Source organism: Nocardia sp. CA-136227 (assembly GCF_050955695.1).
Lineage (GTDB): Bacteria > Actinomycetota > Actinomycetes > Mycobacteriales > Mycobacteriaceae > Nocardia.
Window position 1 is genome coordinate 572,586 of record NZ_CP192081.1, and the last position, 56,712, is coordinate 629,297.

Sequence of the window (56,712 nt, forward strand, 5' to 3'; positions counted from 1 at the left end):
TGAGGCTCATGCGTTCGCTCCCAACGGGTAATAGGTGCTCATGCTGCGCATATTCGGTATGAGCGAGGGCCCTGCGTGGTTACGCTGCGCTACCGCCTCCGGGCCTGACTCGCTCATGCCACGTTGCCGGCGCGCAGGGCGGCGGCGATGCGGGCGCGGTGCTCGGCCGGGGTGCCCCAGGCCGAACGCAGGGCGGTGACCTTGGTCAGCCACAGCGACAGATCGCATTCGGCGGTGTAGCCGATCGCGCCGTGCACCTGCAGCGCGATGCGCGCGGTCTGGTACGCCGCCTCGCCGCAGGCCAGCTTGGCCGCGGAGACGTCGCGACCGCGGGTCTCGGCGTCCGCGCCCGACTCCAGGGTCAGGGCGGCGCGGTAGAGCAGCGGCAGCGCCATCTCCAGGCCGATGTGGGCATTGGCCAGGTGGTGCTTGATGGCCTGGTTGCGGCCGATCGGGGTACCGAACTGCTGGCGCTGCTTCACGTACTCGACGCTGGTGTCCAGCATGGCCCGGCCCGCGCCGAGCAGCTGCGCGGCGGCGGCCAGGGCGGCGGTGTCGAAGGCCAGATCGATGGCGGCGCTGACGCCTTCGCCCTCGGCCAGGGTCTCGCCCGCGGTCACGGTGTACAGGCGGCGCGCGGCATCCACCGACGTGACCAGGTCACCGGCGGTGCCCACCGCGATGCGGTCGCCCTCGGCGATCAGCACCAGGTCGGCCACATCGGCGTCCAGCGCGGTGGCGGCGCCGGCGGAGCGGCCCGCGTTGGCACCCGCCGCTGCGGTCAGCGCCAGGGTGCCCAGCTTCGCGCCCTCGGCCAGCTCCGGCAGCTTCTCGGCGGCGAGCGCCGAGTCCGGAAGCGCCTGCAGCAGTGCGGGAATCGCGGCGGCGGTCTCCACCAGCGGACCCGGCACGGCGGCCCGGCCGATCTCGGTGAAGGCCACGATCATCTCGACCGGACCGGCGCCGAAGCCGCCGTTGTCCTCGGAGACGGTCAGGCCCAGCGCGCCCGCCTCGGCCAGCTGGCCGATCAGCGCGCGCCCGGCGGCGGCCTCGCCCTCGCCCCACGCCCGGACCACGCCCGGCGTCTTGGCGGCCTCGCCCATCTTGCGCAGGCTGGCGGCGAAATCGTTCTGTTCTGCGGTCAATGCGAATCGCATGTCGTCGTCCTCCCTGTGGCTATCGCGGCAGGCCGAGCAGGCGTTCGGCGATGATGTTGCGCTGGATCTCGTTGGTGCCGGCGTAGATCGGGCCCGCCAGCGAGAACAGGTAGCCGTCGGTCCACGCCGACTCCTGCTCCGCGGCCGCGCCGTGCAGATCGAGCGCGGTCTCGTGCATGGCGATGTCCAGATCCGACCAGAACACCTTGTTCACCGAGGACTCCGCGCCCAGCTGGCCGCCGTCGGCCAGACGGGTCACGGTGGCCCAGGTGTTGAGGCGGTACGCCTCCGCGCCCACCCACGCGTCGACCACGCGGTCGGCGGCGGCGGTGTCGGATTCGGCGGCCGAGCCCGTCCACAGCTCGATCAGCTTGCGGGCGGTGGCGTTGAACCGGCCGGGCGCGCGCAGCGACAGACCGCGCTCGTTGCTCGAGGTCGCCATGGCGACCTTCCAGCCGTTGTTCGCCTCGCCGATCACGTCCTGATCCGGCACGAACACGTTGTCCAGGAAGATCTCCGCGAAGCCCGGCTCGCCGTCCAACTGCGGAATCGGGCGCACCGTGATGCCCTCGGCGGTGAGCGGGAACATCAGGTAGGTGAGGCCGCGGTGGCGCTCGGCCTCCGGGTCACTGCGGAACAGGCCGAAACCCCAGTCCGCGAACGAGGCCCGCGAGCTCCAGGTCTTCTGACCGTTGAGCAGCCAGCCGCCCTCGGTGCGCTTGGCGGTGGAGCGGATACCGGCCAGGTCGGAACCGGCCTCCGGCTCGGACCAGGCCTGCGCCCAGATGTCGTCGGCGCGCGCCATTCTCGGCAGGATGCGGGCCAGCTGCTCGGGCGAACCGTGCTCGAACAGGGTGGGCGCCAGCAGGAAGATGCCGTTCTGCGAGACACGACCGGGCGCGCCCGCGGCGTAGTACTCCTCCTCGAAGATGACCCATTCGGTCAGCGAGGCGTCGCGGCCGCCGTACTCGGCGGGCCAGGCCACACACGACAGGCGGGCGTCGGCCAGCTTGGCCTCCCACTCGCGGTGCAGTTCGAAACCGGCCTTGGTGTCCATGGACGGCAGGGGAGCGGCGGGCTTGTTGGCCGCCAGGAAGTCGCGCACCTCGGCGCGGAATTCCTCGGTCTTGCTGTCGAATTCGAGATCCACTTACTTTGCCCTGTCGTTGGTGGTAGCGGCAGCCTTCATGGACTTGGCGTCCATACCGCCCAGTGAGCCGGTGCCGACCTCGGCGTTGTGCGCGTGCGCGAAGTGATGCAGCCCGAACACGGAATCCATGCCCGCGCGCATCCCCATCAGGTCCTCGCACTGGTTGACGGCCTTCTTGGTGAGTGCCAGCCCGAACTGCGGCATCTCCGCGATCTTCTCGGCGAGCGCGAAGGTCTGCGCCTCCAGCTCCTCGCGCGGGACAACGCGATTCAGCATGCCCCACTCGTAAGCCTGTGCCGCGGTGAAGCGCTCACCGGTGAACAGCACCTCCTTGGCGCGGCGCGGACCCAGCACCCACGGGTGCGCGAAGTACTCGACGCCCGGAATGCCCATGCGCACCACCGGATCGGAGAAGAACGCGTCCTCGGAGGCCACGATCATGTCGCAGGCCCACGCCAGCATGAGCGCGCCCGCGATGCACGCGCCCTGCACCATGGCGATGGTCGGCTTGGGGATCTCCCGCCAGCGCCGGCACATGCCCAGGTACACCTCGGACTCGCGCGCGAACCGCTGATCGCCGCCCGGCCGGTCCACGTGGTCCCACCACATGACGGCCTGGTTCTCGTAGGAGATGTGGTGGTCGCGGCCCTGCGTGCCGATGTCGTGCCCGGCGCTGAAATGCTTTCCGGCCCCGGCCAGGACGATCACCTTGACCTCGGCGTCCTCGACGGCCTTGGTGAAGGCGGCGTCGAGGGCGTAGGTCATGACCGAGTTCTGCGCGTTGCGGAAGTCCGGCCGGTTCAGCGTGACGACCGCGATCGGGCCGCGCTTCTCGTAGAGGACGACTTCGCCCTCATCGGGGATGGGCCCCAATTCCTGGCTCACGCCTTCTCCTCATCACGTAGGTTGCGCTTCAGGACCTTTCCCGCCGCGTTGTAGGGCAGCGCGTCGCGGAACTCCACGAAGCGCGGCACCTTGAAGTTGGCCAGCATGGTCTTGGCCTGCGCGATCACGTCCTCGGCGGTGAGCTCCGAGCCCGCCCGGCGCACCACGTACACCTTGCCGACCTCGCCCATGCGCTCGTCGGGCACGCCGATGACCGCGGTCTCGGCGACGCCCTCGATGCGGGCCATGGCCTGCTCCACCTCGGCGGGATACACATTGAAGCCGCCGGAGATGTACATGTCCTTGAGCCGGTCGGTGACCTTCATGTACCCGCGCTCGTCGATCACCGCGACATCGCCGGTGTGCAGCCAGCCGTCCGGATCGATGGTGGCGGCGGTGGCCTGCGGGTCGTCGAGGTAGCCGCGCATCACCTGGTCGCTGCGCAGCAGCAGTTCGCCGTTGTCGGCCAGCTTCATCTCGAAGCCGTCGATGGTGCGGCCGCAGGTGTTGGCGATGGTCTCGCTGGAGTCCTCGGGGCGGCACATGGTGCCGAAGCCGCCGGACTCGGTCTGGCCGTAGGCGGTCAGCACCACGTCGAAAGTCAGCTCCGAGCGCAGTCTTTCGATGAGCACCACCGGCACGGTGGCCGCACCGGTCACCGCGACGCGCAGGCTGGACAGATCCGCGGCATCCCGCTGGGGGTGATCGAGGATGGTCTGGTGAATGGTCGGCGGGCCGGTGAGCACGGTGATGCGCTCGGCGGCGATCAAGCGCATGGTCTCGGGCACGTCGAACACGGCCTGCGGCACGATGGTCGCGCCGGTGGCCAGGCAGGTGATGATGCCCGCCTTGTAGCCGAAGCTGTGGAAGAACGGCGGCACCACCAGGTAGCGGTCGTCGCTGTTCAGGGTGGCGCAGTCGGCCCAGGCCCGGGCGCTGGTCAGCAGCTGGTGGTGCGCGATGAGCGCGCCCTTGCTGCGTCCGGTGGTGCCCGAGGTGAACAGGATGTCGGAAAGATCGTCCGGCGACACCGATTCCGCGCGCGCCACGACCTCGTCGAGGCTGACGGTCTCGGCCACCTTGCCCAGATCGGACCAGGCGATGGCGTTCTCGACGGGAGCCTCGCCCTCGACCGGAATCACGACGATCGTCTCGATGCCCAGTTCCGGTGCGTGCGCCCGCAATTCGGCCAGCCGATCGCGGCCGAGGAACTCACCGGCGATGAACAGCGCCTTGGCGTGCACCCGCGACAGCGTGTCCGCCGCCTCGTCCGCGACGTACCGCGTGTTCAGCGGCACGATGGTCGCGCCCACGTAGTGGGCGGCCAGTACCGCGGTCACCCAGTGGTGGGTGTTGGGCGCCCAGATGCCGATGCGATCGCCGCGTTCGATACCGCGGGCCATGAGCGCACGGGCGGTCTCACGGACCGAGTCCAGCAGTTGCGACCAGCTCAGTCGCACGGCACCGTCGGCGACGGCGGGCGCGTCACCGTAGGCGTCCGCCGCCGCGTGCAGAGCGAGCGGTGTGGTCTGCGGAGGAGATGTCACTGGGCTTCCTCGCTGTCCGGGAATGGGTCTAACAAAGCAAGTGCTTGGTAGGTTACTCTACCGACGTGAGCATGATCCAGACCCCCGAACCGGCCAGCGGGATCGAACCCGCGGAGGATGCCGCATTCCGCGCCGAGGTGCGTGATTGGCTGGAAGAGAACCTGAACGGCCAGTTCCGCGAGCTGCGCGGGCTCGGTGGTCCCGGGCGCGAGCACGAGGCTTTCGAGGAGCGGCTCGAATGGGACCGCGCCCTCGCCGCCGCCGGGCTGACCTGCCTGGGCTGGCCCAAGGAGTGGGGCGGTCGCGACGCCACCCTGCGCCAGCAGGTCATCTTCCACGAGGAATACGCCAAGGCCGACGCCCCGGCCCGGGTCTCGCACCTGGGTGAGGAACTGCTCGGCCCGACCGTTCTGGCCTTCGGCACCGAGGAGCAGAAGCAGCGCTTCCTGCCCGGCATCCGCAATGTCACCGAACTGTGGTGCCAGGGCTACTCGGAGCCGGGCGCGGGTTCGGACCTGGCGGCCGTCACCACCTCCGCCCAGCTCGAGGGCGACGAGTGGGTCATCAACGGCCAGAAGGTCTGGACCTCGCTGGCGCATCTGTCGGACTGGTGCTTCGTGGTCGCTCGCACCGAGAAGGGCTCGACCCGCCATCACGGCCTGTCCTATCTGCTCGTGCCCATGAAGCAGCCGGGCGTCGAGGTGCGGCCGATCATCCAGCTCACCGGGACCGCGGAATTCAACGAGGTCTTCTTCGAGAACGCCCGCACCGCCGCCGATCTGGTGGTCGGGCAGCCCGGCGACGGCTGGAAGGTCGCCATGGGCACGCTCACCTTCGAGCGCGGCATCTCCACGGTAGGCCAGCAGATCCGCTACGCGCGGGAGCTTGCCGATCTGGAGGCCGTGGCCAAGGAGAACGGCGCCATCGACAACCCGGTCATCGCCGATCGCCTGGACAAGGCGTGGGTCGGCCTGCGGGTGCTGCGCGCCCACGTGCTGCGCACCCTCGAGTCCGGCCACGACGGCGCGTCCGTGGACGCCCGCACCGCGGCCGGTCAGGCATCGGTCACCAAGCTGCTGTGGGCCAACTGGCACCGCGACCTCGGTGAGCTGGCCATGGACGTGCTCGGCGCGCCCGGCCTGATCGCCGACGGCGAGGGCGATGACCTGAACGCCTGGCAGCGCATGTTCCTCTTCACTCGCGCGGACACCATCTACGGCGGTTCGAACGAAGTGCAGCGCAATATCATCTCCGAGCGCGTGCTCGGACTTCCCCGAGAGGCTCGACCGTGACGGATCTGTCCACCGCCCCCGAAATCACCCCCGGCCACAACCTGCTCGCGGGCAAGATCGCGGTCGTGACCGCCGCCGCGGGCACCGGCATCGGTTCGGCCACCGCGCGCCGCCTGCTCTCCGAGGGTGCGGACGTGGTCGTCTCCGACTGGCACGAGCGTCGCCTGAAGGAGACCGAGGAGGCCCTGCAGGCCGAGTTCCCGGACCGCCGGGTCGCCTCCGTGCCGTGCGACGTCAGCTCCACCGAGCAGGTCGACGCCCTGATCGCCGGGGCCGTCGCCGCGTTCGGCCGCATCGACGTCATGGTCAACAACGCCGGTCTGGGCGGCGAGGTCCCGGTCGTCGACATGACCGACGAGCAGTGGGACAAGGTCCTCGACATCACCCTCAACGGCACCTTCCGCGCCACCCGCGCGGTGCTGAAGTACTTCCGCGAGGCGGGCCACGGCGGCGTCGTCGTGAACAACGCCTCGGTGCTCGGCTGGCGCGCCCAGCACGGCCAGGCCCACTACGCCGCCGCCAAGGCCGGCGTGATGGCGCTGACCCGCTGCTCGGCCGTCGAGGCCGCCGAGTACGGCGTGCGGATCAACGCGGTGGCCCCGTCCATCGCCCGCCACGCCTTCCTGGACAAGGTCACCTCGGGCGACCTGCTCGACCGTCTGGCCGCCGGTGAGGCCTTCGGCCGCGCCGCCGAGCCGTGGGAGGTGGCCGCCACCATCGCCATGCTCGCCAGCGACTACACCACCTACCTGACCGGTGAGGTCGTCTCCATTTCGAGTCAGCGCGCGTAATTCGTTTCGGGCTCGGCCGAATTAGTGCGTTCGGCCGATGCGAAATGCTGTGCCGTGCGGTCGCAGCTCTTCTCACTGCCGCGTTCCCTCCGGGGGACGCGGCAGTGCCCGTTTTACCCAAGAAATAAATGGCTGGCGCGCCGACCCTGTCGTTGTGCAATCCTGGTTTAGGCCGGTACCGCTAGTCGAAGGGCACGACCCATGGGTCCGGATCGCCGACAACAAGCACCTCCAGAACGAGCCCACGAGGAAATGGAACTCGAGCTGGTGCGCGAGGTCGTACTGGCGCGCCGCAGGCTCGACAATGTCGTTCTGGCCGCACTGACTTTGGGTGCGGAATTACTCGACCACGACTCGGAGTGCGCCACCGCCATGCGCGCGGCGCAGATCCTCGAACAACACGCCGTGGATGAATCGGACGTGACACGCGACCCGCGGGCCGCGTTGCGGCAGGACATGATTCGCGACCGCGATCGCGCCCGCCGCCTCGGTCTGTCCCGGGCCGCCGGGCATCCGGACACCGAGGCCGAACAACGCCGCCGAAAACGAACGGCCCTGCTGTGCGAGGTGCGGGCCGACCTGCTCGAGGTGGTCCGGACCTGCCGCCGCCTGCGCTACGACCACGTGGCCTTCGCCGACGGGATCGCGCAGGGATTGTGCGCCGCCACCGACAAATTGGTGGTCGGCGCGGATATGGAGACCTATCGCGCGTGGCAGCGCGGCATGGTGCTGAAGCTCATCGAGGAACCCGCGCGGGGAGGCGCCCCGCCCCGGGTGATGGCCACCGTGGACGCCGGTCCGGGCCGGGATCCGCTCACCGTCGAGTGGGACAGTCCCGAACGTCGATTGGCTCTGGTCGCGCGAATGGCCAGAGCGGGCATTTCGCCCGTGATCATCTGCGACCGCCTGCTGGCGGACCTGTCCGTGTCCTCGCCGCTGCGCTTCTCGATGCGTTGACCAGCCGAAGATTCGCGGCGCGTCTCGTTCCGGACCGAGTGGAGCGGGGGAGCGCCTGGACCAAGCAAATGCTTGGTTGTATATTGACGGAGTGACCCAACCAGACCCCTCCAAATCGGCACGTCGCACCGAGCTGCTCGGCCTCGCCGCGAACCTATTCGCGGAGCGTGGCCTGCGTGCCACCACGGTGCGCGACATTGCCGACGCGGCGGGGATTCTATCCGGGAGTCTGTACCACCACTTCGATTCCAAAGAAGCCATGGTGGACGAAATCCTGCGCGGGTTCCTCGACGACCTCTTCGGACGCTACCGCGAGATCGTGTCGGCCGGCGTGCCCGCGCGCGACACCCTCGAGGCCCTGGTCACCGCGTCCTACGAATCCTTCGACCGGTTCCACGCCGCCGTCGCCATCTACCAGGCCGAGGCCAAACGCCTCAGTGGCACTCCGCGATTCGACTACATCGCCGAATACAACAAGGAGTTCCGCGAGCTCTGGCACCAGGTGCTGGCCAAGGGCGTCGCCGACGGCAGCTTCCGTCCGGAGATGGACATCGAGCTGGCCTACCGGTTCCTGCGCGACACCGTCTGGGTGTCGGTGCGCTGGTACCAGCCCGGCGGCCGGATCACCGTGGACAACCTCGCCAAGCAGTACCTGACCATCGTTCTCGACGGGCTCACCAGCCCCGACCAGCGCGCCTAGAGCAGTAGGAGTTTTCATGTCAGCACCGTCCCGCCGCCAGTACTCGCCGATGCGTGAGGCGTACGTGATCGACGCCGTGCGCACCCCGGTCGGCAAGCGGGGCGGCTCGCTGTCCGCCGTGCACCCGGCCGACCTGGGCGCGGCCGCCATCAAGGGCCTGCTCGAGCGCCACAACCTGGACCCGGCCGCCGTGGACGACGTGGTGTTCGGCTGCTGCGACACCATCGGCCCGCAGGCCGGCAATATCGCCCGCTCCTCGTGGCTGGCCGCCGGCTACCCCGAGTCGGTGCCGGGTGTGACCGTGGACCGTCAGTGCGGTTCCTCGCAGCAGGCCATCACCTTCGGCGCGCAGGCCATCATGTCCGGCACCGCCGAGGTGATCGTGGCGGGCGGCGTGCAGAACATGAGCGCCATCCCGATCTCCGCGGCCATGCTGGCCGGCCAGCAGTACGGCTTCGACTCGCCGTTCGTCGGCGCGCAGGGCTGGGACCACCGCTACGGCACCGGTGAAGTGTCGCAGTTCAATTCGGCCACCATGATCGCCGAGAAGTGGGATATCTCCCGTCGGGAGATGGAGGAGTGGGCGCTGCGCAGCCACGACCGCGCCCGCAAGGCCATCGTGGACGGCAAGTTCGACCGCGAGATCATCCCGGTCGGCGAGTTCTCGATCGACGAGTGCCCGCGCGAGACCACCCTGGAGAAGATGGCCGGCCTGCAGCCGCTCGCCGAGGGCAGCCGCATCACCGCCGCGCTGGCCAGCCAGATCTCCGACGGCTCCAGCGCCACCCTGCTCGCCTCGGAGTGGGCGGTGCAGGAGTACGGCCTGACCCCGCGCGCCCGCATCCACCACGTGAGCGCCCGCGGCGCGGACCCGATCTTCATGCTCACCGCGCCGATCCCGGCCACCCAGTGGGCGCTGGAGAAGACCGGCCTCACCATCCACGACATGGACGTCATCGAGATCAACGAGGCCTTCGCCTCGGTCGTCCTGGCCTGGATCAAGGAGACCGGCGCCGACCCGGACAAGGTGAACGTCAACGGTGGCGCCATCGCGCTCGGCCACCCGCTGGGCGCCACCGGCGCCAAGCTGTTCTCGACCCTGCTCAACGAGCTGGAGCGGGTGAACGGCCGCTACGGTCTGCTCACCATCTGTGAGGGTGGCGGCACCGCCAACGTCACCATCATCGAGCGCCTGGGCTAGTCCCGCCCGACCGTTTCGAAAGCCGCACACCGGATTACGGTGTGCGGCTTTCGGCTTTGCGTGCCCGGCCCGTCGGTTATCGTCGAAGGCAGACCCGTTGACAGTCGGGCATTGTCCAGGGGTTGAGCTGGATGAACGAGAACCTGCCGCGACGGGGGTTCCTCTTGGGGGCCTTCGGATTCGCGGGCATGGGCTACCTGGCCGCGGCCGCGGCCGAACCGTCGCCCCTGCCGCCACCGCCGGTGCCGCTGCCGGCCATTCCGGCGCCCCCGGTGACGCCGTTCAACTACCACTCGCCGCCGTTGCGGCCTTTCGTCGACGAGCTGCCCATTCCCGAAACACGGCTGGCGGCAGGAGAATTGGATGCGATATCGGGGACGCACCGATACCATCGCGACCTCCCGGAAACCCGCAGCTGGGGCTTCGGTCGGCCGGTGCTCGGCCCGAACCTGGAGGCCGTGCGGGATCGAATGGCGCGCATCAGGTTTCGCAATCAGCTGGGCGAGCACGTGCTGGCCGCGCACGTGGACACCACCATGCACGGCGTCACCGAGGCGGATCGCACCGATCCACGCTTCACCGTGCATCTGCACGGCGGCGCGAATTCCCCGGGCGCCGACGGGCATCCGCTGATCGGCTGGCGCAATGGCGGCGGGCCGACCTTCACCTACGGCAATCGGCAGGAGGCGGCCACCCTCTGGTATCACGACCACGCCATGGGGATCACCAGATTGAACATCCAGGCCGGGCTGGCCGGAATGTATTACCTACGCGACGAATTCGACACCGGCCGCGACGACAATCCGGTCGGCCTGCCCAGCGGTGAATTCGAGATCCCGCTCATCGTGCAGGACCGCACGTTCAATGCCGACGGCAGCCTGCAACCCATGGTGGCCACCTATATTCCGCAGGGCTACAACCAATCCGGGCAGCTCGGCGACGTGTGCTGCGTGAACGGGGTGGCGTGGCCGCGGCTGGAGGTCCGGCGGACCGTCTACCGGTTCCGGCTGCTCAACGGATCCAATTCACGGCCCTATGTCTTCGAGTTCTCCAATGCCCAGCCGTTCTACGTCATCGGCGGTGACCTGGGGCTGCTCGACGCGCCGGTGATCGCGCCGTGGGTGCGGGTCAGCCCGGGGGAGCGGGTCGACCTGCTCGTCGATTTCCGCGGGATTCGCGACGGGGAGCACGTCGACCTGATCAACACCGCCCTCAACGATTTCGGCAATACCGTGTTCATGGCCCCCGAACTGCGGTCGGTCATGCGCTTCACGGGCGCGGGCGACGGGCCCGCCGCCGACCTCCCGCCCGTCCTGCGCGGCGGTCCGGGACTGCCCGATCCGCTGGAACCGACCCACCGGCCGGACTCGGTGCGCACCGTGACCCTGATGGGCCTCAACGACGATTCCCGGCCGGTGGTCTTCTCGACCATGATGGCGCTGAACAACCTGGCTTTCCTGAGCTCGGACATCGATCTGGCGCGGGCCGGGACCACCGAACGGTGGGACATCGTCAACACCACGCCCTTCGATCACCCCATCCACCTGCACCTGGCCCGGCTGCGGGTGATCGGCCGTCAGCCCATCCTGACCTCCGCCTACATCGCCGCCAACCATCCGCCCGGATTCGGGACCCGCTGGGCGCCGTCGGCCGACGCCTACGCCCTGGGGCCCGAACAAGGCCCGCCCCCTTGGGAAGTCGGCTGGAAGGACACCGTCGAGTGCCCGACCGACACCATCACCCGGGTGCTGGTGCGATGGCCGTCGGTGGTGGAACTCGGGTTCGATCCGGACGCCGTCGTCGCGGCGCCGCCGGGCGCGGAGGTGGTGGCGCCGCACCCGGACGCGGACATGGCCATGCCCGACGGGATGGCCGAGGCCGCGGAGGTGCGCGGCTACGTCTGGCACTGCCACAATCTCGACCACGCCGATCACGACATGATGCAGCGGATTCGTGTGCTGCCCTGACGAGCGGGTGCGCGAAGTTCTCGATGCCGCACGGCATCTCGTCGATCCCTCCTAGGCTTTCCCGCATGCCGAATTCGGTGGATGCTCGGTTCGAGGAGGTGGCGCGCTCGGCGCGTCAGGTCCAAGACGCGGTCGAGCGGGTCCGCGCCCGCGCCGCGGTGGACGGCGTGCGCGTCGAGGTGGCGTTCGACGGCCGGATCATCACCCTGGTGCTACCGGATTCCGGTATGGCACAGTCGATTACACGGGCACATGAGCGTGCGTACGCACGGGCGCGAGAGCGGGTCGCGGCCCTGCGCCGCGAGTTCACCGCCGATCCGACCGTGGCGGCGGCCCTGCGCCGATGGCTACCCGCGGCCGTCGATCCGTCGAATATCTGTGTCTCGCAGAATAGTTCCGGATCCGGCTCGGCGGAGACTCCGAATCCGTATGCGCTGCCGTTCGCCATCGGGCGGCGCTACGGCGTGGACCGGCGACGGTGAAGGTTGCGGGGCATTGTCTCGGCGGCGGGCCCGGACCGTGAATCCGGGCATTGGTGATCTTGAAGTCTCAGTGCCCGGCGTCGGGACCGGCCGCGTGGGGTCGTGAGCTGGAAGTTTGCTCGGATTATGATGGCCGCGAAGCACTTCGGACCTTCGGGAGAAAGCGGGCAGTTCATGGATTTGGGTGTCCGCTGGACGGTGCACGGCGACGGTCGCACGCCCGCACCGGGAGCCGTGGTGCGGCCCGACGAGCGGCTGTCCTGGCCGCGCACCTTCGGCCTCGGCGCGCAGCATGTGGTGGCGATGTTCGGCGCGAGCTTCGTCGCGCCGGTCCTGATGGGGCTGGATCCCAACCTCGCCATCATGATGTCCGGCGTCGCGACCGCCCTGTTCCTGCTGGCCACGCGCGGCCGGGTGCCCAGCTATCTGGGCTGCTCACTGTCTTTCGTCGGCGTGGCCGCGGTGATCCGGGCGCAGGGTGGCAGTAGCGCCACGGTGACCGGGGCCTGCCTGGTGGTCGGGGCCGCACTGTTCCTGATCGGCCTGGCCGTGCAGCGCTTCGGCGCGCGCGTCATCCACGCCGCCATGCCGCCCGTGGTGACCGGCGCGGTGGTCATGCTGATCGGCTTCAACCTGGCCCCGGTCACCGCCACGACCTACTGGCCGCAGGACCAGTGGACCGCGCTGCTGGTCATGCTGTTCACCGGGCTGGCGGTGGTGGCGCTGCGTGGCTTCTTCGCGCGCATCGCCATCTTCCTGGGCCTGGTGTTCGGGTACGGGCTGTCCTGGCTGCTGGACCGGGTGTTCGGGCGGATCCACTCCGCCGACGGCAGCGGCAAGGTCACCGACCACTGGCGGCTCGATCTTTCCGGTGTGGCCCATGCGGATTGGATCGGACTGCCCAGTTTCCATGCCCCGGCCTTCCAGTGGTCGGCCGTCCTGGTGGCCCTGCCCGTGGTGATCGCGCTGGTCGCCGAGAACGCCGGGCACGTGAAGGCGGTCGGCGAGATGACCGGGGGCGACCTCGACGACAAGCTCGGCACCGCCATCGCCGCCGACGGCGCGGCGTCCATGCTGTCCACCGCGGTCGGCGGCCCACCCAACACCACCTACTCCGAGAACATCGGGGTCATGGCCGCCACCCGGGTGTACTCCACGGCCGCCTACTGGGCCGCCGCGTTCTTCGCCCTGCTGTTCGGCCTGTGTCCCAAGTTCGGGGCCATCGTCGCGGCCATCCCCGGCGGCGTGCTGGGCGGGATCACCGTCATCCTCTACGGCATGATCGGCCTGCTCGGCGCGCAGATCTGGACCAATGCCCGGGTCGATCTGCGCAATCCGCTGAACCTGGTCCCGGCCGCGGCGGGCCTGATCATCGGCATCGGCGATGTGAGCATGAAGTTCACCGACACCTTCACCCTGAGCGGCATCGCGCTGGGCGCCCTGGTCGTCATCACCGGCTACCACGTGCTGCGCGTGTTCGCCCCCGCGCACTTCAAGGGGGAGGAGCCCCTGCTGGACGAGGGCACCTCCTCCTACGACGAATCAGGCGGGTAGCGAACGGGGTTCGGCCGTGTCCGCCCCGGCATAGGGGAGTTGCAGGACATACCAGGTGTGGTCGGTCGAATACTCCAGGTACTGCGAGGCGTCCGGATCGCAGGCCAGGCCCTCGACCCGGGTCCAGTCGCCGTCACCGGCGGCGATGGTGTCGGTGTAGCGGACATGCAGGTGGCCGTGGAAGAGCAGGTCCGGCCGCAGGGCGCCCACGACGGTCTGGATGCGGTCCTGGTTGGGAAAGCACTCGGGCTTGTCCTTGCGATTCCACTTCGGTTGCGAGGCGCGCGGTTTGTCATGGGTGAGCAGCACGTCCACCGGCGAGCTGTCGGCCGCGAGCAGCTCGGCCAGCTCGTCGTCGGTCATCTCCTCCTCCGGAAACCACAGCGTGCCGGCGGTATCCGGGCGTTTCGAGGAACCGTAGCGACGGCGCTTGTCGAGCTGGGCGGCCTTGCGCGCCTCCCAGGCCAGACGGCGGCCCTTGTCGGTGGAGCGGGCCCCACCGAACGCGGCGAAAGTGGTGCCCTCCCACGTCCAGCGGTGTCCGCGGGGCGCGTACCGCAGGTGCTTGCGGCAGATCAGGAAGCCCTCGTCGTCGCGCTGCTTGTCGTAGAGCTCGTGCAGCAGCGAGGTCTTGTCGTGGTTGCCGTCGAGGAAGTACACGGTGATCCCGGCCTTCTTGGCCGCCTTGTTCACCACGTCGAAGTACCGCCGTCCGGCGGGCGTGTGCTCCCAGGCCCCGAAGTCGCCGACCGCGAACAGCTTCGCGCAGTCACGGTGTGCCGCGACCCGCACCAGCTTCAGCGCGTGCTCGGTGTTCCCGTGCAGGTCTCCGACAATCAGGACATTCCCCATCGCCACATCGTGGCATGACGGAATTAGGCTGACCACATGAATTCTGTGTTGGTCACCGGAGCGGCCCGCGGTATCGGAAAAGCCATCTGCCTGCGGATGGCGCAGCGGGGCTGGCAGGTCTACGCGGGCGTCCGCAAGCTCTCCGACGGCGAGGCCCTGACCGCCGCGAATCCCGCCATCACCCCTGTCGTCCTGGACGTCACCGACCCCGATCAGATCGCGGCCCTCGACGCGGCGCTGCCCGCCGACCTCACCGCCGTGGTCAACAACGCGGGCGTCGTCGTCGACGGCCCCGTGGAGCTGCTCACCCAGGAGGAACTCCGAAACCAGTTCGAGGTCAATGTCTTCGGCGCGGTCGCCGTCACCCAGGCCGTCCTCCCGCGCCTGCGCGCCACTCGAGGCCGGGTGGTCTTCATCTCCTCGCTGTCCGGCCGCATCTCCACCCCCGGCACCGGCGCGTACAACGCGTCCAAGTTCGCGCTCGAGGGCCTGGTCGACGCCCTGCGAGTGGAGCTGCGCCCCTGGGGAATCCGCACCTCGCTGATCGAGCCCGGCCCGATCGCCACCGACCTCTGGTTCGGCGCGACCGATATGGTCGACTCCACCACCGCCCACCTCACCGATGACCAGCGCACCCTCTACGCCGCGCACCTCGCGGGTCTGCGCCGGATGTCCCAGCAGGTCCCCAAGATCGCCGCCCCGGTCGAGTCGGTGGTCAAGGAGGTCGAAAAGGCGCTCACCGCAAAGCGACCGAGCGCCCGCTACATCCCCGGCCTCGCCGGAAAGGTCCAGGTGGTCGCTACCGCCCTGACCCCGACCCCGGTGCTGGACACCCTCTTCGCCCTGGTCTCGGGCATCAGCAAGAAGAAGTAGCGGCGGCCGAGAAAACAGAACCGCCGGTACCCATCGAGACGGGTACCGGCGGTCGAAGCGCTTCGGGCGGTGCGTATTACGCGCCGTAGACCGGCTCCGGGGTGACGGCCTTGGCGAGCAGGTCGTTCACGACCGGGCCCAGGTCGGCCGGGTTCCAGCGGGCACCGCGATCGACGGAGACGCCGTGACGGTGGCCGTCCATGACGGTGACCTTGCCGGCCTCTACCTCGAACATACGGCCGGTGACGGCGGCGGACTCGGCGCTACCCAGCCAAACCACCAGGGGGGAGACGTTTTCCGGGGCCATGGCGTCGAAGCCGCCGTCCTCGGGAGCCGCCATGGTCTCGGCGAACACGGTTTCGGTCATGCGGGTGCGCGCGGCCGGGGCGATGGCGTTCACGGTAATGCCGTAGCGACCCATTTCGGCAGCGGCGGTAATGGTCAGGCCTGCGATACCGGCCTTGGCGGCGGAGTAGTTGCCCTGACCGACCGAACCGAGCAGACCCGCGCCCGAGCTGGTGTTGATGACGCGCGCCTGGGGCTGACGGCCCGCCTTGGACTCGTTGCGCCAGTATTCGGCGGCGTGACGCATCGGGGCGAAGTGGCCCTTGAGATGCACCTTGATGACCGCGTCCCACTCGTCTTCGCCGAGGTTGACCAGCATACGGTCGCGGACGATACCGGCATTGTTCACCAGAACGTCCAGACCGCCGAAGGTCTCGATGGCGGTGGAGACCAAACGACGCGCACCCTCCCAATCGGAGACATCGTCACCGTTCACCACGGCTTCGCCACCCGCGGCACGAATCTCCTCGACCACCTTCGCGGCACCGGAGTCCGGCTTGGGCGTGCCGTCGAGCTCGGCACCCAGGTCGTTCACCACGACCTTGGCGCCGGCGGCGGCGAAAGCCAGCGCGTGCGCGCGGCCGATGCCCTGACCCGCACCGGTCACGATGACGACGCGGCCGTCGCAGATCTTCTTGTCCGTCATATCGATTACCTCTTCGTGTGTTCGGTCGGTCTAGTGGCCTGAGACGGCGGGGACGTCCGCGGTGGAGGCTTCCAGGAAGGCGGGCTTCTCGCCGCCGCCGTGCACCAGCAGCGCGCTGCCGGTGACATAGGACGCGAGCGGGGAGGCCAGGAAGGCGGCGGTGCGGCCGATGTCCTCCGGGGTCGCCATGCGCCCCATGGGCACCGTGGCGCTGACCGAGGCGATGCCGTCCTCGTCGCCGTAGTGCAGGTGCGAGGACTCGGTGTTGACCAGGCCGCAGATGACGGAGTTCATCCGGACCTTGGGCGCCCATTCCACCGCGAGCGACGAAACCAGGCTGTCCACACCGGCTTTGGCGGCGCCGTAGGCCGCGGTGCCGGGGGAGGGCCGGTGCCCGGAGACGCTGGAGATCATCACGATCGAACCGCCGGTGTCCTGCTTCTGCATGACCTCGTTGGCGATCTGCGAAACCAGCAGCGGCGCGAGCAGGTTCAGCTGCACGATCTTCGAGTGGAAGTTGGCGCTGGCGTCGGCGGCCAGGGCGAAGGGCGCGCCGCCGGCGTTGTTCACGACGGTGTCCAGGCGCCCGTACTTCTCGACGATCGTCTCGACGAGCCCGCGCACCGAATCCACATCGCGCACGTCGCACGGCAGGAAGTCGATGGTGCGGCCATTGCTCTCGACGGGGGTGTCGCCGGGGCGTCGCGCGCAGGCCACCACGGTCGCGTCCGCGTCCAGGAACACCCGGCTGATGCCGGCGCCGACGCCGCGCACGCCGCCGGTGACCAAGACGACCGAGCCGGACAGGTTTACTTCGATTCCCACCGTGCTAACCTACCAAGCACTTGCTTGTTTTGCCAACGATGGGACTCGCGATGGGGATCAACCGTCACACCGAAACCGAGGGCGTCGAAGTCGTCACTGTCGACTACGCCCCGGTCAACGCTCTGCCTTCCGACGGCTGGTTCGCCCTGGCCGACGCCGTCACCCAGGCCGGTAAGAACCCGGAGACCCGGGTCGTGGTGCTGCGCGCCGAGGGCCGCGGCTTCAACGCCGGCGTGGACATCAAGGAGATGAACGCCGACACCGGCCACACCGCGCTGATCCGCGCGAACCACGGCTGCTTCGCCGCGTTCGCCGCGATCTACGACTGTGAGGTCCCGGTCGTCACCGCCGTGAACGGCTTCTGCCTCGGCGGCGGCATCGGCCTGGTCGGCAACTCCGACGTCATCGTCGCCTCCGACGACGCGACCTTCGGCCTCCCCGAGGTCGACCGCGGCGCGCTCGGTGCGGCCACCCACCTGGCCCGACTGGTCCCCCAGCACCTGATGCGGACCATGTTCTACACCGCGGGCACCCTGACCGCGCAGCAGCTGCACCACTACGGCTCGGTCTTCAAGGTGGTGCCGCGCGCCGAACTGGACGCCGCCGCCATGGAGGTCGCCAAGAACATCGCCAACAAGGACGGCCGCGTGATCCGCGCCGCCAAGAAGGCGCTCAACGGCATCGACGTGCAGGACGTGCACCGCTCGTACCGCTTCGAGCAGGGCTTCACCATGGAGCTGAACCTCGCGGGTGTGGCCGACGAGATCCGGGCGCGCTTCGACGACGACCTGGCCGCGCAGAAGAAGGGGAAGTAAAGCCATGCGCGACAAGCGAATGAACCTCGACGAGGTCGTCGGCGAGCTGCGCAGCGGCATGACCATCGGCATCGGCGGCTGGGGTTCCCGGCGTAAGCCGATGGCCTTCGTGCGCGCCCTGCTGCGTTCGGACGTCACCGATCTGACCGTCGTCACCTACGGCGGCCCGGACCTGGGTCTGCTCTGCTCGGCGGGCAAGGTCAAGAAGGCGTACTACGGCTTCGTGTCCCTGGACTCGGCGCCGTTCTACGACCCGTGGTTCGCCAAGGCCCGGACCGAGGGCGCGATCACCGTGCGCGAGATGGACGAGGGCATGGTCAAGTGCGGTCTGCAGGCCGCCGCGGCCCGCCTGCCGTTCCTGCCGATCCGCGCCGGCCTGGGTTCCGCGGTCGTCGATTTCTGGGAGGGCGAGCTGAAGACCGTTCAGTCGCCGTACTCGACCGACGGCAAGAACGAGACCCTGGTCGCCATGCCCGCGCTGAACCTGGACGCCGCCTTCGTGCACCTGGACCTGGGCGACAAGCACGGCAACGCCGCCTACACCGGCGTCGACCCGTACATGGACGACCTGTACATGCTCTCGGCCGAGAAGCGCTACCTGTCGGTGGACCGCCTGGTCGAGACCGAGGAACTGGTGAAAGCCGTTCCGACGCAGTCCCTCGTCCTGAACCGCATGATGGTCGACGGAGTCGTCGAGGCTCCCGGCGGCGCGCACTTCACCTTCTCCGGCAGCTACGGCCGCGACGAGAAGTTCCAGCGCCACTACGTCGAGGCCGCCAAGACCCCCGAGTCGTGGGCCGAGTTCAAGGCTCGCTTCCTGGACGTGTCCGAGGCCGAATACCAGGCCGCCGTCAAGGCTTTCGCCGAGGAGCAGAAGTAATGACCGACACCACCACGATCACTCGGGCCGAGATCTGCGTCGTCGCGGCCGCGGAGATCTTCCGGGGCGCGGGCGAGATCATGGCCTCCCCGATGTCCACCGTCACCACCATCGGCGCGCGCCTGGCGCGGCTCACCTTCGAGCCCGACCTGCTGCTGTCCGACGGTGAGGCGCTGTTCTTCGCCGAGGTCCCGCCGATCGGCGGCAAGGCTCCCATCGAAGGCTGGATCCCGTTCTCGAAGGTCTTCGACGTCGTGAACTCCGGTCGCCGCCACGTGGTCATGGGCGCCAACCAGCTCGACCGCTTCGGCAACCAGAACCTGTCGGCGTTCGGCCCGCTGCAGCAGCCGACCCGCCAGATGTTCGGTGTGCGCGGCGCGCCGGGCAACACCATCAACCACGCCACCAGCTACTTCGTGCCCAAGCACAACAAGCGGGTGTTCGTGGACCAGGTCGACATCGTCTCCGGCATCGGCTACGACAAGATCGACCCGGAGAACCCGGCCTACCGGTTCCACCACCTGCACCGGGTGGTCTCGAACCTGGGCGTGTTCGACTTCAACGGTCCGGACCACACCCTGCGCGCGCTGTCGCTGCACCCCGGTGTGACCGCCGACGAGGTCGCGGAGAACACTTCGTTCGAGGTCGCCGGTCTGGCCGAGGCGGGCGAGACCCGGCTGCCGACCGAGGAAGAGCTCACCATCATCCGGACCGTGCTGGACCCGAAGGGTTTCCGCGAGAAGGAAGTGACGGCATGACCGCTCAGCGTTTGAAGACGCCGCTGACCGAACTGGTCGGCATCGAGCACCCGGTCGTGCAGACCGGCATGGGCTGGGTCGCCGGACCCGGCCTGGTCGCGGCCACCGCGAATGCGGGCGGCCTCGGTATCCTGGCCTCGGCGACCATGGACCTCGACGAGCTCGAGGTGGCCATCGCCAAGACCAAGGCCAAGACCGACAAGCCCTTCGGCGTGAACATCCGCGCCGACCTGTCGGACGCCCCGGACCGCATCGACATGATGATCCGCGAGGGCGTGAAGGTGGCCTCGTTCGCGCTGGCTCCCAAGAAGGAGCTGATCGCGAAGCTGAAGGACAACGGCGTCGTCGTGATGCCGTCCATCGGCGCGGCCAAGCACGCGGTGAAGGTCGCCTCCTGGGGCGCGGACGCGGTGATCGTGCAGGGCGGCGAGGGCGGTGGCCACACCGGTTCCGTCGCGACCACCCTGCTGCTGCCGTCGGTCCTGGACGCCGTCGACATCCCGGTCGTGGCCGGTGGCGGCTTCTTCGACGGTCGCGGCCTGGCCGCCGCGCTGTCCTACGGCGCGGCCGGTGTCGCCATGGGCACCCGCTTCCTGCTGACCCAGGACTCCAGCGTCCCGGATTCGGTGAAGCAGGAGTACCTCAAGCGCGGGCTGCAGGACACCGTGGTCTCGCTCAAGGTCGACGGCATGCCGCACCGCGTGCTCAAGACCGAGCTGGTCGAGAAGCTCGAGCACTCGGGCAATATCCGCGGCCTGTACGCCGCGCTGGTCAACGCCGCCAAGTTCAAGTCGATGACCGGCATGAAGTGGACGACGCTGGCCAAGGAGGGCCTCAACACCCGCAAGCACAAGGACCTCACCTGGTCGCAGGTCATCATGGGCGCGAACACCGCCATGTACCTGAAGGCCGGTCTGGTGGAGGGCAACACCGAAGCCGGTGTGCTCGCCTCGGGTCAGGTCGCGGGCATCATCGAGGATCTGCCGAGCGTGGCGGACCTGATGGACAGCATCATCACCGAGGCCGTCGAGCGCATCGACAGCCTCGCCAAGTACCGCGTCACGACTTCGGCCTGACGCCCCCGACGTGCGCGGCCACCACAGCCCGGCCGCGCACCCCGGATCCGCACACCATCGGATCCATTGCGCGCCGCATGTCCGGCGCACCGAGCCGCTCCCGGAACCTCTCGCCCGGGGGCGGCTTCGCGCTTTCCGGGGTCGGGTGGAGCGGATACCCGGCCGCAAACTGTCCGATTTGTCTGAACTATCGGTCCCGCAGGGGGAGGCCGGAATCTCACAGCCCGCCGATTCGCTCGTGAGGTCGGGCGAGAATACCTGATCACGGGCAATTCGCCTGCGCTGCTTGGTGATATTGGGGACGAGGGGGTAAGCGCGGGCGTACGGTTTGTGAGCACCCCTAATGCGATCGGGACTTGTGCGGAATGACGTAGCGACCGGTACGATGACCGCGTTCCGCAACAGCCCGGCAATCGGGGCGACAGTGTGAGCTCGACACCTGTCCCGAACCGCCTGTCGCGGATCGGGATTCCGTGCCCCTGGTGCGGAGCAAGCCAAAGCGCGCGGTATCGATGAGGGGATGGCTGTCGCATGATCGTCGATCGTGCAATGCGTCTGGTGGCAGTGATCGCAGCTGTCGCCGGTTCGGCGTTGCTCGGGCCCGCTGCCGCGGAGGCGCAGCCGGGCCTGCCGCTCGATCCCGCGCCCGCCGGCCAGGATCCGGCGCCCCTCGGCCAGACGCCCGCATCGGCGGCCCCATCGCAGCCGGTCGCCGTGCCCGGCACCCCGGTGGCCGGACCTCAGGATCTGCTCTCCATTCTGCTCGGCCTCGGTACCGGCTCGGCCGGACTGGGCGTCGGCTCGGCCGCGGTCGGCTCCGCGGGCCTGGGCGCCGTGCTGGGCGGCACCGGTTCGGCGGCACTGGGTAGCGGTTCGGCCGTAACCGGTTCCGCCGGCGCGGGATTGGGTTCTGCCGTGGCGGGCACCGGTTCCGCGGGCGCCGCCACCGGTTCGGCCGTGCTGGGCACCGGCTCCGCCGCCGTCGGTTCCGCCGGACTGGGCACCGGATCGGTGCTGGGCCTGGGCTCCGCGGGCGTCGGATCGGCGGGGCTCGGCACCGGCTCCGCGCTGCTGGGGCTACTGCTCGGCACCGGTTCGGCCGCAACGGGTTCCGCCGCGGTCGGTTCGGCCGCCGTGGGCTCGGCCGGACTGGCCGCACTGTGCACCGGTTCGGCCGCGGTCGGCTCGGCCGGAATCGGTTCCGCCGGTGTGGGTTCCGCGGTCGGTGCGCTCACCGGGCTGGGTTCGGCGGGCTCCGGCGCGGGTTCGGCCGCCACCGGCTCGGGTGTCGGCTCGGCCGGTGTGGGTTCCGCCGCGGGCTCGGCAGATCTGGGTTCGGCGGCGGCGGGTTCCGCGGTGCTCGGTTCGGCGGGACTCGGTTCCGCCGCCATCTGCGCCTCGCCGTTGCTGCTGTTGCTGATTCCGCCGCCGCCCGCGCCCGCGGTGCCGCCGGTGCCGCTGGAGATTCCGCAGCCCCCGGCCGTTCCGGCGCTGCCCGCGGTGGTGGCCCCCGTGGGCGCCGCACCGGCGCCGGAGGCCGTGTCCGCCGCCCCGGCGCCGCCCGCCCCGAAGCCCGCTCCCGTTCTGGCGCAACCGGATCCGGATGTGAAGCCGACCTCGCACAACTCGCCACTGCCGCCGTGGAAGCCGCTGTCGGTGATCGGCGGCCTGATCGCCATGGCGCTGGCGGGCACCGGGTCGGGTGCGGTCAGTTTCCAGAGCGCGTCCGCGGCGCAGGCCCGGGTCGACGCCGCGCGCGCGGCATTCTTCGGACCGAGGGCATGAGGGGACCGCGATGACCGAGAGCAAGGCTCATAGCATCGGGTCCTACCGCCGGGTGGCCGCCGCGGTGGACGCGGTGTGCGCGGTGGCGGCCGACTTCGACGCCACCGACCTCGACGAGGTGGTGCTCGCCATCTCCGCGGAGCGGCGGCGGCCGATCGAGATCGCCAGCGCCACACTGGGTCCGGGCGTGTGCGGCCAGCGCCGCAGCTATCCGGACCGGGACGTGATCGTGCTGGCGCAGGCGCTGCCCAGCCGTGAGCACACCCTCGCGCACGAGCTCGGCCACATCGTCTTCGACCATCCGGGCGAGGCGGCGACCGAGGTGGTGCTGGAGGCCAGCGACGATCTGATCGCCTACATGCTCAGCCAGCGCGCGCATCAGAAGGCCATCGATCTGGGCGACGACGAGCAGTGCGAATGGGAAGCGGAGACTTTCGCGAGCATGCTGATGACCCGCCTGCGGGTGTTCAACAGCCGGGGCGCGGGCGTCTCGGTCCTTCGATTCGATGAGGCGCTGGGATGACCGAGTCAGGCCCCGGAGGCGGCAGCTTGCGTAACCACGTAGTGGCCCTCGGTCATCCCCGAAAGGACGCGGCATGACCTTCTGGTTGGTGGCCATGCTGGTGTGGATGGCCTCGGGCGCGCGCGTCGGGCGTGTGCTGGTGAAACCTGCGACGACAGCTCGGGTCGCGATCGTCATCGCGGTGGCCGCGGTCGCGTTGGCGGCGACGGTCGGAGTGCCGGAAATCGGTCTGGCCGTTGATCATCTGATACCGAACGGTGTGCGCGGTCTGTGGCTGGGCGACCGGGTGGTGACGGCCGCGTGGATCATGTTCGCCACCGCCACCTCGGTGGTGGCCTCGGCCGCGTGGCCGGTGGTGTCGCGTCGCAATCTGCGCCAGATCGCCATGATGATCTATGGCGGCGGTGCGCTCGCCATGCTGCTGACCCTGCTCTGGTCGGTCACCTTCGGCTGGGCGATCGTGCTGGTGGAGTGCGTCTTCATCGTGATCACCGGTGTGCGCAACCTGGATTGGACCACCCTCGGCCGCGGCATCGCGCTGTACACGACCGGTACCGCGGTGGTCGGCTTGCTGGCGGCCCTGTCGATTCGCCGCGCGGTGAACGACGAGCCCATGCCGAATCCGGGTGACGAGGGCTGGTTCTGGCCGATGTGGCAGATCGCGGCGCTGCTCATCGCCATCGGCGCGGTGTGGATCGTGATCGAGCTGTGGTGGCGGGCGCGGGTGCTGCTCAAACAGATTCGCACCCTGCACCGGGTGCTGATCGCGCGGTTCCCGGAGGTGGTGGCGCACGAACAGACCGGTTCGGGCACCCAGCTCAAGGCATCGGACCAGGTCGCGCAGATCATGGACGCGCTCTATCTACAGTCCGGCGGCGGTGTGGAGCTGGTCGCGGCGGGTCAGCCGCCGGTCTCGGTGGCCGATCGGGCGCGGCGGGTGGCCGAGTGGGCGCGGAATCCGTTCGGCGAGACGGTGATCGACGGCCGCTGGATCTCGCCGCCCGCGGGGGTCAGTCCGCGCGGGTGGGTGCAGGCCATCGCGCGCGCGTATGACGCGGCGCCGGCGCAGGCCACGGTTCCGGGGTCTGCCAAACGGTAGACATTTACTTTTCCATTACCTTCTGAGTCCGCCGGGCATTACCGTCCGGAAGGGCCTCGAAGTTGATCACGCGGAGATCACCGACGCTTTTGCGATCCTGTCGCAAATGCGCAAGTCCCGTACCTCGCGTGATTGCCATGGGCGCGGCATTCCGGCGGGCCTTCTCGATGAGACTTCGTATCCGAGGTTTCGTCTCACCGAACCCGCCGTGCGTGGTACGGGACTTTGCTTGTCACTCGAAGTTGTCACTCGTGCTTGTCCGGTTGGTGCAATGGGGCGAAACACTCACAGTGCACAAAACGACATAGTGCACAAAACAACTGATTCGGCCATCCAGGTACACCTGGACGGCGTTATGCCAGCTTTGTGCATACTGCACCAGCGCAGGGGTCTGCGCCACATGGCCTCAGCGGGCTGAGACCGGTGCAACATCCTTCACGTGGACCGCATGGTCCGGCGGAGACGCCGGTACTGCCCTGCAAACAGTACCGGCGGCCGCCTTATGTCCGGTCTGGAGCAAGCCCTGTAACAAACCAACACAGTGCGGCCTCCGAGCTAGCCGCACTGTGTTGCTCTGTGGCAGTGCTTATTCCGTGCCATCCGGAGGAATTTCGGGCAAACCTTCGCTTGCCCGCAACTTCTCCGCCATAGACGTGAGGAGATTCTGAGATTCTTCGGACAGGTCGAACGCCCTGCTCGACAGACGACGGAGTCCATAGCCCTGCAGCTGGGACAGCAGCTCGAGATCGTGATCGATCTTCGCCGCGTAGATGTCGTTGAAGAAGTAGTCCGGTTTGACCTTGAAGAACTTTGCCAGAGCAGCCACCGTCTCATCCGACGGGTTCGTGCGCTGTCCCGACCGCAACTGCGACAGATACGGTTTCGAGATCGGGTGGCCGGATGCCGTCAAGGCGGCCGCCACCTCTGCGTTCGTGTGCGGCTTACGCCCCGGGGGATGCACGGTTTCGAACAGCTTGTTCAGCCGCGCCGCGAAATCAGCCATTGTGAGCCGCCCAATTCCCTTCGCTGTACTAACAGTCGTTATCTCGGATACGTATCATTGATATTAGCGGCTCAGTAACTGAAAACCTACGCCTGATTCGCGATTTCCTTGAAGCTTCTAGGCGGTGATCCGGTTCACCCGCTGTGGCTTGGGCGTTTGCGGGCCAACCCCACGGTTCTTGCCAAGGGCTTAAGAGCCCCGGTTCTGGCCCGTCGCGGGGGTCTTCCCGGACGGGCCTCGGGTAGCCATAAGATAGCTGACGGATCATCTTCTTGTCTGTACCGGATTTTGTGTGGCGTACGCCACGTCTCAGGGCAAGACGGATGAACGTTCAACCTGGCCGAAAATCATTGAGAGACTAGATCCGTTCGATGATCGTGCCGGTCGCGAGGGCGCCGCCACAGCACATCAGGATCATGGCGGTGCTCTTGTCGGTGCGCTCCAGCTCGTGCAAAGCCGTTGTGATCAAGCGGGATCCGGTGCTGCCGACCGGGTGGCCGAGCGCGATCGCACCGCCATTGACGTTCACGCGATCGAAATCCGGCTTGTGCACCGAGGCCCACGACAGCACCACGGAAGCGAAAGCCTCATTGATCTCGAACAAGTCGATATCGGAGATGCTCATGCCGGAACGCTCGAGCAGTCGCTCGCACGCCTGCACCGGGCCGTCGAGGTGGAATTCCGGCTCGCCACCGACCAGGCACTGCGAGACGATGCGGGCGCGCGGACGCAAACCCTCACGCTGCGCGGCCTTTTCGTCCATCAGCAGTACGGCGGCGGCACCGTCGGAGATCTGCGAGGACGTACCGGCGGTGTGAATTCCGCCCTCCAGCACCGGCTTCAGCTTCGCCAGGCCCTCGCGGTCGGTCGCGCGCAGACCCTGGTCCTTGCTGATGTCGGCGAACTCGCCGGTGAGGTTGCCCTCCTTGTCGACCTGCGGGGCGTTCTTGATGGTCAGCACCTCGCGGTCGAAGCGGCCCTCGGCCCACGCCTGCGCGGCCAGCCGCTGCGAGCGCACGCCCAGCTCCTCGACGTCGTCGCGAGTGATGCCGCGCCGCTTGGCGATTCGCTCGGCGGCCTCGAACTGGTTCGGCATGTCGATGTCCCACGACGCGGGGCGACGCGGCCCGGCGTGCGTTCCGACGTTGGCGCCCAACGGAACATGGCTCATGGACTCGATGCCGCAGGCCATGCCGACCTCGATGGCGCCGGTGGCGATCAGGCCGGCCACCATGCCCGCGGCCTGCTGCGCGGAACCGCACTGGTTGTCGATGGTGACGGCGCCGGTCTGCCACGGCAGTCCGGCGTGCAGCCACGCGGTGCGGGTGACATTGTTGCCCTGCTCGCCCACCTGCATGACGCAGCCGCCGACGACCTGCTCGACCAGAGCCGGGTTCAGCTCCGCGCGCTGGAGCACGCCCTGTTGTGCGGCGCCGAGCAGTTCGGCGGCGTGCAGGCCGGCGAGCCAGCCATTGCGCTTGCCGATCGGGGTGCGCGCGGCCTCGACGATGACGGGAGTACCCATTGTCTTTCCTTCCGGATCAGAACTGCAACGAGTTCACGACCAGTAACGTAAGTCTGTTCCGGACTATTACCTAGTCCCTTCTCTTGTTCTACCCCCTGTGCTTCAATAGCGGTAGAACGTGTTTCAGTTGGTCAAAGGAGACTGCTGGTGGTTGACACTGCAGCCCGGCCCGGAGTGCCGGATGGATTCGACGTCACCGACCCCGAAATTTGGGCGAAGCGAGTGCCGGCCGAGGAGCTTGCCGAACTGCGCAAAACTGCGCCTATCTGGTGGAACCCGAAGTCGCCGGAGGTCGGTGGCTTCACCGACGACGGCTTCTGGGTCCTGTCCAAGCATGCCGATGTGAAGACCGTCTCGCGCCGCGATGACGTGTTCTCCACCTATGAGAACACCGCCATCCCGCGGTTCCAGGACGACATCACCCGCGAGCAGATCGATCTGCAGCGGTTCGTCCTGCTGAACAAGGACGCCCCGGAGCACACCAAGCTCCGCAAGATCATCTCCAAGGGCTTCACGCCGCGCGTCATCAACGGCCTGCGCGCCGAGCTGACCGCCCGCGCGGAGTCCATCGTGAAGGCCGCTGTCGAGTCCGGCAACGGCGACTTCGTGGAGCAGGTGGCCGCCGAGCTGCCGCTGCAGGCGATCGCCGAGCTGATCGGTGTGCCGCAGGAAGACCGCATGAAGCTCTTCCAGTGGTCCAACGACATGACCAGCTACGACGATCCGGAATCGAACGCCGACCCGGTGGTCGCCTCCACCGAGATCCTCGGCTACTCGTACCAGATGGCCGAAGCCCGTCGCGCCTGCCCGGCCGACGACATCGTCACCCAGCTGATCAATGCCGATATGGACGGCGAGGCGCTGCTGCCGGAGGAGTTCGGCTTCTTCGTCATGATGCTGGCGGTCGCGGGCAACGAGACCACCCGTAATGCCACCACGCACGGCATGATCGCCTTCATGGAGAACCCCGACCAGTGGGAGCTCTACAAGAAGGAGCGGCCCAAGACCGCCGCCGACGAGATCATCCGCTGGGCCACCCCGGTCAGCTCCTTCCAGCGCACCGCGCTCGAGGACGTCGAGGTCGGCGGCGTGGAGATCAAGAAGGGCCAGCGGGTCATCCTGTCCTACCGCTCGGCCAACTTCGACGAAGAGGTGTTCGAGGACCCGTACACCTTCAACATCCTGCGTGACCCGAACCCGCACCTGTCCTTCGGCGGTACCGGCGCGCACTTCTGCATCGGCGCGAACCTGGCTCGACTCGAGATCGAGATCATCTTCAACGCCATCGCCGACCACATGCCCGACATCACCAAGCTGGGCGACCCCAAGCGCCTGCGCTCGGGCTGGCTCAACGGCATCAAGGAGATGCAGGTGGACTACAAGGGCGGCTGCCCTGTAAAGCACTGAGGCACTGATGGTTTGATCCGCCCTGTACCCCTCTCACTCCTCAGGGCGGAGACAAAATAGAAGCGGGCGACTGGATCATCCAGTCGCCCGCTTCGGTTTTCGAGGCCCTAGGCCTTCTTCATCGTCGCCATCGCACGCTCGGTCTCCCAGAAGGCGCGCAGCGCAGCGATTTTGCCGTCAGCGTCCACCTTGTAGGTGAACACGCCCTCGGCATCCACGATGTGCCCGCCCATGGTGGTGCGGATGCGGCCGGTGAAGGCCACCTCCTGCCCACAGGCGAAGGAGTCGTCGAAGAGGAACTCGATCGACTCCGTCTGGGCGATCGCCTTGTCCCAGAACGCCGCGATCGCTTCCGCGCCACGGTGTCCCACGCCCTCGGGATCGAAGAAGGACGGCCCGACGGGATCCTCCACGATGCCGTCGGCGGCGAACAACGCCACCCAGGCGTCCTTGTCCTTGGCGCGCACCGCGGCCTGCGAAGCCGCGCCCGCCACCCGCGCGGGGTGCTCGGTGGTGGTGGTCATCGCTGCTCGCTGCCGACGACCCACATCGAGAAGTACTGCGAGCCACCGCCGTACGCGTGGCCGAAGGCCTTGCGGGCGTTCTCCACCTGGTAGTCGCCCGCGCGGCCCATGACCTGCTTGGCGGCCTCGGCGAAGCGGATCATGCCCGACGCGCCGATCGGGTTGGAGGACAGCACGCCGCCCGACGGGTTGACCGGCAGCTTCCCGCCGATGGCGGTCTCGCCGGCGTCGGTGAGCTTCCAGCCCTCGCCCTCGGGCATGAAGCCCAGGTTCTCCAGCCACATCGGCTCGAACCACGAGAACGGGACGTAGATCTCGGCCGCGTCGATCTCCTCGAGCGGGTTGGTGATCCCGGCCTGCTTCCACAGCGCCGCCGCGGCGGCCTGACCGGCCTGCGGGTTCACCTGGTCGCGGCCCGCGTAGGCCAGCGGCTCGGTGCGCATGGCGGTGCCGTGCACCCACGCGACCTTCTTGCCCTGCGCCTCCACGGCCTTGGCCGATTCCTCGTCACCGATCACGATGGCGCAGGCGCCGTCCGAGGACGGGCAGGTCTCGTCGAAACGGATGGGGTCCCACAGCATCTGGGACGCCATCACCGATTCCACGCTGATGTCGGGCTGGTGCAGGTGCGCGAACGGGTTGCGCGCGCCGTTGCGGCGGTCCTTCACCGCGACCATGGCGCCCACGTGCAGCGGGGCGTTGGAGCGGCGGATGTAGGCGCGCACGTGCGGGGCGAAGTAGCCGCCCGCGCCCGCGCCGACCGGCATGGTGAACGGCACCGGGTTCGACAGCGCCCACATGGCGTTGGACTCGGACTGCTTCTCCCACGCCACGGCCAGCACCCGGCGGTGCACGCCGGCCTGGACCTGGTTGGCCGCGACGACCGCGGTGGAGCCGCCGACGGAACCGGCGGTGTGCACCCGGAGCAGCGGTTTTCCGGTGGCGCCCAGGGCGTCCGAGAGGAACAGCTCCGGCATCATGGAGCCCTCGAAGAAGTCGGGGGCCTTACCGATGACCACGGCGTCGATATCGGCCATGGTCAGGCCGGAGTCCGTGAGCGCCCGGTCGATGGCCTCGCGGATCATTCCGGCCATCGATACATCGGACCGTTTGGTCACGTGATGGGTCTGACCGGTGCCGAGGACGGCAGCTGCGTAGCTCATGAACGTGCCTCCAGGGTGGCCACGAGGTTCTGCTGCAACGCGGGGCCGCTGGCGGCATGCGCCAGTGCGCGATTCGCGGTGCCATTGATGATTTCCCGGGCGGCGAAGCCGATGCGCTCCAAGCCGGCCGCGAACATGGGGTTGCCCGACAGCGCGCCGCCGGACGGGTTGATCCGGGTGTTCCCGTTCAGGCCGATGGCCTGCTTCAGGATCAGCTCCTCGTGGGTGAACTGTGCGTGCAGTTCGGCGACATCGAAACCGCCGGCGTCGCCGCCGGTCACGGCGTTGGCCGCCTTGGCCGCGGAGTCCGAGACGGTCAGGTCGCGGGCGCCCAGCACGGGGGAGTCGATGTAGTGCGCCATACCGGTCAGCCAGGCCGGACGCTCGCACAGTTCGCGGGCCCGGTCGCCGACGGCCAGCACGATGGCGGCCGCGCCGTCGGTGATGGGGGCGACGTCATGGGCGCGCAGCGGATCGTTGATCTTCGGCGCGGCCAGCAGCTTGTCGATGTCACCGCCGGTGGTGCGGGCGGCCACCGCGGCCATGTCGGCCTCGGTCCAGCGGCCCGCGTCCAGGCCCGCGCGGGCCTGCAGCCCGGCCATGGACAGCGAGTCCACGCCCAGCGGCGCGACCAGGTACGGGTCGGTCTGCAGACCCAGGATCTGGCGCAGGGTGCCGGCCGAGGACTTGCCGAAGCCGTAGACCAGCGCGGTCTGCGCCTGTCCGGAGCGGAGTTTCACCCACGCCTCGTACAGCGCCCAGGCCGCGTCCATCTCCACGTGCGACTCGTTGATCGGCGGCACCGCGCCGATGGAGTCGATCGCCGAGATGAACGAGAACGCGCGGCCCGCAAGGTAATCCGAGGAGCCCGAGCACCAGAAGTCGATATCGGCCACGCCGACGCCGAGCTTCTGCTTGAGCTCCTGGAAGCACGGCGCGAGCATCTCCACGCCATTGGTGGTGCCGAAGGTCTCCGGCACGTGCGGCGCGTGGGCGAAGCCCACCACCGCGATGTCGGTTGCTGTGTTACTCAAGGTATTTCAGCGCCTCTCTACAGGTGGTGCGCGAAGCTGTCGTAGTCGGCGTCGGGTTCGCCGGTGGGCCGGAAGTGGTCGATATTGGCCATGGACAGGCCCCACTCCTCACGCGGCTTCCAGACGGCCTCGACCCGCATGCCCATCCGGACCTCGTTCGCCTCGACGCCGAGCACCAGGTGCAGGAACGGGATGTCGGCGCCGTCGAGCAGCACGTAGGCGGCCACGTACGGCGGCTTCAGGCGCTGGCCCATGAACGGCACGTTCACGATGCAGAAGGTGGTCACGATGCCCTTGTCGGACACCTCGACGAAGTCGTCGGTCGGCGAGCCGTCACGCGGGTCGGCGCCACGCGGTGGGAAGTACACCTTGCCGTCGAGGTTGGCGCGCGCGCCGAGCAGCTTGCCCTCCATCAGGCCCTTCAGGAAGACGGCTTCCTGCGGTGCGGCGGTGTGCTTGATCGAGAAGTCGACCGGGGTCACGATGCCGGTGACCGGATCCGCGTCGGCGGTGGAAGCCGGTGCGGGGGCGGAGGTCTCGCCCGGTTCGAAGGCCACGATGTCGTGGATGTCGCCGGTGCGCTCGGCCGCCCAGCGGGCCCGCACGCGCATGCCGGTGCTGATGTCGGCGGGGCTCGCCACATCCACCGCGTGCAGGATGGCGGTGTCGGCGCCGTCCAGCTTGATCAGCGCGTAGGCGAAGGGCCGGTCGAACGGCTGGCTCGGGAGCGGCTCGGCCACCCAGGACCAGGTCTGCACGGTGCCGACGTCGGAGACGTCGACGAATTCCGTCAGCGGTTCGGCGGTCTTCGGATCGTATTCCGCGGGCGGCACGATCACGCGCCCATCGGAACCCCGCACCCCGATGACCTTGCCGGCACGCAGTTCCGTGAGGAAGCGCCCGATGGTCGGACCGGTGGAGCGGGTGTAGTCGAATTGCATCCGCAGCGGTGCGGACAGTACTTCGGTGTTCCCCAGAGTCACGAGATCGAGTAGAACAGGTTCTAGTGACGGTGGCAAGAGTACGGGCTGCGGCCCTGACGACCGGTCCCGAATGTTCTAGGAAGGAACCTCCGCGCCTGAGCGGTCAGGCGCGGAGGAGGCAGCGGAGCGTAACCATGGAGCGCTCCGCTCTGGTGCGAAAGGAGATCCAGTAATGCGCTTTGGCTTGCAACTGGGATATTGGGGCGCGCAGCCGCCCGCCAACACGCGGGAGCTGATCGCGGCCGCGGAGGAGACCGGATTCGACGCCGTCTTCACCGCCGAGTCGTGGGGCTCGGACGCCTTCACCCCGCTGGCCTGGTACGGCTCCGACACCAGCCGGGTGCGTTTGGGCACCTCGGTGGTGCAGATGTCGGCCCGCACCCCCACCGCGACCGCCATGGCCGCGCTGACCATCGACCACCTCAGCGGTGGCCGGCACATCCTCGGGCTCGGCGTCTCCGGCCCGCAGGTGGTCGAGGGCTGGTACGGCCAGCCCTTCGGCAAGCCCCTCGCGCGCACCCGTGAGTACGTCTCGATCGTGCGGCAGGTGCTCGCCCGCGAGGGCAAGGTGACCAGTGCGGGCCCGCACTATCCGCTGCCCTACAACGGCCCGGGCGCCACCGGATTCGGCAAGCCGCTCAAGCCGATCACCCACCCGCTGCGCTCGGACATCCCGATCTGGCTGGGCGCCGAAGGCCCGAAGAACGTCGCGATGACCGCGGAGATCGCGGACGGCTGGCTGGCCATCTACTACACGCCGCGGCTGGCCGACATGTACAACGAATGGCTCGACGAGGGCTTCTCCCGGCCGGGCGCGCGGCGCTCGCGCGAGGACTTCGAGATCGCGGCCACCGCGCAGGTCATCCTCACCGACGACCCCAAGGCCGAACTGGATCGGCTGCGGCCGTTCATGGCGCTCTACATCGGCGGCATGGGCGCGGAGGAGCTCAACTTCCACGCCGAGGTGTACCGGCGCATGGGTTACGGCGAGCAGGTCGACGAGATCACCCGGCTCTTCCGCACCGGCCGCAAGGAGGAGGCCGCGGCGGTGGTGCCCGACGAGCTGATCCTCGACACCACCATCATCGGCAACGAGGCGCAGGTGCGTGAGCAGCTGAAGGTGTGGGAGCAGGCGGGCGTCACCATGATGCTGGTCGGCGTCCGCGACGTGGAGCAGTTCGAACGGTTGAAGCCGCTCATCGAGTCGTAATCGGTCGTGATCCGGTGCGGAGCGCGCCTCGCTGAGCGGGGTGCGCTCTTCTCGTTTGTCCCCCGCGGGACGTACGTCGCCGTACTGTGAGAGCGGGGGCACGTCCGCTCAGCGGGACGTGAGCGAAAACAGTGGCTTGTCACACACAAGAACACGTTCTATTTTGGTCCCTGTGAGCTACAACATTGCGGACCTTGTCGAGCACACCATCGACCTCATGCCGGAACGTGTCGCGCTGGTTGACGACACCCGCTCGGTCACCTACGCCGAGCTGGAGGACCGTGCCAACCGGCTGGCGCACTACCTGCAGGAACAGGGAGTGCAGCCGGGTGACAAGGTCGGCGTCTACTCGCGCAACACCATCGAGGCCGTCGAGGCCATGGTGGCCATCTTCAAGGCGCGGGCAGTCATGATCAACGTGAACTACCGCTACGTTGAGAACGAGTTGCAGTACATCTTCGAGAACTCGGACATGGTCGCGCTGCTGCACGAGCGTCGCTATTCCGACAAGGTGGCCAACGTGCTGCCGAACACGCCGAAGATCAAGTCGGTCGTCACCGTCGAGGACGGCACCGACCTGCCGCTGCCCCCCGGCGCGGGCGAATACGAAGCGGTGCTGGCCGGCTCGCACGGCGAGCGCGACTTCGACGAGCGCTCCTCCGACGACATCATGATGATCTACACCGGCGGCACCACCGGCATGCCCAAGGGCGTCATGTGGCGCCAGGAGGACTGGTGGCGCGTCCTCGGCGGTGGCATCAACTTCTACACCGGCGTCTTCATCGAGGACGAGTGGGAGCAGGCCAAGGGCGGCGCCAGCGGCAACGCGCCGATGGTGCGCTACCCGATCCCGCCGCTGATCCACGGCGGCGCGTTCACCGCCACCCTGCACAGCCTGTTCGACGGCGGCACCGCCGTCATGCTGCCCGAGTTCAGCGGGCACGGCGTGTGGCGGGCCGTGGAGCGCCACGGCGTCAACATGATCTTCATCGTCGGTGACGCCATGGCTCGCCCGCTGCTCGACGCGCTGGCCCAGGGCAACCCGGAAACCGGCCAGCCGTACCAGCATTCGAGCATGTGGGTGCTGGCCAGCAGCGCCGCGCTGTTCTCGCCGGCGCTCAAGGACCAGTTCATCGAGAAGTTCCCGAACGCGCTCATCACCGACTCCATCGGCGCCTCCGAGACCGGCTTCGGCGGTCTGGCCGTGGCCACCAAGGGCGCGACCCACACCGGCGGCCCGCGGGTGAAGATCGACGGGTCCACCAAGGTCATCGACGAGGAAGGCAACGAGGTCGTCGCCGGCTCCGGCCAGGTCGGCCTGCTCGCGCGCACCGGCAACATTCCGGTCGGCTACTACAACGACCCGGTGAAGACCGCCGAGACCTTCAAGACCTTCGACGGCGTCCGCTACTCCATCCCCGGCGACTTCGCCCGGGTGGAGGAGGACGGCACCGTCACCATGCTCGGCCGTGGTTCGGTGTCCATCAACTCCGGTGGCGAGAAGATCTTCCCGGAAGAGGTCGAGGGCGCGCTCAAGGCGCACCCGGACGTCTTCGACGCGCTGGTCGTGGGCGTTCCCGACGAGCGCTGGGGCCACCGCGTCGTCGCGGTCGTGCAGTGCACCGACGGCACCCGCCCGACCCTCGAGGAACTGCGTCCCACCCTGGTCAAGGAGATCTCCTCCTACAAGATGCCGCGCAGCCTGTGGTACGTGGACGAGATCAAGCGTTCGCCCGCCGGCAAGCCCGACTACAAGTGGGCCAAGGCGCAGACCGAGGCCCGCGAGGCCGACGACCACGCCCAGGCCCCGACCACCAAGTAGGTCATGAGAAGTCAGTGCCCGCCTGCCGTCGCAGGCGGGCACTGATCGTTTCGATGGGTGTTTGTTGTCGGTGGGTTGTGTCAGGCTGTCTGGCATGAGCGAGAAGGTGGGCGGCACCGTATCGGATGACGTACTGCGGACTTTCGAGGGGCATCGGCGCGAACTGTGCGCCTACGCGTATCGAATGCTCGGGTCCTCGTTCGAGGCCGAGGACGCGGTGCAGGAGACCTTCACGCGGGCCTGGAAGTCCTACGACTCGTTCGAGGGCCGGGCCAGCGTCCGCTCCTGGCTGTACAAGATCGCCACCAATGTCTGTCTGGACATGCTGGACGGCCCGCAGCGCCGGGCCCGGCCCATGGACCTCAACGGACCTTCGACTCCCGATTCGCAGTTGCCCGCGCCGGAGCCGGATTACGTGTGGGTGGAACCGATTCCGAACGCGCTCGCCTTCGGCGCCGACCCCGCCGAGGCCGCCAGCACCAAGGACACCCTGCGCCTGGCCTTCGTCGCCGCCGTGCAGCACCTGCCCGCCAGCCAGCGCGCCATCCTCATCATGCGTGAGGTGCTGCGCTTCTCCGCCGGTGAGACCGCGGACATGCTGAACGTCTCGCCCGCCTCGGTGAACAGCGCCCTGCAGCGCGCCCGCGCCACCATGTCGAAGGTGCAGGAGACCGCCACCGTCTCCGATCCCTTCGACGAGCGCGACGAGCAGCAGCGCAAGCTGGTCGACGACTTCGTGAAGGCCTTCGAGGCCTACGACATGAGCGCCCTGACCGAGCTGCTGAAAGCCGATGTGGCCCTGTCCATGCCGCCGTTCTCGCTGTGGGTGTCCGGCCCCGAGAACGTGGCCGCCTTCATGCTCGGCACCGGCCAGGCCTGCCGCGATTCCCGCATGGTGCCGCTGGAGGGCGCGAACGGCCTGCCCGCCTTCGGCCACTACAAGCCCGGCGACGAGCCCGGCGTCTGGATCCCGTGGTCCATCACCACGCTGGAACTCTCCGGCGACCGCATCTCCGGCCTCACCTTCTTCCTCGACACCGAGAAGCTGTTCCCCCTCTTCGGCCTCCCCATGGAGCTTCGCCCGAACTAGGCTCTCCGCCAAGGGAGTCCGGGGAGGGGCGCATGACGGTCGAGTTGCACGCGGACGAGCGGTGGGCGCAGAACCTGCGCCGCATGCTGGTGGGGGCACGGCACGAGGCCGTCATGGCCATCGCCCGCCCGGTGCGGCCGGAGACCGAATACCGCGCGGAGGACACGGTTTTCCGGCAGTTGCACGAGGCGGGGAAACAGGTGCGGGTGCTGCTGTCGGCCGCGTACGTGAGCAGCCGGGGCCGCCAGTCGGTGCTACGCCAGTTCACTCTCGGCTCGCGGATCCGGGTCACCGATACCGAGTTCTGCAATGCGCTGATCGTCGATCGTGAGCGGGCGGCGCTGTGGTCGGCCGCGCCGGGGGAGGCGCCGCGCGGATACCTGGTGGCCGAACCCGCGCTGCTCGGGGTGGTGCACCAGTTCGCCACCCGCACCTGGCATTCCGCGCGTGACCTGCACGACCACTTGGAGGTGCGGGACGGCCTGGACGTGGTGGCGCTCGCGGTGGTCGAGCAGCTGTACGCCGGGGCGAAGGACGAGACCGCGGCCCGGGCACTGGGGGTGTCGCTGCGCACCTACCGGCGCTATGTCGCCCAGCTCATGACTCGGTTCGAGGTGAGCACCCGCTTCCAACTCGGGGTGCGGGTGCGGGAGCTCGGGCTGCTGGGCTGATCAGCCGGCCACGGTGCTGATCAGCGGGGTGTGCGCAGGTCCTCGGGGTGCTCGGCCGCGAACCGTTTGGCGGCGGGATAGTTCGCCTTGCCGCTCGGCTGCCGCATGACCGTGCCGACCAGCCAATAGCCGCGTGGCGCTTTGTATCCCGCGACCTTGGTCCGCACGTGGGCGTCGAGTGCGGTGAGATCGATCGCGGTCCCGGTCCGCGGCTGCACCACCGCGGCGACGGTCTGCCCGAACCGTTCGTGCGGGATGCCGATCACCAGTGTGTCGAAGACGTCCGGGTGCGATTTGAGCGCCGTCTCGACCTCCTCGGGGAACACCTTCTCGCCACCGGTATTGATGCACTCGGAGCCGCGCCCGAGCAGGGTGACGGTGCCATCGGCCTCGTAACGGGCGTAATCACCCGGCGCCACATACCGTTTGCCGTCGACCTCGACGAAGATGGTCTTCGTCTTCTCCGGGTCCTTGTAGTACCCGATCGGCACGTGCCCGGTCCGCGCCATCCGGCCGACGGCTCCGGGGACGGGCGGCACGAGGCGGCCGTCGTCGTCCAGTAGCGCGGACTGCGCCCCGAACTTGACCCGCGGGCCCTGCGTGTGGTCGGAATCCTTGGTGACCGTGGACAGTCCGGTGCTGCCGCTCTCCGACGACCCGATCACGTCGGTGACCAACAGATTCGGGAAGGTCGCGAGGTACTGCTGTTTCAGTGAGTGCGAGAACAGCGCGGCGTGACTGCTGAACGCCCACAGGGACGGAACCTGGTACCGCCCCGCGTGATACGCCTCGAGCAGCGGCTTGGCCATGGCGTCGCCGACCACGGTCAGCACATTGACCCGGTGCTTCGCCACCACCCGCCAGACCTCGTCGGCGTCGAACTGTGGCACGAAAACCACTGTGCCGCCCGAGTTCAGGGCGAGGAACGTCGCCCACTGGGCCGCGCCGTGGATGAGCGGCGAGAGCGGGGCCATGACGATGCCCTCGGGCGCGGACCGGGCATCGGCCGCCAATGCCCATTCGTCCGAGACGTATTCGCCGGTGACATGGTTGATGCCACCGCCGAGTGCCCGCCAGACGTCCTCATGCCGCCACATGACGCCCTTGGGCAGGCCGGTGGTGCCGCCCGTGTAGAGGATGTACAGATCGTCGCCGCTGCGGGGACCGAAATCCCGGTCGGGAGAGTGCGCGGCCAGCGCGTCGTCGTAATCGGGTCCGATGGCGAGGGTTTCGGTGAGGCCGGTCGCGGATTCGCGAACCTCGGAAATGATTTCCCCGAATTTCGCTTCGTGGATAATTGCTTTCAAATCCGCGTTGCCGACGAGGTAGCGCACCTCGTCGGCCACGTACCGATAATTCACGCTCACCGAGACGGCCCGCAGTTTGTAGGTCGCGAGCATCGTTTCCAGCGCCTCGATGGAATTGCGTGAGTAGACGCCGACGTGGTCGCCGGCTCCGATGCCGCGGGCGGCCAGGTGGTGGGCGAGCCGGTTGGCGCGGTCGTCGAGTTCGCGGTAGGTGAGTCGCCGGTCTTCGCAGATGAGGGCGGTCCGCTCCGGGACCGCGTCGACCGCGTGCTCGAACAGGTCCGCAACAGTGAAAGCCATGGGCCCACCCTCGCTTTCGCGGGGATGGAGCGCGGGTTCATCGGTTGGCAGGAAGCTGTCACGGCCCGGGCGCGCGGGGGTGTTCCGCGGGCCGATCCCCTCCCGTCCAGACATGTAGACATGAACCCGGCCCGCGGCTCTCCTACCCTCGCCGCCCGGCCGCTCGAGATCAAGATCAGGAAGTCACCCGCATTGGGTGGCCCGCGGATTTGCGGATCACCAGAGGATGATGTCCGAGGTGTCCGGATCCGCGGTGGCGGGGTCGATGCCGCGCGGGGACAGCGTGAACAGCTCCGCGTCGCGGTGCGGGAAAGCCCAGCGCAGACAGTCGATCTGGTACTCGGTGACGGCGCCGGTGTCGGGGTCGCGCAGCAGGACGGTGTCATCGGCGAGCACGGCGGGCGGGCACGGGGTGTTCCAGACCCGGTCGAACTCGGGGCTGGCCCGGCAGGCTTCGCGGATCTCGCGGACCCGGTCGGCGGGGGTGTTGGCGAGCGAATACTCGGTCAGGCCGAAGACCAGGCGGTGGATGAAATCGACCCAGTTCACCATGTATCGGCCGGCGCGCGGGTCGTTCATCGTGGCGACGATGACATTGAGCGGCCGGTCCCGGGAGCCGAGCCGCGGGTCCAGCCACGGGAACAGCCGGACCGCAGCGGTATTGGCGGCGAGGATGTTGTTCTCCGGCACCTGGTGCAGCGAGGCGGGTCCGCGCAGATTGCGCATGAAGGTCAGCATGCCGTCGGTCACCGAACCTCCGGCGGCGGCCGACACCGACAGGTCGTCGCCGGTGGCGATGGACCACAGCACCCGCCGCCGGTTCACCGGGATCTCGAAGAGCGCGGCCAGCGCGTTGAGCATGCCGGGATGCGGGAGGCGCTGGCCGTTCTCGATCTTCTCGTAGCCGCTGCGGGACATGTGCAGCGCCTCGGCGACGGCGCGCTGGGTCATGCCGCGGCGGAGTCGCTCCCGCTTGAGGTACGCGCCGAGTGATATCCCGTGGGGGCCTTCGGACTCGGGACTGTCGGCGCGCATCGATCACACAGGATAAGCCATGTAGAACGGCTCCCACTGGTGGCCGTCGGGGTCGAGGAAGGTGCGGCTGTACATGCCGACCTCGGCCTCCTGGGCCCGCCGGTCCGCACTGACCTCCTCCTGGCCGCCCGCGGCGAGGGCGGCCTCCACCAGCGCGTCGACCTCATGGTTGCTGCCCAGGGCGAGCGCGTAGACACTGCCGACGGTGCCGCGGGTGTCGCCCAGCGGGCGGCGGCCGAAGGTGGTGAAGAACTCGTGCGTCAGCAGCATGACGCAGATGTTGTCGTCGACCACGATGCAGGCGGCATTGCCGTCGGTGAAGTCCTGATTCACCTTCCAGCCGACGGACTCGTAGAAGCGCTTGGACCGGTCCAGGTCGGCGACGGGCAGATTGATGAAGATCATCTTGCTCGGCATGGTGGCGCGTTCCCCTCTCATTCGATGTACTGATGAGGACGAAGCGGGTGCGGGAAACTCATCGGTCGTGCGAGAGTTGCCGGTGGAGGTGCCCGATGAGCCACAGCTATCTGATCGCTCTCACCGGCAGCGGGGGAACGGTTCCGCCGGAGCTGGGGGTGGTGCGGCGGCTGGTACGCCGGGGCCATCGGGTGACGGTGCTGGCGGAGGAATCGCTGGCCGAGTCGGTGGCCGCGACCGGCGCGCGGCTGCGCCTCCGGGCCGGGGCCGGGTTCGCGCGCGACACCGCCGACGAGATCGACGCGAATCGGCCCGATCTGGTGCTGGCCTCGTTCTTCGCCTTCGGCGCCATGGTCGCCGCGCAGGCCTGTGAGACGCCGTTCTCGGTGCTGATCCCGGGTGTCTATCCGCTACCCGTGGAGGGTGGTCCGCCGCCGGGCACCGGCTTCACGCCCGCGCACGGACCGGTCGGGCGGCTACGTGACCGCTTGGTCGGTTCGCTGGTGCAGCGGCGCTGGGACGAGGAGCTGCTACCCAAGCTCAACGCCCTGCGCTCGGATTTCGGGCTGGAACGTCTGGCGCACTACCAGGATCAGGCGCGACTGGCCCGCCGCCAGCTCGTCTTGTCCAGTGCCGCTTTCGATTTCCCGGGTCAGGGACCCGACGGGGTGCGCTGGGTCGGCCCCATCCTCGACGAACCCGACTGGGTCACCGACACCACCTGGACCCAGACCGACGGCGGCGATCCGCTGGTGCTGGTCGCGCTGTCCACCACGTTCCAGCATCAAACCGACTGCCTGCAAAGGATTTCCGAGGCCCTGGGCCAGCTACCCGTGCGCGGCGTCATCACCACGGGCCCCGCGATCGATCCCGCCGAACTCCGTGTGCCCCACAATGTGTCGGTCCTGCGCGACGCCCCGCACCGCGAGCTCATGCGCCACGCCAGCCTGGTCGTCACCCACGGCGGCCACGGCACGCTGATGAAATCCTTCGCCGCCGACCTGCCGGTCGTGGTCCTCCCGCACGGACGCGACAATGCCGACAACGCCGCCCGCGTCCGTGGTCACGACGCCGGAATCGTCTTGCCGCGCACCGCCACTCCGCAGCGCATCGCCCGGGCCGTCCGCCACACCCTGCGCACCCCGGCCCACTATCGCGCGGCCGCCGAGCTGGGCCGCGCCATCCGCCGCGACGCGCGCGGAGAGGCGCTGCTGCGCGAGCTGGAACCGTCGCCCGAACACCCCGAACAGGTGGGGGAGCGGGTCTTCTCGGTGCGCGAACTCGAGTCCTGAGCATCCGCGCGACACCGGAGGTTTGGCCGAATTTCGCGTGCCACCGGCCGGATATGGCTGGCACGCTGCGGTTTCTCTGTTTAGCGTGAGCCGCATGGATTTCCTGGCCGTTGTGCGCGAGAAGTTGAACGAGTTCGGCGAACTGATCACGCCGGAGGTCGAGCTGTCCGCGCCCGTCCCGGCCTGCGGCGACTGGACCTTCTACGACCTGGTCGACCATGTCGGTCAGGGGAATCTGTGGGTGACCGCGGCGGTCCTGGAGCAGCGGGGCGACTTTCAGGGCGAGCCCGCGCCCAAGGACGCGGCAGGGCTGCGGACCTGGTACGACGGCACGGCGAAGGCGATGATCGACGCCCTGTCGGTCGATCCCGAGACTCCGGCCTGGACCTTCACCTCGCAGATGCCGCGCAAGGTCGGCTTCTGGCAGCGCCGACGCGCGCAGGAGACCCTCATGCACCTGTGGGACGGACAGGACGCGCTGGGCGCGGCCGAGGCGTTCGATCCGGCGCTCGCCTCCGACGGCGTGACCGAGGTGTTCGAACTGTTCGCGCCCCGCATGATCCTGCGCGGCCTGGCGAGCGAGCCGACCGCGGCGATCAGCGTGCGCGCCACCGACACCGGCGACAGCTGGACCTACGGCCCGGGCGCGCCGGTGGCCGAACTCTCCGGCACCGCCTCGGATCTGCTGCTGGCGCTGTGGGCGCGCAAGGAGCCCGACGACGCCGCGCTCAGCTGGCAGGGGAACTGGGCGGAGGGCAAGCAGGTCCTCGCGGGTCCGCTGGTGCCGTGACGGCGTAAACCGTTCCCCGGCACGGAGAACGGCGAGGTGGCGACACGGAAACGGCGAGGCAGTGGCCGGTATGGGAGCCACCGCCTCGCCGTCGGCCGCGTTTGCAGGGTCGGCCGAGTCTCCAGGCCCAACCGGGCCGGGGGAGCTGTTCGTTCCTACTGCGCGTCGGCGAGCAGGGAGCCCAGGGCGCGCAGGTGATCGGTCGCGCCACCGAGTGCGAACTCGTTGTGCTTGGCCGCCGTGAAGTACTGGTTCACGATGTGGTCGCGGTCGATGCCGACGCCGCCGTGCACGTGCACCACGGTGTGGGCGACGCGGTGTCCGGCCTCGGCGGCCCAGAACTTGGCGGTGTGCACCTCGGCGGTGGCGGGCAGGCCCTCGGCGATCCGCCAGGCCGCCTGCTGCACGGCCAGGCGCACGCCCTGCACGTCGATGTAGCCGTCGGCGAGGCGCTGGGCCACGGCCTGGAAGCTACCGATCTTGCGGTTGAACTGCTCGCGCTCGCGGGCGTAGTCGGCGACCAGTTCCAGGCCCTTCTCGACCACGCCGAGCTGGGTGGCGGCCAGGCCGAGCCAGGCCCGCTCCAGCAGCCAGGTCAGGACCTCGCCGCCCTGTTCGAGGGTGCCCACCAGTTCGGCGGGGGTGCCGGCGAATTCGACCTCGGCCTCGGGGGAGCGGTCGGTGACGATCTGGTCCTCGATGCGCACCGAGGCGTGCGACGGGTCGACCAGGAAGACGGCGGGGGCGCCGTCGACGCTGGCGGACACCAGGATTCGCGCCGCCTGGCGGGCGAAGGGCACGGTGGTCTTGAGGCCGGTGAGCTGCCAGCCGTCGCCCGCGATGGCGGTGGTGACGGGCTTGGCCGGCTCCCAGTTGCGCTCCTCGCTCAGCGCGGCGGTGAGGATGATCTCGCCGGTCGCGGCCTGGGCGGCCAGCTCGCGCTGGGCGGCGGAACCGAACTGCGCGAGCGCGCCCGCGCCGAGCACGATCGACCACAGGTAGGGCACGGGGGCGACGGACTTGCCGATCTCGCGCAGGATCGCGGTCTGCTCGAGCACGCCGAAGTCGCTGCCGCCCACGCTCTCCGGCAGGGCCGCGGCCAGCACGCCGGTCTCGGCGAGCGAGTCCCACAGGCCGGAGTCGAAGCGCACGGTGCGGTTGCCGTCGGCGTCGGTGTTCTTGTCGAGCTCACGCAGCCGGTCGGCGGTGACCAGCTTGCCGGTGACCTCGGCGGTGAGGCGGGCCAGATCCTGCTGCGCCTCGGTGAGGGTGAAATCCATGATGGGTACCTTGGTTTCGGTTAGCGCGCGGCGGCGGGCTGCTTGAGGGCGGTCATGGCGATGATGTCGCGCTGCACCTCGTTGGTGCCGCCGCCGAAGGTGAGGATCAGGCAGGCGCGGTGCATGCGCTCGAGGCGGCCGCGCAGCTGCGAGCCGGCCGAGTCCTGGCGCAGGTAGGCCTGCGGGCCGAGGATCTCCATCAGCGCCCGGTAGGCCTCGGTGGCCAGTTCGGTGCCGTACACCTTGGTGGCGGAGGCGTCCCACGGCCGCGGCGCGGCGTCGCCGCCCTGGTCGGCGCGCGAGGCGATCTCCCAGTTGGTCAGCTTCAGGTATTCGACCTTGGCGTGGATGCGGGCCAGCGAGATCTGCACCCATTCCTGGTCGATGACGCGCTGGCCGTTGGCGGTCTTGGTGTTGCGCGCCCACTCGGTGACCTGGGCGACGGCCAGGGCCAGCGGCGCGGAGGAGGTCAGCGCGACGCGCTCGTGGTTGAGCTGGTTGGTGACCAGCGCCCAGCCGCCGTTCTCCGGGCCCACCATGTCGGAGTGCTTGACCCGCACGTCCTGGTAGTAGGTGGCGGAGGTGTCCGGACCGGCCATGGTGTGCACCGGCGTCCAGGAGAAGCCCTCGGCGTCGGTCGGCATGATGAACATCGAGATGCCCTTGTGCTTCTTGGCGCTCGGATCGGTCCGGGCGGCCAGCCACACGTAGTCGGCGTAGGCGATGAGGGAGGTCCACATCTTCTGGCCGTTGATGATCCAGTCGTCGCCGTCGCGGACCGCGGAGGTGCGCAGCGAGGCCAGGTCGGTGCCGGCGCCGGGCTCCGAATAGCCGATGGCGAAGTGCAGCTGACCGGCGGCGATCTTGGGCAGGAAGAACTTCTTCTGCTCTTCGGTGCCGTAGTGCATGATGGTCGGCGCGACCGAGTTGATGGTCAGGAACGGCACCGGGGCGCCCGCGATGGCGGCCTCGTCGGTGAAGATCAGCTGATCCATGGTGGACCGGTCCTGGCCGCCGTACTCCTTGGGCCAGCCCAGGGCGAGCCAGCCGTCGCGGCCCATCTCCTCGACGACCTCACGGTAGACATTGCCCTCGCCGTACTCTCCGGTCTGGGCCGAAAGCGCTTGCCGCCGTTCGGGAGTGATGAGCTTGGTGAAATAGTCACGCAGCTCGGCACGCAGCTGTTCCTGTTGCGGCGTGTAGGCGATACGCATAGCAGTACCTCTAGCCTTCGTTTCTCGGTTCTGCCGATCATCGCACGCGAGTGAAACATGTTCCAGTATTGGTTCCGGTTAGGGCTACTTTGCTGTTCCGGGCGGGGGTCTGCTTGTTAGGCTCGGAGAGAACCTGTGTTGAAGGAGAGAACTATGAAGGTCATCGTCGATTTCGATCAGTGCGAAGCGAACGGGATCTGCGTTGGAATCGCCCCTGACGTGTTCGATCTCGATGACGACGACAACTTGCACGTCAACGAGGTCGCGGTCACCGAGGACAACCGCAAGGACATCGAGTCGTCCGTGGCGCAATGCCCCAAGGCCGCGCTGAAGCTGGTCTGAGGCCGGCGCCGCCCGCCGGGACCGGTCCTTGCCCGGCGGGTGGAACACGTTCTAGAGTCGCCCTCGTGAGCGAATCTGATGTGAGTCTTTCCGGCCGGGTTGCCGTCGTTACCGGTGCCGGCGCCGGGCTCGGCCGGGCCGAAGCCCTCGAGCTGGCCCGCGCGGGCGCGTCGATCATTGTCAACGACCTTGCCGAGAACGACGCGGTCAGCGCAACCCTCGCCGATATCCGGGCGCTGGGTGTGAAGGCGGAGTTCGTCGGCGGCAGCATTGCCGAGCGGTCCACCGCCGATGCCATCATCCGTACCGCCGAGGAGTCCCTCGGCGGCCTGGACATCGTGGTCAACAATGCCGGGATCACCCGGGACAAGATGTTGTTCAACATGTCCGACGAGGACTTCGACGCGGTCGTCGCCGTGCATCTGCGCGGGCACTTCCTGCTGACCCGCAACGCGGCCGCCTACTGGCGCGCCAAGTTCAAGGAGACCGGTGCCCCCGTCTACGGGCGCATCATCAACACCTCCTCCGAGGCCGGTCTGCTCGGCCCTGCCGGTCAGGCGAACTACGGTGCGGCCAAGGCCGGTATCACCGCGCTGACTCTGTCCGCGGCCCGTGCCCTGGAGCAGGTCGGCGTGCGCGCCAACGCGATTGCTCCCCGCGCGCGTACCGCCATGACCGAGAACGTGTTCTCGGCGGCCCCCGACGAGGGCCCGGACCCGCTGTCGCCCGATCACGTCGCGCGCCTGGTGGCCTTCCTGGCCTCCCCGGCGGCCGAGAAGATCACCGGCCAGCTGTTCGTCGTCTACGGCCCGATGGTGGCCCTGATGGCGGCCCCCGTCGTCGAGCAGCGCTTCGACGCCGTCGGCGAGTTCACCCGTGAGGGCCTGGCCGAGAGCCTCGGCGGCTACTTCGCGGACCGGGCGTCGGACGCCACTTTCTCGGCTTCCTCTCTGAAGGATCTGGGCTGAGGTTTTCACCTCGATTCCCCGTGCGGGGGCCGCGTGTCCGCTTGACAGACCCGGCCCCCGACCCCGCGGTTGATCGCGAGATCGATCATTGGTAGGAATGGGGATCAACTATGTGTGTCGCCTCACAATGCGGCATACCTCTGACGGTTAGGCTCACCTGAACATGTTCTTGAAACTGGACACCAGTTCAGAAAGAGAGCCTGTTCAAAGCATTGGAAACCTTCCCGAACCGTATGAGAACGTGTTCTAATCTTCGGCGGGACCGAGATCACATTCAGATTTCGGTTGCTATCGCTAGGCAGGGGCAGGAGGAATAGCGGGAATGAATGAAGTCCTTGCCGTACCGCTGCGGGCGGTCGGAGGGTTCTTCGAACTCGCCGGCGCGGTCGCTCGCGCCGCAGTACGGCCCCCGTTCCAGCGACGGGAATTCATCGATCAGTCCTGGTTCATCGCCAGGGTCTCCATGTTTCCCACGCTGATGGTGGCGATTCCGTTCACCGTGCTCGTGGTTTTCACGCTCAACATTCTTTTGCGCGAGATCGGTGCGGCCGACCTTTCGGGCGCGGGTGCGGCCTTCGGCGCGATCACCCAGATCGGCCCGATGGTCACGGTGCTCATCGTCGCCGGCGCGGGCGCTACGGCCATCTGCGCCGACCTCGGCGCCCGCACCATCCGCGAAGAGATCGACGCGATGAAGGTGCTCGGCATCGATCCGATTCAGCGCCTGGTGGTTCCGCGCGTGCTGGCCTCGATGTTCGTGGCCTTCTTGCTCAACGGCCTGGTGTCCGCGATCGGCATCCTGGGCGGTTTCGTGTTCTCGGTCTTCTTGCAGGGCGTGAACCCGGGCGCGTTCGTCAACGGCATCACCCTGCTGACCCACCTCCCGGAGCTCGTCATCTCCGAGGTGAAGGCCATGCTGTTCGGTCTCGTCGCCGGACTGGTCGCGTGCTACCTGGGCCTGAACGTCAAGGGCGGTCCCAAGAGTGTCGGCGACGCCGTCAACCAGACGGTCGTGTTCGCCTTCATGGCGCTGTTCGTCATCAATGTCGTGATGACCGCCATCAGCATCAAGTTCGCGGCTCGGTGATCAGATGGCTTTCGTAATCCAGTCTCGTTTTCCCAAGGTGACCAAGCGCTTTCAGCGCTTCACCGACGCGCTCGACTCGGTCGGCAAGCACGCGGTGTTCTACGGGCGCTCGATCGCCTCGGTGCCGAAGGCACTGGTGCACTACCGCACCGAGACCATCCGGCTGATCGCCGAGATCTCCATGGGCACCGGCGCTCTCGCGGTCATCGGCGGCACCGTCGTGATCGTCGGCTTCCTGACCCTGGCCGCGGGTGGCACCATCGCCGTGCAGGGCTACAGCTCGCTCGGCAATATCGGCGTCGAGGCCCTCACCGGCTTCTTCGCGGCGTTCATCAACGTTCGCATTGCGGCGCCGGTCATCTCGGGCATCGGCCTGGCGGCGACGCTGGGCGCGGGAACCACGGCACAATTGGGGGCCATGCGCGTCTCCGAAGAGATCGACGCCCTCGAGGTGATGGCCATCCGGCCCATCCCCTTCCTGGTGGGCACCCGCATGCTGGCGGGCATCCTCGCCATCATCCCGTTGTACTCACTGGCGGTCATCGCCTCGTTCATCGCCTCGCGCTTCGCGACGGTGCAGATCTACGGGCAGTCGGCCGGTGTGTACGACCACTACTTCTCGACCTTCCTGATCCCCAGCGACATCCTCTGGTCCTTCGCACAGGCGATCTTCATGGCCATGGCGGTCATGCTGATCCACACCTACTACGGCTACAACGCCGCGGGCGGACCGGTCGGCGTAGGCGTGGCGGTAGGTAATGCGGTGCGGGCCTCGCTGATCGCAGTCGTCACGGTGACGCTGCTGATGTCGCTGGCCATCTACGGCACCTCCGGCAATTTCCATCTCTCCGGGTAGGGGCGGGACGAACATGGTCCAACAACAAGGCGGCACGGCGAGCCCGATCGGCACGCCGTTCGTCCAGAAGCCGGCGCCGAAGCGCCACCTCGACCAGGGGTGGGTGATCCGGCTGGCCGGCGCCGGTATGGTGCTCGGCCTGGTCGCCGTAGTCGTGTTCTGCCTGGTGAGTTTCGCCGGCGGTTTCACGAATACCGCTCTGGTGACCGTCAATTCGCCGCGCGCGGGTCTGGTCATGGATCGCGACGCCAAGGTGAAGATCCGCGGTGTCGAGATCGGCCGGGTCAAGTCGATCGACCAGACGCCCGAGGGCGCGCGCATCGAACTCTCCATGGATCCGGACAAGCTGAAGCTGGTGCCGGCCAACGCGACCGTGGACATCAACTCCACCACCGTGTTCGGCGCGAAGTACATCAACTTCATCGAGCCGCAGAACCCGTCGGGGCAGCTGCGCGCGGGAGCCGTGGTGCAGGCCGATGGCGTGACCGTCGAATTCAATACGCTGTTCCAGCATTTGAGCGACGTGCTCAACAAGGTGCAGCCGGAGAAGCTGAACGCCACGCTGACCGCGCTGGGCACCGCCCTGCAGGGTCGCGGCGAGAAGCTGGGCCTGCTGCTGTCCGACAGCGACGAGTTCCTCAAGCAGATCAACCCCTCGCTGCCCACGTTGCAGGAGGATCTGCGCAAGACCGCCTCGGTGACCGGCACCTACGCCGACACCGTGGGGGATCTGCTGCGCGTCACCGACAACATGCAGGTCACCGGTAAGACCATTACCGATGAGCAGGCGCGTGTGGATGATCTGCTGACCAACCTCATCGGGTTGGCCGACACCTCGAACTCGGTGCTGAAGCCCAGCGAGAACGATCTGATCAAGTCGCTGAACCTGTTGCGGCCCACCACGGATCTGCTGTTCGAGTACCGGTCGGCGCTGTACTGCACCATCATGACCTTCGGTATGAACGTTCCGCTGATGGACGAGCTCATCGGTGGCAGGTACCCGGCCTTCGCCATGAACGCCGGAATCATGCCCAGCGGTACGCCGTACTCGTTCCCCGAGGACTTGCCGAAGGTGAACGCCACCGGTGGCCCGCACTGTGAGAACACCTACAAGCTGACTGGCGGTCAGAAGGCCGACTACCTGATGACCGATACCTCGGAGGGCCACATCTGGGCCCCGGCCACGCAGCCGCATCCGTCCAAGACCGTCTTCGAGATCCTGTTCGACCAGCTCCCGGGGGTCGGTAAGAAGTGAAATTCAAACCACACGCCACCACTGTCAAACTCAGCGTTTTCGGCATCGCCATGCTGCTGATCCTGGCGCTGTTGGTGGTCGTCTTCAGCCAGATGCGGTTCGCCCGCGAGACCGGCTATCGCGCGGTGTTCACCTCGTCCTCGGGCATGCTGCCCGGGTCGAAGGTGCGGATCGCGGGTGTCCCGGTCGGTTCGGTGAGCCGGGTCTACGTCGGCAAGGACCACCAGGCGCACGTCGAGTTCGATGTGGACCGCAAGTACAAGCTCTACGCCAGCACCAAGGCGGCCATCCGCTACGAGAACCTGGTCGGCGACCGCTACCTCGAACTGATGGACGGACCGGGCACGGCGACCGCGCTGCGCTCCGGCGGCACCATCGACCTCGACCACACCCAGCCCGCGCTGGATCTGGACATGCTGCTGGGCGGGTTCAAACCGCTGCTGCGTGGTCTGAATCCGACCCAGGTCAACAGCCTGACCGAGGCGCTGCTGCAGATCTTCCAGGGACAGGGCGGCACGCTGGTCTCGCTGCTGAACAGCGGCGGTGACTTCGGCAAGACCCTCGCCTCGCGCGATGCCCTGATCGGCAGCGTGATCGAGAACCTGAAGACGGTGCTGGCCACCATCGACGACCGCGACAAGGCGTTCGGCACCACCCTGGACGAATTGCAGCGTCTGGTCAGTGGATTGGCCGCGGACAAGGACCCGATCGGCGCGGCCCTGCCCCGGATCGCCGGAGCCACCGGTGATCTCACCGAACTGCTCCGGACGGCTCGGCCGGACCTGAAGAACACGGTGGAGCAGTTGGGCCGCGCGGCAACGACTCTCGACGACAGCCGCGACGAGCTCCAGACCGTGCTCGCGGCGCTGCCGAGTACCTACAAGAAGCTGACCCGCATCGGTGCCTACGGATCGTTCCTGAACATCTACGCGTGCAGCACCGACATCATGTTCACTGGGCCCGACGGCAAGGACGTGCGTCTCGCCCTGCCTGGCAGCCAGTTCGACGGGAGGTGTGGATAGTCATGGGACAACGCGTCATCAATATCGGCGTCATCGGCATCGTCGTGGTCGTGAGCATCTGCCTCACCGCCCTGCAATTCGATCGGCTGCCCTTCGTCCGCTCGGGCGCGCAGTTCAGCGCGTACTTCGCCGACGCGGGCGGGCTGCTGCCGGGTGATCAGGTCCAGGTGGCCGGCGTGAAGTCCGGCCGGGTGGACAAAGTGGCGCTGGACGGCCCGAAGGTGAAGGTCTCCTTCACCCTGGACGAGTCGATCGTGCTGGGCACCAAGACCACCGCCGCGATCAAGACCAACACGGTGCTGGGCCGCAAGTCGCTCGAGGTGGCTCCGGAAGGGGACGGCGCGCTGCAGCGCGATCAGCCGATTCCCCTGGAGCGCACCACATCTCCGTACTCGCTCAACGACGCGTTGCAGGATCTGTCCGGCACCGTGAAGGACCTCGACATGGACCGGGTCAACCAGACCCTGGACGCGCTGTCGACCACCTTCAAGGACACGCCGGCTCCGCTGCGCTCGGCGCTGGACGGCATCACCCAGCTGTCCAAGAGCATCAACACCCGCGACAAGGCGCTGACCGAGCTGCTGGGCAAGGCCCAGGGCGTCACCAAGGTGCTGTCCGATCGGGCCGCGAAGATCAATTCGCTGCTCGTGGACGGCAACAGCCTGCTCGGTGAACTGGATGCCCGCCGGGGCGCGATCAGCCAGCTGATCACCTACATCAACGGCCTGGCCAAACAGCTCAGCGGCGTCGTCAACGACAACCAGGCGGCGCTGAAACCGGCGCTGGACAAGTTGAATTCGGTGCTGGCGCTGCTGCAGAAGAACAAGCAGAACATCTCCGACGCGCTCGACGCGCTCGGCCCCTACGCCAGTGCGCTCGGTGAGCAGGTCGGCAGCGGTCCGTACTTCCAGGCGTACGTCGTCAACTGGAACAGCCCGATGCTGCAGGCTCTTTCGGACGCGCTGGTCTGGCCGCAGAACCTGCCCGAAGCGCTGAAGAACATGCAGAGCGGCGGCCTCCAGCCTCGCCCGCTGATCACGGAGCTGCCGAAATGACGACTTTGCTCAGTAAAATCCGCGGTCTGCCGCGCTGGACCCGCGTGGCGGCGATCGTGACCTTGGCCGCGATCGTGGCCGGGGGTGTGTACACCGGGGTCTCCCGGATCGGCAAGCCGCAGATCACCGCCTACTTCCCGTCCACCGTCGGCCTGTACAAGGGCGACGAGGTGCGGATTCTCGGTGTCCGCGTGGGCACCATCGACTCCGTGGATCCGGGCAAGGACAAGGCCACGGTCAAGATGACCATCGACCGCGGCATCGACATCCCCGCCGACGCCAAGGCCGTGCTGGTCTCCCCGTCGGTGGTGTCGGCCCGGTTCATCCAGCTGGCGCCCGCCTACACCGGCGGCGCGAAGATGCACGACGGCTCGGTCATTCCGCTCGAGCGCACCGCCGTCCCGGTCGAATGGGACGACATCAAGGCCGAATTGAACAAGCTGGCAACGTCTCTCGGCCCGGTCGGCGAGGACAAGCAGGGCTCGTTCGGGCGCCTGGTCAACACCGCCGCCGACAATCTCGACGGCAACGGCCAGGCCTTCCGCGACACCCTCCGCGAGCTGTCGGCCACGCTGACCACGCTGTCCGACGGTCGCACCGACCTGTTCGGCACCATCAAGAACCTGCAGCAGTTCGTGGACGTGCTCTCCAAGAGCAACGACCAGATCGTGCAGTTCGGCGGCCGGCTCGCGTCGGTGTCGCAGGTGCTGGCGGGCGTATCCGGTGATCTCGGAGCGGGTTTGGACAATCTGGACTCCGCGGTCTCCGACGTGAAGAAGTTCCTCGACGAGCACGGCGGGGCGCTGAGCACCGACCTGGCGCAGCTCGCCGATGTCACCAACACACTGGTGCAGAGCAAGCCGCAGATCGAACAGGTGCTGCACACCGCGCCGACCGCGCTGGTGAACTTCTATCAGCTGTACAACCCCGCGCAGGGCACCGTCGCCGGCTATCCGGTATTCGCCGGCTTCAACTCACCGTTGAGCTTCATCTGTGGCTCCATCGACACCCTCTCCACCGGCAACGGCCACGAGAGCGCCCAGATGTGCGCGCAGTACCTGGCCCCGGTGATCCAGAACCTGGCGATGAACTACCCGCCGCTGCTGCTGAACGACGGCACGGGCGCGACGGCGATGCCGCACCAGCTGGTGCCCAGTACGCCCGACGTCGCCGCGCGGTACGCCGCGCAGGGTGAACGGGCGCCGGTCGGGATCCCGAACGGGCTTTCGGGTCTTGCCATTCCGGGAGGGAACTGATGAATACGCGTCGCCGCGGGGTGGCAGGCCTGGCGATCGGTGTCGCGGTCGCTCTGAGCGTCACCGGATGTGACTGGGACGGCCTCAACACCGTCTCCATGCCGGGTTCCGCCGGAACCGGTTCCGATGCTTGGCACATCAAGGTGCAGATGCCGAATGTCACCACCCTGACCCGCAATTCGCCGGTCCTGGTGAACGACGTGACTGTCGGCACCGTCACCGGTATCGAGGTGCAGGACTGGCACGCGCTGGTCAGCATCGGACTCGACAAGGACGTGAAGCTGCCCGCGAACGCCATCGCGAAGATCGGGCAGACCTCACTGCTGGGCAGTAATCACGTCGAATTGGCCGCACCGGCCGATGTTCCCGCCACCGGGCAGCTGCACGACGGTGACACCATCACGCTGGAGCGGGCGGGACAGTACCCGACCACCGAGCAGACGCTGTCCTCGTTGTCGGTGGTGCTCAACGGTGGCGGTATCAGCCAGCTGGAGAACATCACCCACGAGCTGAACACCGCTTTCACCGGCCGCACCGACTCCATTCGCGATCTGCTGCCGCAGTTGAACCAGATGGTCGGGACGCTCAACGCCCAGACCACCGACATCATCAACGCCATGAGCGGGCTGGATCGCGTCTCGGGAACGCTTGCGCAGGAGAAGGATCGGGTGGCGAGCGCAATCGACAACATCCATCCCGCGCTGACCGTGCTCGCGAACAAGCGGGAGCAGATCACCAACGCGCTGACCGCGGCGGGTGACCTCAGCGAGGTGGTCAAACGGATCATCGACAACGCCGGTGACGATCTGAAGGCCGAGATCGCCGATCTGGGACCGACTCTGGAACAGATCGCCAACACCAGCGACAACTTCGCCAGGTCGCTGAACATGGCGCTGACCTTCCCGTTCCCCTTCAAGTACATCGACCGGTACATCCGCGGTGACTACATGAACGTGAAGATCACCTTCGATCTGACCGCGGCCCGGCTGGATTCCAACTTCCTGACCGGAACCCCGCTGGGTGGACGGTTCGGCGGTGTTGAGGGCGCGCTCGGGCAAGGAGCAGGTGTAGCGGGCGATCAGGGCGATCCCGCCAAGACTCCGCTGCAGCAGCAACCGCCCTCGACCCAGCCGTCGCCGACCGTGCCCGGCATGCCGGGCCTGAACATTCCGGGCCTGCCCGCCATTCCCGGAATCACCGTGCCGCAAGGGGATCCGGGCAAATGAAACTGAGTCGCTTCGTCAAGATTCAGCTCGCCATCTTCACCGTGCTGACCGTCATCGGCATCACGGTGATGGGTGGGGAGTACGTGAAGCTGCCCGCCATGTTCGGCATCGGCCGGTATGACGTGACGGTGAAGCTGGCCGCTACCGGCGGTCTGTACGAGCATGCCAATGTCGCCTACCGCGGAACCAATGTGGGCAAGGTGAATTCGGTGGTGCTGACCCCGCAGGGGGTCGACGCCAAGCTGTCCATCGAATCCGACTTCAAGATCCCGTCCGATGTGGACGCCTGGGTCAAGTCGGTCTCGGCCATCGGTGAGCAGTACGTGGATCTGGTGCCCAAGGACAACCCGCAGGGCGGCAATCTGCGTGACGGTTCGGTCATCCCGATCGATCGCACCAAGCTGCCGATGGATATCGGCGGCATTCTGGACCGCACCGACCGGCTGCTCTCCAGCGTCGCGGACACCCGCCTGCAGCAGGTGATCGAGGAGGCGTTCGTCGCCTTCAACGGCGCCGGACCGGATCTGGAACGGCTGCTCGACTCCGCGTCGCTGCTGGTCCAGGAGGCCAAGACCAATACCGACGCCACCAAGGATCTGATCGACAAGATCGGCCCGCTGCTGGATACCCAGATCGAGTCCGACTCCGCCATCCGCGGGTGGACCAGGGACCTGGCCACCGTCACCGATCAACTGCGGGAGCACGATCCGGCGCTGCGCAATGTCATCGACCACGGTCCGGGTGCGCTCAACAAGGCCACCAAGCTGTTCGAGGACCTGAAGCCGACCGTGCCGCTGCTGGCGCAGAACCTGGTCAGCCTCGGCCAGGTCGGCGTCACCTACCACGCCAGCGTGGAGCAGTTGCTGGTCGTTTTCCCGCCGCTGGTCGGTGCGTTGATGACGCTCGCCAAGGGCAGCCCGACCGAGTACGGTGGCAAGGTCGACTTCAAGATCGGCCTCAATGACCCGAAGGGCTGCACCACGGGTTTCCTGTCACCGGAGGAGCGGCGCTCGCCCAACGACTACACCGGGCCCACTCCGGAGACCCAGAAGGGGCTGTACTGCAAGATTCCGCAGAACTCCCAGGACGTGGTCCGCGGTGTCCGCAACAACCCCTGTATGGATGTGCCGGGCAAGCGCGCGGCGACCGTGGAACAGTGCCATGCCCCCGAGGGCTACCAGCCGCTCGGTGACAACCCGGCCTTCGGTAAGCCGAACCCGGTGGACAACAACGGCAAGCCCACGTTCACCCCGAGTTCGCTGGAGACCGGCGGGCAACCGGGAGCCGCGCCTGCGAGTGTGACGACGAGAACGTACGATCCGAAGAGTGGCACGTATCTCGGGCCGGACGGTGTACTCACCCGCCAGGCCGATATCGGGCCCGATGGTTCCGGCATCGTGCCGGCTAACTGGCAAACAATGCTTCAGGAGCAACAACGATGAGTGATCCCACGGTGGTGAACAGCAAGAACCGGCGAAAGGCGGTGCGGTCAGAAGGACCGCCCGTGCACGACGGGGATGCTCCCGTGACAGCGGACACCACCGTGAAGGTCGAGAGCGCCGCGGTGGAAGCCGCGGCCATCGACCTCGCCAAGGCCGACGCCACGCCCGTGGCGAAGGCCGCGGTTGCGGTTGCGGATGATTCGCCCGAGGCGCCCGCAGCTGCCTCGGACGACTCGGCCGCCGACGAGCCGCTGGTCGTGACCGAGGGCGCCCCGGCCATCGCGGCCGACGCCGACGAGTCCGAGGACACGGCCGACGAGGAGTCGAAGGGCGGCCGCAACTGGCCGGTCCTGCTGCTCGGCGCCGCCGCGGCGCTGTGCCTGGTCGCGCTGGCGACCAGCCTGATCTTCTGGATTCCGGCGCACAACGCCGCGGACAAGAACGAGCAGCTGCGCGCGGACTACACCCAGACCGCCAAGCAGGCCGTCCTCAATATCACCACCATCAAGGTGGACACCGTCAAGGACGACATCAACCGGGTGCTCTCCGTGGCGTCGGGTCAGCTCAAGGACGAATACTCCTCCCGCAGCGATGCTTACGCCGATGTCATCAAGCAGGCGAACGTGAAGGCCAGCGGCCAGGTCGTGGAGACCGCCGTCGAGTCCTACGACGACAACTCCGCCCAGATCCTGGTCGCCGCCAAGCAGAACCTCACCAATGCCGGCACGGATCAGCCGCAGCAGCGCGTCTACCGATTCCGGGTGACGATCACCCACGACGGTGACCATTTCACCGCCTCGAAGCTGGAGTTCGTCTCGTGAACCAGAACCGCATCCGGATCTCGGCCATCGCGGCCGTCATGGTGGCCATGCTGGCGGCAGCCGGCTGGTTCGGCTACGACGCCTGGCACATGAAGCAGCTCGATCACGCCCGCACCGATTCGGTGGACGCCGCCCGCAAGACGGTCGAGTCGATGTTCAGCTACAACTTCAACTCCGTCGACAAGGAATTGCCCAAGGTCGCCGACGACCTCTCCGGTGGCTTCAAGGACGACTACCTCAAGCTCGTCAACGAATCCATCGCCCCCGGCGCCAAGGAGAAGCAGCTCACCGTCATCGCCTCCACGCAGGCGGGCGGCGTCATCGACGTCGACACCAAGCACGCCAAGGTGATGCTGTTCCTCAACCAGATGACCACCAGCAAGGACAACCCCCAGGCCACCGCGAGCGGCAGCCGGGTGCGGGTCGACCTGGAGAAGAGCGGCAACCGCTGGCTCGTCTCGGAGGTCACCCCGATCTGAGGCCGGGGAAGCACGCCGAAGCACAGGGCGCACAGCGAAATGCTGTGCGCCCTGCGCGTTTGCCAGTAGGTGGACGGTCGCCGCGCTAAGTGGAAGCGGACCGTTCAGGATGTAATGCATGGGTACCAAGAACACGCGCTGGACCGCCGCCGATATCCCGGATCTCCACGGGCGCACCGCGATCGTCACCGGGTCCAGTGCCGGGCTGGGACTGGAGACCGCGCTGCGGCTGGCCGAGCACGGGGCGCGTGTGGTCATGGCCTGCCGGAATGCGGAGAAAGCCGGGGCGGCAGCGGATCTCGTTCGGGCGCGGGTGCCGGACGCCGAATTGTCGTTCGTGGAGCTGGATCTGGCTTCGCTGGATTCGGTCGGCAAGGCCGCGGCGCGGCTGCACGACGAGGTCGAGCGGGTCGATCTGCTGATCAACAACGCGGGGATGCTGGGCCGGACGCGGAGCCTCACCGTGGACGGGTTCGAGACGACCTTCGCGACAAACCATCTCGGGCCGTTCGCGTTCACCGGGCTGGTGCTGGACCTGTTGCTCGCGGCGCCCGCGGGGCGGGTGGTGGCCGTGACCACGGGGCTCGCCTCCAAGAAGGAAGCCGCGATCGATCTCGACGATCTGTTCTTCGAACAGCGGCCCTACAAGGGATTCCAGGCGTACGCGCAGTCGAAG

Annotated in this window: 55 protein-coding genes (2 of these 55 running past the window's edge); 36 read left to right on the forward strand and 19 right to left on the reverse strand. The window is 68.0% G+C overall.

The window, feature by feature from the left end; translation table 11 throughout:
• From ACQP06_RS02680 to ACQP06_RS02700, 5 genes are all read right to left on the reverse strand, one after another.
• On the reverse strand, window positions 1–10 hold the start of the coding sequence (locus ACQP06_RS02680) for an acyl-CoA dehydrogenase family protein (RefSeq protein ID WP_433670216.1). The gene continues 1,034 nt to the left of window position 1, outside the view; only the first 10 of its 1,044 coding nucleotides appear in the window; the start codon lies at window positions 8–10; its stop codon lies off the left edge, out of view.
• A gap of 103 nt (window positions 11–113) precedes the next feature.
• A complete protein-coding gene (locus ACQP06_RS02685; protein WP_433670218.1) occupies window positions 114–1,157 on the reverse strand; it encodes an acyl-CoA dehydrogenase family protein in 1,044 nt (347 codons plus the stop codon).
• Window positions 1,158–1,176: 19 nt separating this feature from the next.
• On the reverse strand, window positions 1,177–2,307 hold the full coding sequence (locus ACQP06_RS02690; RefSeq protein WP_379280262.1) for an acyl-CoA dehydrogenase family protein: 1,131 nt from the start codon (window positions 2,305–2,307) through the stop codon (window positions 1,177–1,179).
• Window positions 2,308–3,192 (reverse strand): enoyl-CoA hydratase, encoded by an 885-nt coding sequence (locus ACQP06_RS02695; protein WP_357089815.1) that lies wholly within the window; start codon window positions 3,190–3,192, stop codon window positions 2,308–2,310. It abuts the gene before it with no gap.
• A complete protein-coding gene (locus ACQP06_RS02700; protein ID WP_433670221.1) occupies window positions 3,189–4,739 on the reverse strand; it encodes a FadD3 family acyl-CoA ligase in 1,551 nt (516 codons plus the stop codon). The genes ACQP06_RS02695 and ACQP06_RS02700 overlap by 4 nt, the downstream gene beginning before the upstream one ends.
• 71 nt (window positions 4,740–4,810) lie before the next feature.
• On the opposite strand from ACQP06_RS02700, the gene ACQP06_RS02705 reads away from it, so the two are divergent.
• The 8 genes from ACQP06_RS02705 to ACQP06_RS02740 all read left to right on the forward strand — a co-directional run bounded on the left by ACQP06_RS02705 (window position 4,811) and on the right by ACQP06_RS02740 (window position 13,683).
• A complete protein-coding gene (locus tag ACQP06_RS02705) occupies window positions 4,811–6,031 on the forward strand; it encodes an acyl-CoA dehydrogenase family protein (RefSeq protein WP_433673220.1) in 1,221 nt (406 codons plus the stop codon).
• Window positions 6,028–6,822 carry an SDR family oxidoreductase gene (locus ACQP06_RS02710; protein WP_213558297.1) on the forward strand — a complete coding sequence of 265 codons (795 nt, stop codon included), beginning with the start codon at window positions 6,028–6,030 and terminating at the stop codon, window positions 6,820–6,822. The genes ACQP06_RS02705 and ACQP06_RS02710 overlap by 4 nt, the downstream gene beginning before the upstream one ends.
• 252 nt (window positions 6,823–7,074) lie before the next feature.
• Window positions 7,075–7,779 carry a hypothetical protein gene (locus ACQP06_RS02715; protein ID WP_433670223.1) on the forward strand — a complete coding sequence of 235 codons (705 nt, stop codon included), beginning with the start codon at window positions 7,075–7,077 and terminating at the stop codon, window positions 7,777–7,779.
• A gap of 91 nt (window positions 7,780–7,870) precedes the next feature.
• Window positions 7,871–8,479, forward strand: a complete 609-nt coding sequence (locus ACQP06_RS02720) for a TetR/AcrR family transcriptional regulator (RefSeq protein ID WP_357089804.1) — start codon at window positions 7,871–7,873, stop codon at window positions 8,477–8,479.
• 49 nt (window positions 8,480–8,528) lie between these two features.
• The gene (locus ACQP06_RS02725) at window positions 8,529–9,680 is read left to right on the forward strand and encodes an acetyl-CoA C-acetyltransferase (protein WP_433673221.1); all 1,152 of its coding nucleotides are present in this window, start codon (window positions 8,529–8,531) and stop codon (window positions 9,678–9,680) included.
• 131 nt (window positions 9,681–9,811) lie between these two features.
• A complete protein-coding gene (locus tag ACQP06_RS02730) occupies window positions 9,812–11,647 on the forward strand; it encodes a multicopper oxidase family protein (RefSeq protein WP_433670225.1) in 1,836 nt (611 codons plus the stop codon).
• Window positions 11,648–11,712: 65 nt separating this feature from the next.
• Window positions 11,713–12,129, forward strand: coding sequence for a hypothetical protein (locus ACQP06_RS02735; protein ID WP_433670227.1), 417 nt, complete (start codon window positions 11,713–11,715; stop codon window positions 12,127–12,129).
• A 174-nt stretch (window positions 12,130–12,303) separates the two neighbouring features.
• Complete coding sequence (locus ACQP06_RS02740; protein ID WP_433670229.1) at window positions 12,304–13,683, forward strand: uracil-xanthine permease family protein; 1,380 nt, start codon at window positions 12,304–12,306, stop codon at window positions 13,681–13,683.
• Here the strand turns inward: ACQP06_RS02740 and ACQP06_RS02745 are convergent.
• The gene (locus ACQP06_RS02745; RefSeq protein ID WP_433670231.1) at window positions 13,672–14,535 is read right to left on the reverse strand and encodes a metallophosphoesterase family protein; all 864 of its coding nucleotides are present in this window, start codon (window positions 14,533–14,535) and stop codon (window positions 13,672–13,674) included. The two genes, ACQP06_RS02740 and ACQP06_RS02745, sit on opposite strands and share 12 nt — an antisense overlap.
• A 36-nt stretch (window positions 14,536–14,571) precedes the next feature.
• On the opposite strand from ACQP06_RS02745, the gene ACQP06_RS02750 reads away from it, so the two are divergent.
• The gene (locus ACQP06_RS02750; RefSeq protein WP_404205189.1) at window positions 14,572–15,408 is read left to right on the forward strand and encodes an SDR family NAD(P)-dependent oxidoreductase; all 837 of its coding nucleotides are present in this window, start codon (window positions 14,572–14,574) and stop codon (window positions 15,406–15,408) included.
• A 76-nt stretch (window positions 15,409–15,484) separates the two neighbouring features.
• Here the strand turns inward: ACQP06_RS02750 and ACQP06_RS02755 are convergent, their stop codons facing one another.
• Window positions 15,485–16,399, reverse strand: coding sequence for an SDR family oxidoreductase (locus ACQP06_RS02755; RefSeq protein WP_433670232.1), 915 nt, complete (start codon window positions 16,397–16,399; stop codon window positions 15,485–15,487).
• A 30-nt stretch (window positions 16,400–16,429) separates the two neighbouring features.
• Complete coding sequence (locus tag ACQP06_RS02760; RefSeq protein WP_433670233.1) at window positions 16,430–17,224, reverse strand: SDR family oxidoreductase; 795 nt, start codon at window positions 17,222–17,224, stop codon at window positions 16,430–16,432.
• 50 nt (window positions 17,225–17,274) lie between these two features.
• On the opposite strand from ACQP06_RS02760, the gene ACQP06_RS02765 reads away from it, so the two are divergent.
• The 7 genes from ACQP06_RS02765 (at window position 17,275) to ACQP06_RS02795 (ending at window position 24,160) form a co-directional block, all read left to right on the forward strand.
• The gene (locus tag ACQP06_RS02765) at window positions 17,275–18,039 is read left to right on the forward strand and encodes an enoyl-CoA hydratase family protein (protein ID WP_357089788.1); all 765 of its coding nucleotides are present in this window, start codon (window positions 17,275–17,277) and stop codon (window positions 18,037–18,039) included.
• A gap of 4 nt (window positions 18,040–18,043) precedes the next feature.
• On the forward strand, window positions 18,044–18,919 hold the full coding sequence (locus ACQP06_RS02770) for a CoA transferase subunit A (RefSeq protein WP_433670235.1): 876 nt from the start codon (window positions 18,044–18,046) through the stop codon (window positions 18,917–18,919).
• Entirely contained in the window at window positions 18,919–19,677 is a 759-nt protein-coding gene (locus ACQP06_RS02775) for a CoA-transferase subunit beta (protein ID WP_433670237.1), read from the forward strand. Before ACQP06_RS02770 ends, ACQP06_RS02775 begins: the two co-directional genes overlap by 1 nt.
• Window positions 19,674–20,753 carry an NAD(P)H-dependent flavin oxidoreductase gene (locus ACQP06_RS02780; protein ID WP_433670238.1) on the forward strand — a complete coding sequence of 360 codons (1,080 nt, stop codon included), beginning with the start codon at window positions 19,674–19,676 and terminating at the stop codon, window positions 20,751–20,753. Before ACQP06_RS02775 ends, ACQP06_RS02780 begins: the two co-directional genes overlap by 4 nt.
• Window positions 20,754–21,311: 558 nt before the next feature.
• Complete coding sequence (locus ACQP06_RS02785) at window positions 21,312–22,538, forward strand: hypothetical protein (protein ID WP_433670240.1); 1,227 nt, start codon at window positions 21,312–21,314, stop codon at window positions 22,536–22,538.
• Between the two features lie 10 nt (window positions 22,539–22,548).
• The gene (locus tag ACQP06_RS02790; RefSeq protein WP_357089776.1) at window positions 22,549–23,061 is read left to right on the forward strand and encodes an ImmA/IrrE family metallo-endopeptidase; all 513 of its coding nucleotides are present in this window, start codon (window positions 22,549–22,551) and stop codon (window positions 23,059–23,061) included.
• A 73-nt stretch (window positions 23,062–23,134) separates the two neighbouring features.
• Complete coding sequence (locus ACQP06_RS02795; protein WP_433670242.1) at window positions 23,135–24,160, forward strand: hypothetical protein; 1,026 nt, start codon at window positions 23,135–23,137, stop codon at window positions 24,158–24,160.
• 586 nt (window positions 24,161–24,746) lie between these two features.
• Here ACQP06_RS02795 and ACQP06_RS02800 read toward each other — a convergent pair.
• The gene (locus ACQP06_RS02800) at window positions 24,747–25,163 is read right to left on the reverse strand and encodes a helix-turn-helix domain-containing protein (RefSeq protein ID WP_011207048.1); all 417 of its coding nucleotides are present in this window, start codon (window positions 25,161–25,163) and stop codon (window positions 24,747–24,749) included.
• Between the two features lie 358 nt (window positions 25,164–25,521).
• The gene (locus tag ACQP06_RS02805) at window positions 25,522–26,688 is read right to left on the reverse strand and encodes a steroid 3-ketoacyl-CoA thiolase (RefSeq protein ID WP_357089770.1); all 1,167 of its coding nucleotides are present in this window, start codon (window positions 26,686–26,688) and stop codon (window positions 25,522–25,524) included.
• A gap of 147 nt (window positions 26,689–26,835) precedes the next feature.
• Between ACQP06_RS02805 and ACQP06_RS02810 the strand changes: the two genes are divergently transcribed.
• A complete protein-coding gene (locus tag ACQP06_RS02810) occupies window positions 26,836–28,095 on the forward strand; it encodes a cytochrome P450 (protein WP_433670244.1) in 1,260 nt (419 codons plus the stop codon).
• A gap of 107 nt (window positions 28,096–28,202) precedes the next feature.
• Here ACQP06_RS02810 and ACQP06_RS02815 read toward each other — a convergent pair whose 3' ends face one another.
• The 4 genes from ACQP06_RS02815 to ACQP06_RS02830 are packed head-to-tail and all read right to left on the reverse strand — an operon-like array spanning window position 28,203 to window position 31,757.
• On the reverse strand, window positions 28,203–28,619 hold the full coding sequence (locus ACQP06_RS02815; RefSeq protein WP_433670246.1) for a nuclear transport factor 2 family protein: 417 nt from the start codon (window positions 28,617–28,619) through the stop codon (window positions 28,203–28,205).
• Window positions 28,616–29,782 (reverse strand): thiolase domain-containing protein, encoded by a 1,167-nt coding sequence (locus tag ACQP06_RS02820; RefSeq protein WP_357282761.1) that lies wholly within the window; start codon window positions 29,780–29,782, stop codon window positions 28,616–28,618. Before ACQP06_RS02820 ends, ACQP06_RS02815 begins: the two co-directional genes overlap by 4 nt.
• Window positions 29,779–30,816 carry a thiolase domain-containing protein gene (locus ACQP06_RS02825; RefSeq protein ID WP_433670248.1) on the reverse strand — a complete coding sequence of 346 codons (1,038 nt, stop codon included), beginning with the start codon at window positions 30,814–30,816 and terminating at the stop codon, window positions 29,779–29,781. Before ACQP06_RS02825 ends, ACQP06_RS02820 begins: the two co-directional genes overlap by 4 nt.
• 17 nt (window positions 30,817–30,833) lie before the next feature.
• Window positions 30,834–31,757, reverse strand: a complete 924-nt coding sequence (locus ACQP06_RS02830) for a Zn-ribbon domain-containing OB-fold protein (RefSeq protein ID WP_433673222.1) — start codon at window positions 31,755–31,757, stop codon at window positions 30,834–30,836.
• 214 nt (window positions 31,758–31,971) lie between these two features.
• Between ACQP06_RS02830 and ACQP06_RS02835 the strand changes: the two genes are divergently transcribed.
• The 4 genes from ACQP06_RS02835 (at window position 31,972) to ACQP06_RS02850 (ending at window position 36,592) form a co-directional block, all read left to right on the forward strand.
• Window positions 31,972–33,009 carry an LLM class F420-dependent oxidoreductase gene (locus ACQP06_RS02835; RefSeq protein WP_433670250.1) on the forward strand — a complete coding sequence of 346 codons (1,038 nt, stop codon included), beginning with the start codon at window positions 31,972–31,974 and terminating at the stop codon, window positions 33,007–33,009.
• A gap of 172 nt (window positions 33,010–33,181) precedes the next feature.
• Window positions 33,182–34,831 (forward strand): acyl-CoA synthetase, encoded by a 1,650-nt coding sequence (locus ACQP06_RS02840; RefSeq protein WP_433670252.1) that lies wholly within the window; start codon window positions 33,182–33,184, stop codon window positions 34,829–34,831.
• Window positions 34,832–34,925: 94 nt separating this feature from the next.
• Window positions 34,926–35,921: a sigma-70 family RNA polymerase sigma factor gene (locus ACQP06_RS02845; protein ID WP_433670254.1), complete on the forward strand. Its 996-nt coding sequence runs from the start codon at window positions 34,926–34,928 to the stop codon at window positions 35,919–35,921.
• Between the two features lie 32 nt (window positions 35,922–35,953).
• Window positions 35,954–36,592 carry a hypothetical protein gene (locus ACQP06_RS02850; protein ID WP_433670255.1) on the forward strand — a complete coding sequence of 213 codons (639 nt, stop codon included), beginning with the start codon at window positions 35,954–35,956 and terminating at the stop codon, window positions 36,590–36,592.
• A 20-nt stretch (window positions 36,593–36,612) separates the two neighbouring features.
• Here ACQP06_RS02850 and ACQP06_RS02855 read toward each other — a convergent pair whose 3' ends face one another.
• From ACQP06_RS02855 to ACQP06_RS02865, 3 genes are all read right to left on the reverse strand, one after another.
• A complete protein-coding gene (locus ACQP06_RS02855) occupies window positions 36,613–38,199 on the reverse strand; it encodes an acyl-CoA synthetase (protein WP_433670257.1) in 1,587 nt (528 codons plus the stop codon).
• Window positions 38,200–38,415: 216 nt separating this feature from the next.
• Window positions 38,416–39,234, reverse strand: a complete 819-nt coding sequence (locus ACQP06_RS02860) for a helix-turn-helix domain-containing protein (RefSeq protein WP_433670259.1) — start codon at window positions 39,232–39,234, stop codon at window positions 38,416–38,418.
• A 3-nt stretch (window positions 39,235–39,237) separates the two neighbouring features.
• Entirely contained in the window at window positions 39,238–39,672 is a 435-nt protein-coding gene (locus ACQP06_RS02865; RefSeq protein WP_433670261.1) for a VOC family protein, read from the reverse strand.
• 74 nt (window positions 39,673–39,746) lie between these two features.
• Between ACQP06_RS02865 and ACQP06_RS02870 the strand changes: the two genes are divergently transcribed.
• Entirely contained in the window at window positions 39,747–40,943 is a 1,197-nt protein-coding gene (locus ACQP06_RS02870; protein ID WP_433670263.1) for a glycosyltransferase, read from the forward strand.
• Window positions 40,944–41,037: 94 nt separating this feature from the next.
• Window positions 41,038–41,733, forward strand: coding sequence for a maleylpyruvate isomerase family mycothiol-dependent enzyme (locus ACQP06_RS02875; protein ID WP_433670265.1), 696 nt, complete (start codon window positions 41,038–41,040; stop codon window positions 41,731–41,733).
• A gap of 155 nt (window positions 41,734–41,888) precedes the next feature.
• On the opposite strand, the gene ACQP06_RS02880 is transcribed toward ACQP06_RS02875, so the two are convergent.
• Together ACQP06_RS02880 and ACQP06_RS02885 are read right to left on the reverse strand one after the other, a co-directional pair.
• A complete protein-coding gene (locus ACQP06_RS02880; RefSeq protein WP_433670267.1) occupies window positions 41,889–43,013 on the reverse strand; it encodes an acyl-CoA dehydrogenase family protein in 1,125 nt (374 codons plus the stop codon).
• 20 nt (window positions 43,014–43,033) lie between these two features.
• Complete coding sequence (locus tag ACQP06_RS02885; protein WP_433670269.1) at window positions 43,034–44,227, reverse strand: acyl-CoA dehydrogenase family protein; 1,194 nt, start codon at window positions 44,225–44,227, stop codon at window positions 43,034–43,036.
• 153 nt (window positions 44,228–44,380) lie between these two features.
• On the opposite strand from ACQP06_RS02885, the gene ACQP06_RS02890 reads away from it, so the two are divergent.
• The 13 genes from ACQP06_RS02890 to ACQP06_RS02950 form a co-directional block, all read left to right on the forward strand.
• Window positions 44,381–44,569, forward strand: a complete 189-nt coding sequence (locus ACQP06_RS02890) for a ferredoxin (RefSeq protein WP_213558270.1) — start codon at window positions 44,381–44,383, stop codon at window positions 44,567–44,569.
• Complete coding sequence (locus ACQP06_RS02895; protein ID WP_433670271.1) at window positions 44,539–45,537, forward strand: 3-oxoacyl-ACP reductase; 999 nt, start codon at window positions 44,539–44,541, stop codon at window positions 45,535–45,537. Before ACQP06_RS02890 ends, ACQP06_RS02895 begins: the two co-directional genes overlap by 31 nt.
• A gap of 322 nt (window positions 45,538–45,859) precedes the next feature.
• A complete protein-coding gene (locus ACQP06_RS02900; RefSeq protein ID WP_357282736.1) occupies window positions 45,860–46,624 on the forward strand; it encodes an MlaE family ABC transporter permease in 765 nt (254 codons plus the stop codon).
• A gap of 4 nt (window positions 46,625–46,628) precedes the next feature.
• A complete protein-coding gene (locus ACQP06_RS02905; protein ID WP_433670273.1) occupies window positions 46,629–47,480 on the forward strand; it encodes an MlaE family ABC transporter permease in 852 nt (283 codons plus the stop codon).
• 13 nt (window positions 47,481–47,493) lie between these two features.
• Window positions 47,494–48,735, forward strand: coding sequence for an MCE family protein (locus tag ACQP06_RS02910; RefSeq protein WP_433670275.1), 1,242 nt, complete (start codon window positions 47,494–47,496; stop codon window positions 48,733–48,735).
• Window positions 48,732–49,757: an MCE family protein gene (locus ACQP06_RS02915; protein WP_433670277.1), complete on the forward strand. Its 1,026-nt coding sequence runs from the start codon at window positions 48,732–48,734 to the stop codon at window positions 49,755–49,757. The genes ACQP06_RS02910 and ACQP06_RS02915 overlap by 4 nt, the downstream gene beginning before the upstream one ends.
• A gap of 2 nt (window positions 49,758–49,759) precedes the next feature.
• Window positions 49,760–50,812, forward strand: coding sequence for an MCE family protein (locus tag ACQP06_RS02920; protein WP_433670278.1), 1,053 nt, complete (start codon window positions 49,760–49,762; stop codon window positions 50,810–50,812).
• Window positions 50,809–52,068 (forward strand): MCE family protein, encoded by a 1,260-nt coding sequence (locus tag ACQP06_RS02925; protein ID WP_433670280.1) that lies wholly within the window; start codon window positions 50,809–50,811, stop codon window positions 52,066–52,068. The genes ACQP06_RS02920 and ACQP06_RS02925 overlap by 4 nt, the downstream gene beginning before the upstream one ends.
• Window positions 52,068–53,294, forward strand: coding sequence for an MCE family protein (locus tag ACQP06_RS02930; RefSeq protein ID WP_433670282.1), 1,227 nt, complete (start codon window positions 52,068–52,070; stop codon window positions 53,292–53,294). Before ACQP06_RS02925 ends, ACQP06_RS02930 begins: the two co-directional genes overlap by 1 nt.
• Window positions 53,291–54,736 (forward strand): MCE family protein, encoded by a 1,446-nt coding sequence (locus ACQP06_RS02935; RefSeq protein ID WP_433670284.1) that lies wholly within the window; start codon window positions 53,291–53,293, stop codon window positions 54,734–54,736. Before ACQP06_RS02930 ends, ACQP06_RS02935 begins: the two co-directional genes overlap by 4 nt.
• Window positions 54,733–55,557 carry a hypothetical protein gene (locus ACQP06_RS02940; protein WP_433670286.1) on the forward strand — a complete coding sequence of 275 codons (825 nt, stop codon included), beginning with the start codon at window positions 54,733–54,735 and terminating at the stop codon, window positions 55,555–55,557. Before ACQP06_RS02935 ends, ACQP06_RS02940 begins: the two co-directional genes overlap by 4 nt.
• A complete protein-coding gene (locus ACQP06_RS02945) occupies window positions 55,554–56,036 on the forward strand; it encodes a h domain protein (protein WP_433670288.1) in 483 nt (160 codons plus the stop codon). The genes ACQP06_RS02940 and ACQP06_RS02945 overlap by 4 nt, the downstream gene beginning before the upstream one ends.
• 118 nt (window positions 56,037–56,154) lie before the next feature.
• Window positions 56,155–56,712, forward strand: partial view of an oxidoreductase gene (locus ACQP06_RS02950; RefSeq protein WP_433670290.1) — the 5' portion only. The gene runs 408 nt beyond the window's last position; only the first 558 of its 966 coding nucleotides appear in the window; its start codon is at window positions 56,155–56,157; the stop codon falls past the right edge of the window.

Coding starts and splice junctions, on each gene's coding strand:
- ACQP06_RS02685 (WP_433670218.1), bottom strand. CDS start 1,157: ATGCGATTCGCATTGACCGCAGAACAGAACGATTTCGCCGCCAGCCTG.
- ACQP06_RS02860 (WP_433670259.1), bottom strand. CDS start 39,234: ATGCGCGCCGACAGTCCCGAGTCCGAAGGCCCCCACGGGATATCACTC.
- ACQP06_RS02880 (WP_433670267.1), bottom strand. CDS start 43,013: ATGGATTTCACCCTCACCGAGGCGCAGCAGGATCTGGCCCGCCTCACC.
- ACQP06_RS02815 (WP_433670246.1), bottom strand. CDS start 28,619: ATGACCACCACCACCGAGCACCCCGCGCGGGTGGCGGGCGCGGCTTCG.
- ACQP06_RS02910 (WP_433670275.1), top strand. CDS start 47,494: ATGGTCCAACAACAAGGCGGCACGGCGAGCCCGATCGGCACGCCGTTC.
- ACQP06_RS02830 (WP_433673222.1), bottom strand. CDS start 31,757: ATGCAATTCGACTACACCCGCTCCACCGGTCCGACCATCGGGCGCTTC.
- ACQP06_RS02735 (WP_433670227.1), top strand. CDS start 11,713: ATGCCGAATTCGGTGGATGCTCGGTTCGAGGAGGTGGCGCGCTCGGCG.
- ACQP06_RS02765 (WP_357089788.1), top strand. CDS start 17,275: ATGGGGATCAACCGTCACACCGAAACCGAGGGCGTCGAAGTCGTCACT.
- ACQP06_RS02895 (WP_433670271.1), top strand. CDS start 44,539: ATGCCCCAAGGCCGCGCTGAAGCTGGTCTGAGGCCGGCGCCGCCCGCC.
- ACQP06_RS02790 (WP_357089776.1), top strand. CDS start 22,549: ATGACCGAGAGCAAGGCTCATAGCATCGGGTCCTACCGCCGGGTGGCC.
- ACQP06_RS02770 (WP_433670235.1), top strand. CDS start 18,044: ATGCGCGACAAGCGAATGAACCTCGACGAGGTCGTCGGCGAGCTGCGC.
- ACQP06_RS02740 (WP_433670229.1), top strand. CDS start 12,304: ATGGATTTGGGTGTCCGCTGGACGGTGCACGGCGACGGTCGCACGCCC.
- ACQP06_RS02875 (WP_433670265.1), top strand. CDS start 41,038: ATGGATTTCCTGGCCGTTGTGCGCGAGAAGTTGAACGAGTTCGGCGAA.
- ACQP06_RS02890 (WP_213558270.1), top strand. CDS start 44,381: ATGAAGGTCATCGTCGATTTCGATCAGTGCGAAGCGAACGGGATCTGC.
- ACQP06_RS02730 (WP_433670225.1), top strand. CDS start 9,812: ATGAACGAGAACCTGCCGCGACGGGGGTTCCTCTTGGGGGCCTTCGGA.
- ACQP06_RS02745 (WP_433670231.1), bottom strand. CDS start 14,535: ATGGGGAATGTCCTGATTGTCGGAGACCTGCACGGGAACACCGAGCAC.
- ACQP06_RS02725 (WP_433673221.1), top strand. CDS start 8,529: ATGCGTGAGGCGTACGTGATCGACGCCGTGCGCACCCCGGTCGGCAAG.
- ACQP06_RS02940 (WP_433670286.1), top strand. CDS start 54,733: ATGAGTGATCCCACGGTGGTGAACAGCAAGAACCGGCGAAAGGCGGTG.
- ACQP06_RS02800 (WP_011207048.1), bottom strand. CDS start 25,163: ATGGCTGATTTCGCGGCGCGGCTGAACAAGCTGTTCGAAACCGTGCAT.
- ACQP06_RS02835 (WP_433670250.1), top strand. CDS start 31,972: ATGCGCTTTGGCTTGCAACTGGGATATTGGGGCGCGCAGCCGCCCGCC.
- ACQP06_RS02795 (WP_433670242.1), top strand. CDS start 23,135: ATGACCTTCTGGTTGGTGGCCATGCTGGTGTGGATGGCCTCGGGCGCG.
- ACQP06_RS02780 (WP_433670238.1), top strand. CDS start 19,674: ATGACCGCTCAGCGTTTGAAGACGCCGCTGACCGAACTGGTCGGCATC.
- ACQP06_RS02870 (WP_433670263.1), top strand. CDS start 39,747: ATGAGCCACAGCTATCTGATCGCTCTCACCGGCAGCGGGGGAACGGTT.
- ACQP06_RS02855 (WP_433670257.1), bottom strand. CDS start 38,199: ATGGCTTTCACTGTTGCGGACCTGTTCGAGCACGCGGTCGACGCGGTC.
- ACQP06_RS02845 (WP_433670254.1), top strand. CDS start 34,926: ATGAGCGAGAAGGTGGGCGGCACCGTATCGGATGACGTACTGCGGACT.
- ACQP06_RS02805 (WP_357089770.1), bottom strand. CDS start 26,688: ATGGGTACTCCCGTCATCGTCGAGGCCGCGCGCACCCCGATCGGCAAG.
- ACQP06_RS02755 (WP_433670232.1), bottom strand. CDS start 16,399: ATGACGGACAAGAAGATCTGCGACGGCCGCGTCGTCATCGTGACCGGT.
- ACQP06_RS02750 (WP_404205189.1), top strand. CDS start 14,572: ATGAATTCTGTGTTGGTCACCGGAGCGGCCCGCGGTATCGGAAAAGCC.
- ACQP06_RS02705 (WP_433673220.1), top strand. CDS start 4,811: ATGATCCAGACCCCCGAACCGGCCAGCGGGATCGAACCCGCGGAGGAT.
- ACQP06_RS02820 (WP_357282761.1), bottom strand. CDS start 29,782: ATGAGCTACGCAGCTGCCGTCCTCGGCACCGGTCAGACCCATCACGTG.
- ACQP06_RS02900 (WP_357282736.1), top strand. CDS start 45,860: ATGAATGAAGTCCTTGCCGTACCGCTGCGGGCGGTCGGAGGGTTCTTC.
- ACQP06_RS02850 (WP_433670255.1), top strand. CDS start 35,954: ATGACGGTCGAGTTGCACGCGGACGAGCGGTGGGCGCAGAACCTGCGC.
- ACQP06_RS02775 (WP_433670237.1), top strand. CDS start 18,919: ATGACCGACACCACCACGATCACTCGGGCCGAGATCTGCGTCGTCGCG.
- ACQP06_RS02925 (WP_433670280.1), top strand. CDS start 50,809: ATGACGACTTTGCTCAGTAAAATCCGCGGTCTGCCGCGCTGGACCCGC.
- ACQP06_RS02930 (WP_433670282.1), top strand. CDS start 52,068: ATGAATACGCGTCGCCGCGGGGTGGCAGGCCTGGCGATCGGTGTCGCG.
- ACQP06_RS02920 (WP_433670278.1), top strand. CDS start 49,760: ATGGGACAACGCGTCATCAATATCGGCGTCATCGGCATCGTCGTGGTC.
- ACQP06_RS02905 (WP_433670273.1), top strand. CDS start 46,629: ATGGCTTTCGTAATCCAGTCTCGTTTTCCCAAGGTGACCAAGCGCTTT.
- ACQP06_RS02935 (WP_433670284.1), top strand. CDS start 53,291: ATGAAACTGAGTCGCTTCGTCAAGATTCAGCTCGCCATCTTCACCGTG.
- ACQP06_RS02885 (WP_433670269.1), bottom strand. CDS start 44,227: ATGCGTATCGCCTACACGCCGCAACAGGAACAGCTGCGTGCCGAGCTG.
- ACQP06_RS02865 (WP_433670261.1), bottom strand. CDS start 39,672: ATGAGAGGGGAACGCGCCACCATGCCGAGCAAGATGATCTTCATCAAT.
- ACQP06_RS02715 (WP_433670223.1), top strand. CDS start 7,075: ATGGAACTCGAGCTGGTGCGCGAGGTCGTACTGGCGCGCCGCAGGCTC.